The sequence below is a fragment of the Naumannella huperziae genome (assembly GCF_054073625.1).
On record NZ_JBSXPH010000001.1, the window covers coordinates 625476 to 680487 of the forward strand.

At 69.9% G+C, this 55012-nt stretch carries 53 protein-coding genes (2 of these 53 only partly in view); 31 read left to right on the forward strand and 22 right to left on the reverse strand.

Going from position 1 to position 55012, the window contains the following annotated elements:
* Window positions 1–604: the 3' portion of a cupin domain-containing protein gene (locus ACXDC7_RS02975; RefSeq protein ID WP_459221124.1), read on the forward strand. It extends 383 nt beyond the left edge of the window; the window shows 604 of its 987 coding nt (coding positions 384–987); its start codon lies beyond the left edge, outside the window; its stop codon occupies window positions 602–604.
* Window positions 605–722: 118 nt separating this feature from the next.
* Here the strand turns inward: ACXDC7_RS02975 and ACXDC7_RS02980 are convergent, their stop codons facing one another.
* Complete coding sequence (locus ACXDC7_RS02980) at window positions 723–2252, reverse strand: MFS transporter (protein ID WP_459221125.1); 1530 nt, start codon at window positions 2250–2252, stop codon at window positions 723–725.
* 47 nt (window positions 2253–2299) lie between these two features.
* On the opposite strand from ACXDC7_RS02980, the gene ACXDC7_RS02985 reads away from it, so the two are divergent.
* Window positions 2300–2914 (forward strand): TetR/AcrR family transcriptional regulator, encoded by a 615-nt coding sequence (locus ACXDC7_RS02985; RefSeq protein WP_459221126.1) that lies wholly within the window; start codon window positions 2300–2302, stop codon window positions 2912–2914.
* A gap of 24 nt (window positions 2915–2938) precedes the next feature.
* Here the strand turns inward: ACXDC7_RS02985 and ACXDC7_RS02990 are convergent, their stop codons facing one another.
* Window positions 2939–4180, reverse strand: a complete 1242-nt coding sequence (locus tag ACXDC7_RS02990; RefSeq protein ID WP_459221127.1) for an NADH:flavin oxidoreductase/NADH oxidase family protein — start codon at window positions 4178–4180, stop codon at window positions 2939–2941.
* A gap of 65 nt (window positions 4181–4245) precedes the next feature.
* Here ACXDC7_RS02990 and ACXDC7_RS02995 point away from each other — a divergent pair, with 65 nt between their 5' ends.
* A complete protein-coding gene (locus ACXDC7_RS02995) occupies window positions 4246–4830 on the forward strand; it encodes a TetR/AcrR family transcriptional regulator (RefSeq protein ID WP_459221128.1) in 585 nt (194 codons plus the stop codon).
* A gap of 99 nt (window positions 4831–4929) precedes the next feature.
* Entirely contained in the window at window positions 4930–5892 is a 963-nt protein-coding gene (locus ACXDC7_RS03000; protein ID WP_459221129.1) for an alpha/beta hydrolase, read from the forward strand.
* A gap of 141 nt (window positions 5893–6033) precedes the next feature.
* Here the strand turns inward: ACXDC7_RS03000 and ACXDC7_RS03005 are convergent, their stop codons facing one another.
* Entirely contained in the window at window positions 6034–6648 is a 615-nt protein-coding gene (locus ACXDC7_RS03005) for a TetR/AcrR family transcriptional regulator (protein ID WP_459221130.1), read from the reverse strand.
* An 81-nt stretch (window positions 6649–6729) separates the two neighbouring features.
* Between ACXDC7_RS03005 and ACXDC7_RS03010 the strand changes: the two genes are divergently transcribed.
* On the forward strand, window positions 6730–7500 hold the full coding sequence (locus ACXDC7_RS03010; protein ID WP_459221131.1) for an alpha/beta fold hydrolase: 771 nt from the start codon (window positions 6730–6732) through the stop codon (window positions 7498–7500).
* Here the strand turns inward: ACXDC7_RS03010 and arr are convergent.
* From arr to ACXDC7_RS03025, 3 genes are read right to left on the reverse strand one after another with little or no spacing between them, the layout of a single operon-like run.
* Window positions 7491–7919, reverse strand: coding sequence for an NAD(+)--rifampin ADP-ribosyltransferase (gene arr / locus ACXDC7_RS03015; protein WP_459221132.1), 429 nt, complete (start codon window positions 7917–7919; stop codon window positions 7491–7493). The genes ACXDC7_RS03010 and arr overlap by 10 nt on opposite strands.
* Before the next feature lie 15 nt (window positions 7920–7934).
* Window positions 7935–8240 carry a GNAT family N-acetyltransferase gene (locus ACXDC7_RS03020; protein WP_459221133.1) on the reverse strand — a complete coding sequence of 102 codons (306 nt, stop codon included), beginning with the start codon at window positions 8238–8240 and terminating at the stop codon, window positions 7935–7937.
* The gene (locus ACXDC7_RS03025; protein ID WP_459221134.1) at window positions 8233–9258 is read right to left on the reverse strand and encodes a pirin family protein; all 1026 of its coding nucleotides are present in this window, start codon (window positions 9256–9258) and stop codon (window positions 8233–8235) included. Before ACXDC7_RS03025 ends, ACXDC7_RS03020 begins: the two co-directional genes overlap by 8 nt.
* Window positions 9259–9359: 101 nt before the next feature.
* Between ACXDC7_RS03025 and ACXDC7_RS03030 the strand changes: the two genes are divergently transcribed.
* Both ACXDC7_RS03030 and ACXDC7_RS03035 read left to right on the forward strand, forming a co-directional pair.
* Window positions 9360–10016 (forward strand): TetR/AcrR family transcriptional regulator, encoded by a 657-nt coding sequence (locus ACXDC7_RS03030; RefSeq protein WP_459221135.1) that lies wholly within the window; start codon window positions 9360–9362, stop codon window positions 10014–10016.
* A complete protein-coding gene (locus tag ACXDC7_RS03035) occupies window positions 10013–11248 on the forward strand; it encodes a Cmx/CmrA family chloramphenicol efflux MFS transporter (protein WP_459221136.1) in 1236 nt (411 codons plus the stop codon). The genes ACXDC7_RS03030 and ACXDC7_RS03035 overlap by 4 nt, the downstream gene beginning before the upstream one ends.
* On the opposite strand, the gene ACXDC7_RS03040 is transcribed toward ACXDC7_RS03035, so the two are convergent.
* From ACXDC7_RS03040 to ACXDC7_RS03055, 4 genes are read right to left on the reverse strand one after another with little or no spacing between them, the layout of a single operon-like run.
* The gene (locus ACXDC7_RS03040) at window positions 11208–12086 is read right to left on the reverse strand and encodes a polysaccharide deacetylase family protein (protein WP_179444881.1); all 879 of its coding nucleotides are present in this window, start codon (window positions 12084–12086) and stop codon (window positions 11208–11210) included. The genes ACXDC7_RS03035 and ACXDC7_RS03040 overlap by 41 nt on opposite strands.
* Window positions 12083–13471: an MFS transporter gene (locus ACXDC7_RS03045; protein ID WP_218843771.1), complete on the reverse strand. Its 1389-nt coding sequence runs from the start codon at window positions 13469–13471 to the stop codon at window positions 12083–12085. The genes ACXDC7_RS03040 and ACXDC7_RS03045 overlap by 4 nt, the downstream gene beginning before the upstream one ends.
* Window positions 13468–14772 (reverse strand): amidase family protein, encoded by a 1305-nt coding sequence (locus ACXDC7_RS03050; RefSeq protein ID WP_459221137.1) that lies wholly within the window; start codon window positions 14770–14772, stop codon window positions 13468–13470. The genes ACXDC7_RS03045 and ACXDC7_RS03050 overlap by 4 nt, the downstream gene beginning before the upstream one ends.
* 37 nt (window positions 14773–14809) lie before the next feature.
* Window positions 14810–15418 (reverse strand): DUF1989 domain-containing protein, encoded by a 609-nt coding sequence (locus ACXDC7_RS03055; RefSeq protein WP_179444879.1) that lies wholly within the window; start codon window positions 15416–15418, stop codon window positions 14810–14812.
* 104 nt (window positions 15419–15522) lie between these two features.
* On the opposite strand from ACXDC7_RS03055, the gene ACXDC7_RS03060 reads away from it, so the two are divergent.
* Together ACXDC7_RS03060 and ACXDC7_RS03065 are read left to right on the forward strand one after the other, a co-directional pair.
* On the forward strand, window positions 15523–16554 hold the full coding sequence (locus tag ACXDC7_RS03060) for a substrate-binding domain-containing protein (RefSeq protein WP_179444878.1): 1032 nt from the start codon (window positions 15523–15525) through the stop codon (window positions 16552–16554).
* 54 nt (window positions 16555–16608) lie between these two features.
* Entirely contained in the window at window positions 16609–17622 is a 1014-nt protein-coding gene (locus ACXDC7_RS03065) for an aldo/keto reductase family protein (RefSeq protein WP_179444877.1), read from the forward strand.
* On the opposite strand, the gene ACXDC7_RS03070 is transcribed toward ACXDC7_RS03065, so the two are convergent.
* Window positions 17619–18377: a helix-turn-helix domain-containing protein gene (locus ACXDC7_RS03070; RefSeq protein WP_459221138.1), complete on the reverse strand. Its 759-nt coding sequence runs from the start codon at window positions 18375–18377 to the stop codon at window positions 17619–17621. The two genes, ACXDC7_RS03065 and ACXDC7_RS03070, sit on opposite strands and share 4 nt — an antisense overlap.
* 114 nt (window positions 18378–18491) lie before the next feature.
* Here ACXDC7_RS03070 and ACXDC7_RS03075 point away from each other — a divergent pair, with 114 nt between their 5' ends.
* The 4 genes from ACXDC7_RS03075 (at window position 18492) to ACXDC7_RS03090 (ending at window position 24990) form a co-directional block, all read left to right on the forward strand.
* Window positions 18492–19505 (forward strand): ABC transporter substrate-binding protein, encoded by a 1014-nt coding sequence (locus ACXDC7_RS03075; protein ID WP_459221139.1) that lies wholly within the window; start codon window positions 18492–18494, stop codon window positions 19503–19505.
* A 79-nt stretch (window positions 19506–19584) separates the two neighbouring features.
* Complete coding sequence (locus tag ACXDC7_RS03080) at window positions 19585–20004, forward strand: DUF5318 family protein (RefSeq protein WP_459221140.1); 420 nt, start codon at window positions 19585–19587, stop codon at window positions 20002–20004.
* The gene (locus ACXDC7_RS03085) at window positions 19997–22444 is read left to right on the forward strand and encodes a transglycosylase domain-containing protein (protein ID WP_459221141.1); all 2448 of its coding nucleotides are present in this window, start codon (window positions 19997–19999) and stop codon (window positions 22442–22444) included. Before ACXDC7_RS03080 ends, ACXDC7_RS03085 begins: the two co-directional genes overlap by 8 nt.
* A complete protein-coding gene (locus ACXDC7_RS03090) occupies window positions 22441–24990 on the forward strand; it encodes a glycosyltransferase 87 family protein (protein WP_459221142.1) in 2550 nt (849 codons plus the stop codon). The genes ACXDC7_RS03085 and ACXDC7_RS03090 overlap by 4 nt, the downstream gene beginning before the upstream one ends.
* Before the next feature lie 111 nt (window positions 24991–25101).
* On the opposite strand, the gene ACXDC7_RS03095 is transcribed toward ACXDC7_RS03090, so the two are convergent.
* On the reverse strand, window positions 25102–26346 hold the full coding sequence (locus tag ACXDC7_RS03095; protein WP_459221143.1) for an alpha-hydroxy acid oxidase: 1245 nt from the start codon (window positions 26344–26346) through the stop codon (window positions 25102–25104).
* 58 nt (window positions 26347–26404) lie between these two features.
* Window positions 26405–27031 carry a TetR/AcrR family transcriptional regulator gene (locus tag ACXDC7_RS03100; protein ID WP_179444872.1) on the reverse strand — a complete coding sequence of 209 codons (627 nt, stop codon included), beginning with the start codon at window positions 27029–27031 and terminating at the stop codon, window positions 26405–26407.
* 124 nt (window positions 27032–27155) lie between these two features.
* On the opposite strand from ACXDC7_RS03100, the gene ACXDC7_RS03105 reads away from it, so the two are divergent.
* The 6 genes from ACXDC7_RS03105 (at window position 27156) to ACXDC7_RS03130 (ending at window position 36687) form a co-directional block, all read left to right on the forward strand.
* Complete coding sequence (locus ACXDC7_RS03105; RefSeq protein WP_459221144.1) at window positions 27156–29972, forward strand: MMPL family transporter; 2817 nt, start codon at window positions 27156–27158, stop codon at window positions 29970–29972.
* The gene (locus ACXDC7_RS03110) at window positions 29969–33037 is read left to right on the forward strand and encodes a YhgE/Pip family protein (protein ID WP_459221145.1); all 3069 of its coding nucleotides are present in this window, start codon (window positions 29969–29971) and stop codon (window positions 33035–33037) included. The genes ACXDC7_RS03105 and ACXDC7_RS03110 overlap by 4 nt, the downstream gene beginning before the upstream one ends.
* A gap of 76 nt (window positions 33038–33113) precedes the next feature.
* Complete coding sequence (locus ACXDC7_RS03115) at window positions 33114–33590, forward strand: anthrone oxygenase family protein (RefSeq protein WP_459221146.1); 477 nt, start codon at window positions 33114–33116, stop codon at window positions 33588–33590.
* 10 nt (window positions 33591–33600) lie between these two features.
* A complete protein-coding gene (locus ACXDC7_RS03120; RefSeq protein WP_459221147.1) occupies window positions 33601–34413 on the forward strand; it encodes a tyrosine-protein phosphatase in 813 nt (270 codons plus the stop codon).
* 82 nt (window positions 34414–34495) lie between these two features.
* On the forward strand, window positions 34496–34978 hold the full coding sequence (locus ACXDC7_RS03125; RefSeq protein ID WP_179444867.1) for a MarR family winged helix-turn-helix transcriptional regulator: 483 nt from the start codon (window positions 34496–34498) through the stop codon (window positions 34976–34978).
* Complete coding sequence (locus ACXDC7_RS03130) at window positions 34975–36687, forward strand: MDR family MFS transporter (protein ID WP_459221148.1); 1713 nt, start codon at window positions 34975–34977, stop codon at window positions 36685–36687. The genes ACXDC7_RS03125 and ACXDC7_RS03130 overlap by 4 nt, the downstream gene beginning before the upstream one ends.
* Here the strand turns inward: ACXDC7_RS03130 and ACXDC7_RS03135 are convergent.
* Both ACXDC7_RS03135 and ACXDC7_RS03140 read right to left on the reverse strand, forming a co-directional pair.
* Complete coding sequence (locus ACXDC7_RS03135; protein WP_459221149.1) at window positions 36569–37288, reverse strand: AAA family ATPase; 720 nt, start codon at window positions 37286–37288, stop codon at window positions 36569–36571. The two genes, ACXDC7_RS03130 and ACXDC7_RS03135, sit on opposite strands and share 119 nt — an antisense overlap.
* Window positions 37289–37292: 4 nt before the next feature.
* Window positions 37293–38303, reverse strand: coding sequence for an alanine racemase (locus ACXDC7_RS03140; RefSeq protein WP_459221150.1), 1011 nt, complete (start codon window positions 38301–38303; stop codon window positions 37293–37295).
* Between the two features lie 193 nt (window positions 38304–38496).
* Here ACXDC7_RS03140 and ACXDC7_RS03145 point away from each other — a divergent pair, with 193 nt between their 5' ends.
* Entirely contained in the window at window positions 38497–39735 is a 1239-nt protein-coding gene (locus ACXDC7_RS03145; RefSeq protein WP_179444864.1) for an MFS transporter, read from the forward strand.
* An 81-nt stretch (window positions 39736–39816) separates the two neighbouring features.
* A complete protein-coding gene (locus ACXDC7_RS03150; protein ID WP_179444863.1) occupies window positions 39817–40410 on the forward strand; it encodes a TetR/AcrR family transcriptional regulator in 594 nt (197 codons plus the stop codon).
* Window positions 40411–40429: 19 nt separating this feature from the next.
* On the opposite strand, the gene ACXDC7_RS03155 is transcribed toward ACXDC7_RS03150, so the two are convergent.
* Both ACXDC7_RS03155 and ACXDC7_RS03160 read right to left on the reverse strand, forming a co-directional pair.
* Entirely contained in the window at window positions 40430–40984 is a 555-nt protein-coding gene (locus ACXDC7_RS03155) for a pyridoxamine 5'-phosphate oxidase family protein (RefSeq protein WP_459221151.1), read from the reverse strand.
* Window positions 40981–42165: an MFS transporter gene (locus tag ACXDC7_RS03160; RefSeq protein WP_459221152.1), complete on the reverse strand. Its 1185-nt coding sequence runs from the start codon at window positions 42163–42165 to the stop codon at window positions 40981–40983. The genes ACXDC7_RS03155 and ACXDC7_RS03160 overlap by 4 nt, the downstream gene beginning before the upstream one ends.
* 80 nt (window positions 42166–42245) lie before the next feature.
* Between ACXDC7_RS03160 and ACXDC7_RS03165 the strand changes: the two genes are divergently transcribed.
* Entirely contained in the window at window positions 42246–42815 is a 570-nt protein-coding gene (locus tag ACXDC7_RS03165; RefSeq protein ID WP_179444860.1) for a TetR/AcrR family transcriptional regulator, read from the forward strand.
* Window positions 42816–42854: 39 nt separating this feature from the next.
* On the opposite strand, the gene ACXDC7_RS03170 is transcribed toward ACXDC7_RS03165, so the two are convergent.
* Genes ACXDC7_RS03170 through ACXDC7_RS03185 form a run of 4 tightly spaced genes read right to left on the reverse strand, consistent with a single transcriptional unit; the run spans window position 42855 to window position 44410 of the window.
* Window positions 42855–43007 (reverse strand): hypothetical protein, encoded by a 153-nt coding sequence (locus ACXDC7_RS03170; protein ID WP_459221153.1) that lies wholly within the window; start codon window positions 43005–43007, stop codon window positions 42855–42857.
* On the reverse strand, window positions 42971–43144 hold the full coding sequence (locus ACXDC7_RS03175) for a peptidoglycan bridge formation glycyltransferase FemA/FemB family protein (protein WP_459222796.1): 174 nt from the start codon (window positions 43142–43144) through the stop codon (window positions 42971–42973). Before ACXDC7_RS03175 ends, ACXDC7_RS03170 begins: the two co-directional genes overlap by 37 nt.
* Before the next feature lie 56 nt (window positions 43145–43200).
* A complete protein-coding gene (locus ACXDC7_RS03180) occupies window positions 43201–43617 on the reverse strand; it encodes an alanine racemase (RefSeq protein WP_459221154.1) in 417 nt (138 codons plus the stop codon).
* A 37-nt stretch (window positions 43618–43654) separates the two neighbouring features.
* Window positions 43655–44410 (reverse strand): GntR family transcriptional regulator, encoded by a 756-nt coding sequence (locus tag ACXDC7_RS03185; protein WP_179444859.1) that lies wholly within the window; start codon window positions 44408–44410, stop codon window positions 43655–43657.
* A gap of 168 nt (window positions 44411–44578) precedes the next feature.
* Here ACXDC7_RS03185 and ACXDC7_RS03190 point away from each other — a divergent pair, with 168 nt between their 5' ends.
* From ACXDC7_RS03190 to ACXDC7_RS03225, 8 genes are read left to right on the forward strand one after another with little or no spacing between them, the layout of a single operon-like run.
* On the forward strand, window positions 44579–45367 hold the full coding sequence (locus ACXDC7_RS03190) for an inositol monophosphatase family protein (protein WP_459221155.1): 789 nt from the start codon (window positions 44579–44581) through the stop codon (window positions 45365–45367).
* Window positions 45368–45377: 10 nt separating this feature from the next.
* Window positions 45378–45647, forward strand: a complete 270-nt coding sequence (locus ACXDC7_RS03195) for a hypothetical protein (protein ID WP_179444857.1) — start codon at window positions 45378–45380, stop codon at window positions 45645–45647.
* On the forward strand, window positions 45644–47188 hold the full coding sequence (locus ACXDC7_RS03200; protein ID WP_459221156.1) for a sodium:solute symporter family protein: 1545 nt from the start codon (window positions 45644–45646) through the stop codon (window positions 47186–47188). The genes ACXDC7_RS03195 and ACXDC7_RS03200 overlap by 4 nt, the downstream gene beginning before the upstream one ends.
* Window positions 47185–48435, forward strand: coding sequence for a hydantoinase/carbamoylase family amidase (locus ACXDC7_RS03205; protein ID WP_459221157.1), 1251 nt, complete (start codon window positions 47185–47187; stop codon window positions 48433–48435). The genes ACXDC7_RS03200 and ACXDC7_RS03205 overlap by 4 nt, the downstream gene beginning before the upstream one ends.
* The gene (locus ACXDC7_RS03210; RefSeq protein ID WP_459221158.1) at window positions 48432–49820 is read left to right on the forward strand and encodes an amidase; all 1389 of its coding nucleotides are present in this window, start codon (window positions 48432–48434) and stop codon (window positions 49818–49820) included. The genes ACXDC7_RS03205 and ACXDC7_RS03210 overlap by 4 nt, the downstream gene beginning before the upstream one ends.
* Window positions 49821–49822: 2 nt before the next feature.
* Window positions 49823–50776 carry a phosphotransferase family protein gene (locus tag ACXDC7_RS03215; protein ID WP_459221159.1) on the forward strand — a complete coding sequence of 318 codons (954 nt, stop codon included), beginning with the start codon at window positions 49823–49825 and terminating at the stop codon, window positions 50774–50776.
* 17 nt (window positions 50777–50793) lie between these two features.
* The gene (locus ACXDC7_RS03220) at window positions 50794–51732 is read left to right on the forward strand and encodes a choline/ethanolamine kinase family protein (protein ID WP_218843759.1); all 939 of its coding nucleotides are present in this window, start codon (window positions 50794–50796) and stop codon (window positions 51730–51732) included.
* Window positions 51714–53039: an aspartate aminotransferase family protein gene (locus tag ACXDC7_RS03225; protein ID WP_459221160.1), complete on the forward strand. Its 1326-nt coding sequence runs from the start codon at window positions 51714–51716 to the stop codon at window positions 53037–53039. The genes ACXDC7_RS03220 and ACXDC7_RS03225 overlap by 19 nt, the downstream gene beginning before the upstream one ends.
* Before the next feature lie 12 nt (window positions 53040–53051).
* Here ACXDC7_RS03225 and ACXDC7_RS03230 read toward each other — a convergent pair whose 3' ends face one another.
* A complete protein-coding gene (locus tag ACXDC7_RS03230; protein WP_459221161.1) occupies window positions 53052–54200 on the reverse strand; it encodes a lipid II:glycine glycyltransferase FemX in 1149 nt (382 codons plus the stop codon).
* A 55-nt stretch (window positions 54201–54255) separates the two neighbouring features.
* Here ACXDC7_RS03230 and ACXDC7_RS03235 point away from each other — a divergent pair, with 55 nt between their 5' ends.
* Window positions 54256–55012: the 5' portion of a glycosyltransferase gene (locus ACXDC7_RS03235; protein ID WP_179444850.1), read on the forward strand. It continues 467 nt past the right edge of the window; 757 of the gene's 1224 nt are visible here — the first part of the coding sequence; it begins with the start codon at window positions 54256–54258; its stop codon lies off the right edge, out of view.

Consider the following 55012-nt stretch of genomic DNA (forward strand, 5'->3'; position numbering starts at 1 on the left):
CGGCGCACGCCTGGATGGCGAACACGCGATGCTGGCCGCGACCTACCGCACCACCGGAGCAGCCGCCGAACGGGTTCTGTCCGCGTTGCCGCGTCTTGTCCTGGTTCCGCAAAGTGGCCGATCCACGCCGCTGAGGCTGATCGAAGATGAGATCGCCCGAGACCAGCCAGGACAACAAGCAGTTCTCGACCGCCTCCTTGACCTGCTCCTCGTCGCGACCCTGCGTGATTGGTTCGCGCTCCCCGAAACCGACACCCCCGCTTGGTATCGAGCGATGAGCGATCCAGTCGTCGGCCCAACTCTGCGCGCCATTCACGACCGTCCGTCCGCGCCGTGGACGGTCGAAACCCTCGCCCGAGAAGCCAACGTCTCTCGGGCGGCATACGCGCGCCGATTCGCCGGCCTGCTCAATGAAGCGCCCATCGCGTACCTCACCGGATGGCGTCTCTGCCTCGCAGCCGATCTACTCCGCGATACCGACGACACCGTCGAGAGTGTCGCTCGCCAGGTGGGCTACGCCAGCGCCTTCGCTCTCAGCGCCGCTTTCGCACGCCAGTTCGGTCACCGGCCAACTGAACACAGACGCCTCGCCAACGGGGCTTGACGCGCGCCCGGGGTCGCAGCATCGAAGGACCGGTTGTTCTCGACGTGGAGTTCGTCGTCTTCGTCGATGTCGACCTTGCCGAAGAAGGCCTGGTTGCACAGGCGCTGGTTGCCGCGCGTCAGGCCGGTGCCTTCTCACGGTGGGGTGGGATCAAGGTGAGCGTGGCGAGGAGGGCAAGTGCGGCGATCGCGCTGCTGGTCCAGAATGCGGCGCTCATACCCGAGGCGATCAGTTCGGCGCTGGCCGGTTCACCGGTTCCCACGGTGCCTGCGTAGACGGCGGTCAGGATGGCGACGCCGAGGGAGGCGCCGATCATCATGGTGGCTTGCAGGAGGCCGGAGGCGGCTCCGGAGATGTCCGGGTCGACGGTGGACATGATGGTGACGTTGAAGGGTACGACGACCAGGCCGAGGCCGGCACCGGCCAGCAGCAGCGGGCCGAAGACTCCTGCCCAGAAGGTGGTCGTCGCCGAAAGCTGGGTCAGCCACAAGGTGCTGGCCAGGAGCAAGGCGATCCCGATCGCCGCGGTGGTTCGCGGCCCGAATCTCCGGAGTGGCCTGGCCGCGTTCTGCGCGGTGATCAGCATGCCCGCAGCCATCGGCAGGAACGCCAGTCCGGCGAACAGCGGGTTGAATCCGATGACCTCCTGGAGGAACTGCACGACCAGGAACTGCATGCTCAGCGTCACCATCGGCACCAACAGGATGCCGAGGTAGCCTCCGGCTCGGGAGCGGTCGGCGAACAGTGTCAGCGGCATGATCGGGTGGGCCGCGTGGCGTTCGACCAGGACGAAGGCGATCACCGCCGCGACGCCGGCGGCCAGCGAAACGAGGGTGAACGGGTCGGTCCAACCGTGCTCGGCGGCGCGGGCGAGCCCGAACACGATGCCGGTGGCAGCCAGGGCTGACGTGAGCGCGCCCATCAGGTCGAACTTGCCGGGGTGGCGGGGCGATTCCACGACGTGTCGGGGTGCGAGCAGGACCACGAGCACGCCGATCGGCACGTTGATCAGGAGCGTCCATCGCCAGGACAGCGTCGTGGTGATGAGCCCGCCGAGCAGCAGGCCGAGCGTCATCGCCGCCGCGGTCACCGAGGAGTAGATCGCCAATGCCCGGGTCTGCGCGGCTCCCTGGAACCTGGTGATGATCAGGGCGAGCGTGCTCGGGCCGGCGAGCGCGGCCCCCAAGCCCTGCGCAACACGCGCGATGATCAGCCATTCCTGGCTCTGCGCCAGGCCACCCAACAAGGACGCGGCCGTGAACACGACCGTTCCCACCACGAACACGCGGCGTCGACCGAGGATGTCGCCGGCACGCCCGCCGAGCAGGAGCAGCCCGCCGAACGCGAGCAGGAAAGCGTTGGGAACCCAGGACAGGCCCGCGGGAGAGAAGCCCAAGCCCTCCCGAATGGCGGGCAGGGCGATGTTCAGCACGGTGCCGTCGAGCATCAGCATCAGCTCGCAGCCGACCAGTACCGCCAGGGTCACCGCCCCCGCCCACCCCAGTCGCGTGCCGTGTGCCTCGGACTCCGTGTCGCTGGGGGCTGGCGTGTTCGACATGGTTCCTCCTGCAGGGCTACCGTCAAATGCGATCGTTCCCAGATAAGGAACGATACCGTTCACTATAATGAGCGGGCCAGCGGTGTGCAACCAAGAACCTGCCCGGCGGCAGGCGTGTGAAGGACGGAGGAGCCACGATGTCCGCACCGGTTCAGAGCCGCCGTCGCGGAGAGCACCTACGTCGCGCGATCTTCGAGGCTGTCTTCGACCAGCTCGGCAAGGTCGGGTACGCGCGGCTGAGCATGGAGGGTGTCGCTGCCGCCGCCGAGACCGGCAAGGCGGCGCTCTATCGGCGCTGGGACAGCAAGGATGAACTGGTACGCGACGCGCTGCAAGAACTGTTGCCGGAGCCCCCGCAGATCGCCGAGAGCACCGGGCTCCGTGCCGGCCTGATCGAGCTGCTGTCCTATTTCAACTCGACGCTGTTCGACTCCAAAGGCACGGCGTTCCAGGCGGTCGCGGCCGAGAGTGGCACGGACGTGGCGATCCTCCGCGAGGTCTTCCGCTCCCGGGTCACGCTGCCCTGTCAGGAGCGCATCACCGAACTCCTGCACCGCCACCTCGCGGCATCCGGCAGCACCATGAGCCCCCAGTTCGACGCAGAGACGTTCGCCGCCGTCGGCCCAGCCATGCTGACCTACCACTGCATCAACGGCCACGACAAGAGCACCCTCAGCGAGATCGAATCCATCATCGACACGGCGCTCCTGCCACTCATTCGTGACGGCGCTCCGGGCGGGTTCGCGTGGTAGTCGAGAACGTGTTGGAGAGCGGAGTCACCCGGTACGCGCGCGCAGCCACCTCGCGTACCGCCGGCCGGCCCGCGCTTGGCGGACCAGCTCGATCCCGAGAGCGCGCCGGGGGCAGACGCCCGGCCGGGTGCCGCGTCCGGCGCCGACTCGGCGCAACTGATAGCGGATCCGGGCCATCCCGGCCGCGGATGCGAGCGGCTTGTCCTTGATCCTCACTGGCGCCAGCTCCACCGCGGCCTGTCGCTCGGCGCGCGCCCACCTGCGGGGCAGGTCGGGGTCCACCGCGAGCGCGGACCCGATCCCGACGACGGCGATCCCGTCCGCAAGCACCCGCTCGGCGACCGGCAGCCGGACGATCCCGCCGGTCAGCATCAGCGGCAGCGGGGAGGTCGCGGCGAGGCGGGCCGCGAGTTCGAGGAAGTACGCCTCGCGCGCGGTCGTGCGCTGATCGGCGGAGTTGCCCGTCATCGCCGGGCTCTCGTAACTGCCGCCGGAAAGCTCGACCAGGTCCACGCCCAACGGCGCGAGCAGATCGATCACGGCGCGGGCATCGTCGGCATCGAAGCCACCGCGCTGGAAGTCGGCGGAGTTGAGCTTGACCGCGACGGCGAAGTCCGGGCGTACCGCGGCGCGGATCTTGCGCGCGATGTCGGTGAGCAGCCGGGCCCGGTTGATCAAGGTCCCGCCCCACTCGTCGGTACGCCGGTTCGTCAACGGGGACAGGAATTGCGACAGCAGGTAGCCATGCGCGGCATGGATCTCCACGCCGTCGAAGCCGGCCTCCTGCGCGCGTACCGCCGAGATCACGAATCGCTCGACGGTCTCCGCGATCTGGGCCGCCGTCATCGCGACCGGTTCGGCGAACAGCCGGCTGTTGCGCCCCACGTCGACGCGCACGGCCGAGGGCGCCCAGGCGACGCCGGGCAGGTTCGCGCGCACCTGGCGCCCGGGATGGTTGAGCTGCATCCAGACGCGCGAGCCGCCGCTCTTCGCTGCCTGCGCCCACTGCGCGAAGGGCTCCAGCGGCGAGCGCGCGTCGAGCACGACACCGGCCGGGCCGGTCATCGCGGCGTCGTGCACCATCACGTTCCCGGTGATCAACAGCCCGGCGCCGCCGGCGCTCCACCGGCGATAGAGCTCGACCAGCTCGCGCCCCGGGAGCTGCCCGGGCGCGGCCATGTTCTCCTCCATCGCCGCCTTCGCGATGCGATTCGGCAGCGTGGCGCCGCCGGCCAGATCGAGCGGCGAGAACAGCGGGGATGTCATGGCGTACCTCCGTGAACTGCGGTATGTTTACGTTGCTCACATCAGCATAGGAGGCGAAGTTAGCAGTGTCAACATCGGCGCGTGGCGCCTACCACCACGGCGATCTCCGCGCCGCGCTCGTCCAGGCCGCACGCGAGCTCCTGGAGGCCGGCGAACCCTTCTCGCTGCGCGCCGTGGCTCGCCGGGCCGGGGTCTCGCCGACCGCGCCGTACCGGCACTTCGCCGATCGCGACGCGCTCGAATCGGCGGTGGCCGGGGAGGGTTTCACCGATCTCTACGGCGAGCTCGCGGGGCTGTCGACCGGCGCGGGGGCCGACGATGTCGCACGCTTCGCGGTGGCGTATGTGAACTTTGCCCTGGCCCGGCCGGCAGTGTTCCGGTTGATGTTCGGTAACGAGTGCGACGACGAGAACGACGAGCGGGTGCGCGCGTCCGGCGCGCTGAACGAGCTCCTCATCGAGGGGGTACGCCAACGCTTCCCGAAGGCCGATGCGCCCGCGCTCGCCACGGCGCTCTGGTCGCTCGCCCATGGGCTGGCCTTCCTGCACCTGGACGGCAAGTTCGCTCCGAGGCCGGCGTCGGCCGTGGAGGAACGGGTACGCGCGGCGGTTGCCGCGGTGCTCTCCCCGGCAGCCTCGGGCAGCGGTTGACACTGTTCACATCGCTTCCTACGCTGATGTGAGCAGCGCAAACATCGCCGGCACCGAGAGGCCCGCCCGGCCGGAATCGTCACCAGGAAAGGAAGAATCATGACCGCCAATCCGCATGACATCGCCCTGCAGCCGGAGGCCCAGGCCTTCGTCGAGGCCACCTCGGAGCCCCCGTTCCTCTATCAGCTCCCGCCGGAGGAGGGCCGCAAGGCCGTCGACGAGGTGCAGGACGAGGAGATCTTCAAGCCCGAGGTCGACGAGGAGTGGATCGATGTCGAGGGCGGCCCGACCGGCAAGGTGCCGACGCGGATCCTCCGGCCGAAGGGCGCGACGGGCAAGCTTCCCGTGATCCTTTACACCCACGGCGCCGGCTGGGTCTTCGGCGACGCGCACACCCACGACCGGCTGGTTCGTGATCTTGCCGTCGGCACCGGCGCGGCCGTGGTGTTTCCCGAGTACGTCCGCGCACCCGACGCCAAGTATCCGTCCCAGAACGAGCAGTCCTACGCGGTCGCCCAGTGGATCGTCGCCAACGGGGCGGATCATGATCTTGATCCCGAGCGCGTGGCGATCTCCGGGGATTCCGTCGGCGGGAACATGGCCATCGCGCTGAACCTGATGGCCAACGAGCGCGGCGACGTCTCCTTCCGCGGCGCGGCGTTGTTCTACCCGGTGACGAATGCCGCCTTCGACACCGAGTCCTACGAGAAGTTCGCCGAGGGCTACTTCCTCGCCCGCGACGGGATGAAGTGGTTCTGGGACCAGTACACGACCGATGAGGACCAGCGCGCGGAGATCACCGCATCCCCGCTGCGTGCCACGGAGGAGCAGCTCGCGTTCTTCCCGCCCACCTTGATCATCACCGCCGAGGCCGACGTGCTTCGCGACGAGGGCGAGGCCTTCGCCGCGAAGCTTCGCCGGGCCGGGGTTGAGGTCACCCAGGTTCGCTACGGCGGGATCATCCACGATTTCGTGATGGTGAACTCGATGCACGACACCCCGCAGTCCAAGGCCGCCGTCGCCCAGGCCGTCGCGCACCTGAAGGCGGTTCTGGCGGACTGATCCCGCCGGTCGGGCCGAGCGCGCTGCGCGGTGAGCCTGTTCACGGCCCGATCGGTCGCACTTTCCTGACTCTCGGCGGGACGGCCGGCGCCGCCGACCCCGCCGTTGCGCGCTGCGCACCCGGCCCGGACGTCGCGGGAGTCAGGAAAGTGCGGAACTGCCGCCCTGATCCGGCCAGGCCCGCATGGCCAGGTCGATGATCTTGTGCAGCTCCGCGCGCGGCGTACCGGCATTGGACTGATTCGACAGGCCCTCCCAGACGGTACGCACCCACTCGGCGAGCAGCGCCGCATCGACACCGGGATCGAGCCGACCGGCCGCCTGGTCCTGGGCGATCCGCTCGGTGAGGATGCCGGCCAGTGCGCGCTGGTGATCATCGAGCGTCTTACGGACGTCGATGGTGTCGGTGCCGCCGTGGATCGCGGCACTGACCACCAGACAGGTCATCGGCCGGTCCGGGTCGGTGAACTCGTCGGCCGAATCACGCAGGATCCGCTCGGCGGCCTCGCGGGCCGTTTCGCTCCTGACGGCCTCGATGTAGATCGCGGTGTAGCGCTGCATGTACGCCTGCACGGCCTCGGCGAACAGCGACAACTTGTCGCCGAAGGCCGCATAGAGGCTGGACATCGAGATCCCCATCGCCGCCGTGAGATCGGCGAGCGATGTCCCGTCGTAGCCGCGCGCCCAGAACAGCCGCGTCGCGGCCAGCAGTGCGGCCTCTCGGTCGAAGCCGCGCGGCCGTCCTCGCGTACCCATGCCCGGATTCTAGTTGCCTTGCTCCAGAATTCGCTCTAGCCTCGATATCAGGAGCAGGCGCTCCAGAAAGGTCGAGCAGCGATGGATTCACGGCAGATCGAGCGAGACGGCGTGCGGCTGCACGGACTGTGGCGGCCGGGCGAGGGCGTACCGATCGTCATCGTGCCCGGCGTGATGGCCGACGCGCGGGCCTTCGTCCCGGTCGCCGACGCGATGGGCCGGACCGCGCCCGTGCTGATCCTCGACCGGCGCGGGCGTGCCCCGAGCGGCCCGTTGGGGGAGGGGTACGCCGTGAGCACCGAGGTGGCCGACCTCCGGGCATGGCTGGACGAACTCGGCACGCCGGCCGACCTGGTCGGCTGGAGCTACGGCGCGACGATCGCCATCGAAGTCGCCGCGCTCGATGATCGCGTCCGTCGGGTGATCGGCTACGAGCCGGTGCTCGGCCCGTTCGGGGCGGACGCGCTACCGGCCCTGCGCGCCGCGGACCCCGACGCCCGGGTGGAGATCATCAATCGCGACGTGTCGGGCTTCTCCGCCGAGCATGTCGCCGCGCTGCGCGCCGGGCCGGCCTGGGCGCAGCTGCGACGGCTGGCCGAGCCGCTGGCCGCCGAACTCGTTGCGCTGAACGCCTTCGAGCCCGATCCGGCGTGGCAGCGGGTGCCCGCCGCACTGATCCTCGGGGAGCAGAACCGAGGCCATCAGCCGTACGGCCCGGCCTTCGATCGCGTCGCCGCCCGCCTGTCGCGCTCGACCAGCACGCTGCTCCCGGACCAGGGCCACCTCGCCCATGTCGACGACCCGGTCGCACTCGGCACCATGATCGGGACGCTGCTCGATGATCAGTCGTAGATCACGTCCTCGCCGCGTTTCCGCAGCTCGGCCAGCCCGTCGCGCATGGCCTGCACCTGCTCGGGGGAGTGCCCGACCCAGTCGGTGAGCTCGCCGACGACGCGCACCGGCTCGCGCGTGCGGTAGGACCGCGTCGGGTTGCCCGGGAACTTCTTGTCGGTGACATTCGGATCGTCCTCCAGGTCGCCGTCCGCCTCGACCAGGTAGATCCGACCGCGACCCGCGCCGCGCGCCAGCTCCGCGCCCCAGGTCGCCGCATCCAGGGTCGCGGTGACATAGACATGGTTCATCACCCGGCCGCTCTCGAAATTGGACTCGCGCCCGGGCACCAGCGCGTCACCGACTGCCAGATTGGCCTTCGTGCCGTGCAGGAGCACGCCCTCGCGATAGACCTCGAACGGTCGCGGCGCCTCAGCCATGATCAGCAGCCCCGCTCACGGCCAGTCGACCAGGTCGGCCCAGTCGTCGTGCTTGCGGACATAGCTCGCCACATAGGGGCAGTGCGGGATGATCCGCTTGCCCTGCGCGCGCACGTCGTCGAGGGCCTCCCGGACCAGCCGCGCGGCGAGACCCTGGCCGGCGTACCTGTCGCCGACCTCGGTGTGGATGAAGTCCACATGATCATCATCCGGCAGCGTGTAGCGGGTGAAGCCGGCCAGGTCGTCGCCCACCCAGACCTCGTAGCGGTGCTTGCGCTCGGCGTGCTCGATCCGGACATTGTCGGCCTGTTGATCACTCATCGGCGCTCTCCTTTCGATCATCAACGGTCGGCGGCGCGGGATTGCGCCGCGGCTTGATCGGTGCGTTCGGCAGCTCCGGCGCCGGCAGCGGTACGCCCGGATCGCCGGCGGGCAGCCCGTAGCTCGCCCCCGGCGCGTCCACCGCGGGCCCGGCGCCGATCTCGGCCTGCCATGCCGCGCGGTACGCCACGATCTCGTCGTGGCTGCGCCCGACGAAGTTCCACCACATCACCACGTCCTCGCCGAACGGCTCGCCGCCGAGCAGCAGCAGCCGCGCGCGCTCGGGGCCGTTGGCGATCCGCAGCCTGGCCTCGCCGGGCGGCAGGTACGCCAGTGCTCCCGTCGGCACCGCGAGGTCGCCGACGCGAACCTCACCCGCGTCGACCAGCACGCCGTGCTCGAACCCGCTCCGGACCACGAACTCGACCTCGATGCCGGGCTCCATGATCAACTCGGCGCCGACCAGCGGCGTGTGCGTGGCGACGGGCGAGGCATGCCCGGCCAGCTCGCCCAGGAACACCCGCGCCTGCCACCCGGGGCCGGTGATCGCCGGCGGGGCGTAGTGCTCGAACGCCGGCTCGACCGAACGGGCCGCCTCCGGCAGCGCGAGCCACAACTGCGCCCCGTGCAAGGTGTCGGTCTGCTCGGTGGAACGCTCCGAGTGGCTGATCCCGCGGCCCGCGGTCATCAGATTGAGCTCGCCGGGCCGGACGAGCGCGTCGTTGCCCAGGCTGTCGCGGTGCCGGATCTCGCCGGTGAACAGCCAGCTCACGGTCGCCAGGCCGGTGTGCGGGTGCGGCGGCACCTGCATGCCGCCGGTCGCCGCCACCTCGTCCGGCCCGTAATGATCAAGGAAGCACCACGCGCCGATCAGGGATCGCTCGCGCTGCGGCAGCGTGCGGCGTACCGTCATGGCCCGCGGGCCGCCGAGCGGGACCTCGCGCGGCTCCAGCAGCGCCGGGCCGCATGCCTCGTCGCTGAGCCTGACCTCGTCCGGCGCTCGCTCCGGGTTCGTCATTGCCCCAGCCTAATCCGCACCCCCATCCGGTGCCGCGCCCGCGCCCGTCTCGGCCCGCGAGACTTCTGGACATCGATGTCCAAAACTGTTTGCATGGGTCCATGGGACGACCACCTCGACACAGCCGCGACGAGCTCGTCGGCGCGGCGATCGGCGCGTTCACCGATCACGGGTACGCCGGACTCGACGTCGTCGCCCTGTGCGACGCCCTCGGCATCGGCCGATCGAGCTTCTACCACGGCTTCGGCGACAAGGACGCGCTGTTCGACGAGGCCCTGCGGGCCTACACGGCCGCCGGCGCCGCCGCGCGCGAGCGCTACCGCGACAGCGCCGCGCCCGCGCCCCGCCTGCTGCATCACCGCCTGACCTCCCAGCTCCTCGCGCAGTACGCCGACGAGAACCGCCGCGGCTGCCTGGTCGTCAACACCGCCCTGGAGCTCGGTCGCAGCATCGAGCGCTATGCCACGATCATCGACGCCGACCGGGAGGGCTGGGTCGAGCTGTACGCCGAGCTGATCGCGCGCGGCCAGCGCCAGCGCCACCTGCGGGCCGAGCTCGATCCGCGGGTGAGCGCCGGCCTGCTGCACACCGCGATGGCCGGCCTGCGGGTGACCGCGCGGATCGCCCCGGAGGCCCAGATCGTCGAGCAGATCGATGCCTTGATCACCGGCTGGTGCACGCCGTCCGGAAGCACAACACTGACCGTGGACAATGACGGCCACCTCCTTCCCGAAGACCCCGAGAGGACCGTCCGATGAGCCCGTCCACACCCGCCGCCCGCGTACCGGGCGTCGTCTTCCTGCTCGCCGCCGTGATCTTCTGCCTCGGCACCAGCGAGTTCATGATCGCCGGCATCCTGGAGCTGATCGCGGCCGACCTCGGCGTCTCCATCCCCGAGGCCGGCCTGTTGATCACCGCGTTCGCCGTCGGGATGATCGTCGGCGCGCCGGGGATGGCGCTGCTCACCCTCGGCCTCCCACGCAAACCGACCTTGATCATCACCGCGGTGATCTTCGCCGCGGCGCACGTGCTGGGCGCGCTCGCCCAGGGGTACGCGCTGCTGGCGCTCTCGCGGGTCGTCGCGGCGGTCGCCTGCGGCGGGTTCTGGGCGGTGGCCGCGGTGGTCGCCGTCCGGGTCACCCCGCCGCAGGCAACCGGGCGGGCGCTGGCCGCGCTGGTTGGCGGGCTGACCGTGGCCAATCTGATCGGCGTACCGCTCGGCGCCTGGGTGGGTACGCAGTACGGCTGGCGGGCGACGTTCTGGGGGGTAGCGGCGGTCACCGCGCTCGCCGCCGTGCTGATCGCGCTCACCGTGCCGGCCGAGCCGCGCCCGGCCGACGCCCCGCGGGTCGGGCAGGTGCTCGCCGCGGAGACGCAGGCCTTCAGACACGGCCGGATCTGGGTCGCCCTGGCGACCACGGCGCTGTTCCAGGCCGCGGTGTTCGCGTCCTTCTCCTACTTCGCGCCCCTGCTGATCCGGGTGTCCGGGCTGGCGCCGGACCGCGTACCCCTCGTCCTCGTCGGATTCGGCGTCGGCGCCCTGATCGGCGTGACCGTCGGCGGCCGACTCGCCGACCGCAACCTGTTCGGCAACCTGATCGGCAGCCTGGTGTCACTGGCCGCAGCCCTCGCGCTGCTCTGGCTGGTCGCGCCCGTCTGGCCCGCCGCGGTCGCCGCGGTGGCGCTGGTCGGAGCCACCGGATTCTCGATCGCCGGCGCGCTGAACGCCCGCGTCTTCCAGATCGCGACCTCGGCGCCCACCCTGGCGGCCAGCATGAACACCGCCGCGTTCAACGTCGGCAACGCGCTCGGTCCGGCGCTCGGTGGCGCCGTGATCGCGCTCGGCCTCGGCTTCCGCGCGCCGCTGCTCGTCGGCATCGCGCTGGCGCTCGGCGCGCTTGCCCTGGTCCGGTACGCGATGGCGCGCGACGGCGTGTCCTTGCGCCGAGCTACCGCCCGGGCGTCTGGGGGTAATCCCCGGTCCCGGTGATGAGGTGTCGCTGATGAACCTCTCGGACCTGGGAGTCCGCGAGCACGTCGGCGGCGACATCTCGACAGGTGGCGAAACGCATGCCTTGCTCGAGGCCGTACTCGATCAGGCTGCGGAGCGCCACGGCGCGGCTCGGTCGGCCGCTGAGAAACGGGTGGCAGGTGAGATTGAACAGCGAACCGAACTCGAGCATGGCGTCGATCTCGAGTTTCCACATCTCGAGCACCTTTGCGGGCGACTCGATCACATTGCCCACCGCGGGTGAGGGAAGGAAAGCGTACTGCTCCCAGTCATCGAGCGACCAGTGCACGGGCAGTTCGGCGAGAGGGCGTACGCCGTCGGCCGAGATCCGATACGGCTTGTCATCGCCCATCAGTGAGGAGTCGTAGGACAGCCCGAACTCGCGCACCAGGTCGAGGGTCGACGACGTCGCCTCCCACATCGCTGCCCGATGACCGAAGATTTCGACTCCCTGCGATGCGAACACCTCGCAGGCTCGCTCGAAGTCTGCATGCTGGGCGGCGTCGGTGAGATCGGTCGGGGATTGGTGGCTGTACGAATGATGGGCGACCTCATGGCCGCGATCGACGATTGTCGACGCAAGACGCGGGCGTACCTTCGCCACCCAGCCCGGCATGAAGAAGGTCGCCTGGATCCCGACCTGATCCAAGACGTCAAGCAGCCGCGGTACGCCAACATCTGGCCCGTATGCCTGGTGCGACATGATCATGGCGTGGTCGGCGTACTTCAAGTCGTGGGCGAGGATCGCACTCTCCGCATCGACGTCGAACGTGATCGTCCCCGTGGCGGCGCAATCGCCGAGCCAGCGCGCGGTCATGAGATCGTTCCGCGGTGGACCGAGCCCGGCGCGTCCACGGCTTCCCGCCAGTCGTCGCCACTCGGCCGGACGGGTCGTGCGCCGAGGATGAACAGTCCGGACAGCGCCAGCCCGAGTGCGCCGACCAACGCGGCGGCGATCGAGAACGGCAGCATGGACGCGGTCAGCGCGGCGAGCAGCAGGCCGCCGATGACTGCGCCAGGTTGGCTCATCGCATACGCGAATGCGCTTCCGGTTCCTCGACACGCGGCATCGAAACACTCTGTCTGGAAGAACATCAGTGCCGAGTACGGGCCAAGCATCAAGAACAAGCCCGCCATATAGGTGGCGAGAACGAACACCGGGTCGCTCGGGCCGAGCAACAGTGCGGCGAACACGGCCCCGGACGCGATCCAGCCGGTTGAGATGACGCGGCGCCGGCCCCAGCGGTCGCCCGCCCAGCCGAAGAACACATAACCCATGGCGCCGACCACGTTCGACGCAACGACGAGCGCCAAGGTTGTGCCGGCGCTCAGCCCCTTACCGGTCTCGAGGACGGTTGTACCGAGAACGGAGAAGACCTGCAGGCCGAAGTAGTTGAAGATCCACGCCAGTGACAAGAACACCGTGTTTCGCAGGAGCGGCCCACGAAAGATCTCAACCAGCGGCGTCCGGGTCGTGGGCGCCAGCCCGGCCGATGTCAGCAGATCTCGTGACCGCGTGGTCTCACCCGCCGCACGCAACCGGCGCGCCGTGGACATGACCTGGTATTGCGGGCTTTCGCGTAACCTCCGGCACAAGATGGCTGTCAGCACGGCCGGTATCGTCGCGAGCAGGAACGCAGTGCGCCAGCTCCCCGGGCCCCAGATCGCTGTCACGCCAGCGACGAACGCCGCGGCAACCAGCGCCCCCACCGGCCATCCAGCCTGTACGAAGGAGTACACGAACCCCTTGTTCCGGCGCACCTTCTCGTCCTCGGACTGTGAGTACAACTCGTTCAGATAGGTGGCGTTGATCGAGGACTCGGCCAGACCGACTCCACTGATCGACCGGACCGCGACCAGCGAGCCGACGCCCTGAACGGCGGCCGTGGCCGCTGACGACATCGCAGTTCCGGCGATCGAGACGATCATGCCCCTGCGACGCCCGAAACGGTCGATCAACGGCCCGACGACAAGGACCATCAGACCCGTTCCGAGGCTCACCAGAGTCGAGACGAGCAGAGCGAAGCTTGTGTCCCACCCGAACGACTCCTGGATCCGCGGCAGAAGTGTGCCGAACAGGATGAAGTCGTAAACGGCGATCGTCCAGGCGACGAACGCGATGGTGGTTGCACCCCGAACCTCGCGCCCCGATACCTTGCGCAGGTTCGGGTTGAGGGGTGGGGCCATTCGTGACGCGGTCATCTCGATTCTCCTTTGAACGATGGTGACGGGTGACTGGGGACTGCGGATTGGAGGTGCAAAGCGGCGTGGAGCACGCGCCGGTCATGTCCGGATGCTCCCGTCACCTGGAGGCACCGGGGGGATCCTGGACCCTGCTGGCCGACGGGGAGGACGAGGCTCGGAGCGTCCAGATAGCTGAAGATCATCGGCAGTCGTAGCGCGCGATGGTTGAGGGTGGTCTGCGCCTCGATGGTCTGCGCCTCCGCGAGCTGCGGTGGGTCAATCTCCACGGGAGGGATGAGCAGGAGGCAGCGCCCGAGCTCACGCCGGAACTGGGCACGTAGCGACGGCATGGCGGCAACAAGGGGCCGAGCCGAGCGATGGTGGGAGTTGCGCCGGGCCGACTCGAGTCGGCTCCGCACCGCCGGGCCGAGCCGGTCGGGGTGCAGGGCCAGATACGTCCCGAACGCTCTCAGCGCCTCGGCCTCGACTATCGGCAGATGTCGCTGGTGCATCGATCGGACGGCGGCAAGGGATGCGAGCGGCCGCTGGTGGATCCGCAGACCGAGCTGCCGCAGGTGCTCGATCGTCTCGAGGAATCTCCCGGTCACCCGAGGGTCGCACGACAACAACTGGTCGTGGGCCGGAACGACAAACGGAGGCGGCGATCGGGGCGGGTCGAGTGCGGTGTGATCATCAGCGAGAACCTCGTCGGCAGTGTTGATCAGGGCGAGGCTGGCAGCGACGACGCCCACGGCGTCCAGAGATCGTGCGAGAGCCATCATCCCAAGGCGGGGATATCGATCGAGGGTCGGTCGGAATCCGAACACGCCGGTCCATGCTGCGGGGATCCGGGTGGATCCCGACGTGTCGCTGGCCAACGCGAGGGAAACGATCCCCGCGCGTACCGCGGCGGCCGAGCCGGAGGAAGATCCTCCGACGAGGTGATCCTTTCCGGCGATCCGCATCGTCGGCGTGCCGAATCGCTCGTTGACCCCCAGGCCGGAGTACGCCAACTCACTCAGCGTCGTCTTGCCGACCAACACCCCGCCGGCTGCCGAAAGGCGAGCGACCGCCGCGGCGTCTGCCATCGCCGGCGGGCGATGGTCGAAGAGCTGCGAGCCCCCCGATGTGCGAGTACCGCGAACATCGAAGACGTCCTTCACCGCGAACGCAACCCCCGCCAGCTTGCCGGCAGACTGCAGCGAGTGGGCAGCCTCGGACTCGGCGCGAGAAGCGGTGATCTGTAGAAAGACATCGCGCGCGGAACCGGCGGCCTGCAGGACGTCCTGGAGGCGTGTGTGGCACCTGCCCGCACTCATGTGATCATCCTGGGGGCGTCGTCGGTGTCGATGATGATCATGGACGTGACTCGGTGTCGACGACCGCAACGTCCACGCCGGTCGGGGCTCGCCCGATGCCGTTGGTCGGGGCCAGATCCTGAGGGCAGGCGGAGAGAACAACGACCACATCGTCCAGCGCGCGTAGCCGCACGCGGTCGCCGGGCGCGGCCCGCGGTGGGTGAATCGACAGCGATCCGTCGCGGCCGATCGGGACCCTCATGAACAGATTGATCGGTTGGGGCAGGAATGGGAGGGCATCGATGGCGGCCGCGGCGAGGGCTTCGAAGTAGTTGTCGCGGCAATTGTCGTGGTAGCCCTCAACGCCCAGTTGCCGATACCGGGCCAGATCGCAACTCGGGATCAGCAGATCGTGATCGCCAGGGCTGGTGTCCTCGACCAGGCGCAACATCGGGCGCCGCGTGTTGTCGAGCAGGTCGTCGCCGAGCCGGAGCCCCAGGCGACCCGTCGACATCCAGGTGTGTGGCGCCGACGTGAACCGCCGGGAATCGCTGGCGGCGAGCGCCCAGGCGTCGACAACCTGCTCACCACTGGTGTTCGTGATCACCAACTCCTGGCCGGCCGCGAGTGGAATTGCCGTCCCCGAGCGGGCCGCAAGTCGAGTCATGATGCTCGCCTCCCCAATCGTTTGGGTAAGAACGTACCCAAACGGTTGGGTAGAGTCAATGGCATGCGATCATTCGGCTCGGACGTCATTGTGGGCGGAGCTCCGTGACGAAGCAGAAGGCTCCGACGCTGCAGACGGTCGCGGCGGCCGTCGGGGTCGATGTGTCCACGGTTTCGCGAGTGCTGAACAGCGCTCCTGAGCATCGGGAGAGGTGGGCGAGTCCGGCGACGGTCAAGCGAATCCTGGACCGTGCCGCTGCCCTGGGCTATCGACGCAATCCTCACGCAGCGAGCCTGCGTACTTCGCGGTCTCAGCACGTCGGTGTCCTCGTTCCACGGCTACAGGACTTCGTGCTGGCAACGATCTTCGAAGGGATCGACGCGGCCGCGTTCGAACACGGCTATGCCGCGTTCGTGACGAACTCCCTCGACGACCCCGGTCAGCGAGAGTCAAGGGTGCGAAAGTTCCTGGACCGACGGGTGGACGGAATCATCTTCGCCGACGCTCGCGCCGACGACCCATTGCTGGAGAAGCTGGCGGCAGAGGGTGTCTCGTTCGTGCTCACGTCGCGCACGTCGGGGAACTTTGTCGGAGCGTTCGCAGACGACCGGCACGGGGGTCGACTGGTGGCGCGCCACCTGGCCGAGTCCGGATTCCGCGACATCGCTGTGATCGCGGGCCCCGACTACGCCTCGACGGCCAACCTGAGGATTGCGGGACTGCGTGGCGGGCTCGAGGAGGCCGGGTTGGACCTGGATCCGAGTCGAGTTGTCCGCACCGGATTCGACGCCGCGGCCGGACGGCAAGGCGTCGAGCAACTGCTCGACACTGGCTCGACACCGGACGCCATATTCGCGACCAACGACTTCGCGGCGATAGGAGCGATCGGCGGATTGCGAGAGCGCGGTCTCCGCGTACCCGATGATGTCGCCGTCGTCGGCTACAACGACACGCCACTGGCCGCGAGTCTGTCGGTGCCCCTGACGACTATCCGCTCGCCGATGGTCGAGATCGGCAAGTCGGCATTCGCGCTTCTGGAGGACGTGCTCGGCGGTGCGAAGCCGGAATCGGTGGCGCTGGAGCCGAGTCTCATCGTGCGGCAGTCGACCTCGACTGCCCGCACAAGGCGTCAGTGACAGATCTGCTCGCCCCCTAATTGGGGCATCTCGCCGCGGAGTAACGTCGCGGGCATGGACTTCCGCTACCTCGGCAACAGTGGCCTGAAGATCAGCGAGATCACGTTCGGCAACTGGCTCACCCACGGCTCCCAGGTGGAGAAGGACGCGGCGATCGCCTCCGTGCGCGCGGCGCTCGACGCCGGGATCACCAGCTTCGACACCGCCGACACCTACGCCAACACCGCGGCCGAGGCGGTCCTCGGCGACGCGCTGAAGGACGAGCGGCGCGAGTCGCTGGAGATCTTCACCAAGGTGTACTTCCCGACCGGCCCGATGGGTCCCAACGACACCGGCCTGTCCCGCAAGCACATCATGGAGTCCCTGCACGCATCGCTGAAGCGGCTGCAGACCGACTACGTCGACCTCTACCAGGCACACCGGTTCGATCATGAGACGCCGCTGGAGGAGACGATGGTCGCCTTCGCCGACCTCGTGCACTCGGGCAAGGTGCTCTACATCGGCGTCTCCGAGTGGACCGCCGACCAGCTCCGCCGCGGGCACGCGCTCGCCAAGGAGCTGAAGATCCAGTTGATCTCCAACCAGCCGCAGTACTCCGCGCTGTGGCGGGTGATCGAGGACGAGGTGGTGCCGACCAGCGAGGAGCTCGGCATCTCCCAGATCGTCTGGTCGCCGGTCGCCCAGGGCGTACTCACCGGCAAGTACGCGCCGGGCGAGCAGCCGCCCGAGGGCTCCCGCGCGACCGACACCAAGGGCGGCGCGGACATGATCAAGTCCTGGTTGTCCAAGGACGAGGTGCTGCGGCGGGTCCAGGACCTGCGCCCGATCGCCGACGAACTCGGCCTCACCATGGCCCAGCTCGCCATCGCCTGGGTACTGCAGAACAAGAACGTGGCCGCCGCCATCGTCGGCGCGTCGCGGCCCGAGCAGGTCACCGACAATGTCAAGGCCGCCGGCGTCGAGATCCCTGCGGAGCTGATGGGCCGGATCGACGACGCCCTGGGCGATGTCGTGGAGCGCGACCCCGCGAACACCGCCAAGTCCTCCTCGAAGACTCGGCTGACCTAGCACCCCACGGCCGGCTCACCCGAGGTCCCCAACGGGTCGCGGGCGATGTCTGCGTACGGCCGGCCGGTTTCGCGCGCGAGCGCCCGGAGCAGCCCGTCCCGGGTCGCATAGCCGGCCGCCCGTGCGGCGCGGGCCGGGGGCGCGCCGCCGGCGAGCTCGGCCAGGGCGAGATTCAACCGGGCGCGGGTACGCCAGCGCGCGAACGCCTGCCCGGTCTCGTCCCCGAACCATCGCTGGATCTGCCGCACGCTGCTCAGATGCCGCTCGGCGAGCTCCGGAAGAGTCGCGCCCAGCGTCCAGCGATCGCCGGCCAGCAGCCGGTCCGCGATCTCCCGGGCGACCGGGTGGCTCGGTCGCTCGAGTGAGAACCGGGGCCGGTCGATCCCGGCCAGGAGCCTGTCGATGGCCTCGCGGAAGGGAACGATCTCCGTGGCCCGCGGGCTTGCCGCCACCGCCGTCAGCATCAGTTCCGCGAGCTCGGGCCGGTGCCCCAGCGCGCGGACCCGCCGGGGCGGCTCGCGGGTGATCATCGGCCCGAAGACGATCGCTCCCGGCGTCGTCTGCACGGAGTGCGGTACGCCGGTCGCCAGCCACAGCGTCTCCCCGGCCGCCAGCGCGTGGCGCTGCCCGTCGGCGACCACCTCCGCGGCGCCACGGACCAGGTGCACCAGATGGGGACTGTCGTGGTGGTGCGTGGCATGCCCGAGAAAACGAACGGCCGTGCGCGGCACCGCGGCCGCGAGCGGCGTGGTCATCTGCTCCCCTTTCACCGGTGATGGCAGCTCCGTCGCCGGAGACGGCAGCTTCGGCGGCGTACCGGTCACGAAACGAGGTTAGGTTAACCTAACCGTCCGATCGAAGAGGTGTCGATGTCCAGCATGACCAGCGCCGCCCGGCGCTCCTTCTCCGCCCGCGGTGCGGCGACCGCATTCGCTGCCGCCCTGCTGGCCCTGGCGACCGCCTGTGGCGTCGCGCCGGCCGCGCCGCTCGCGCCCGGGACGGACGCGACCCGCACCGTCGCGACGATCAAGGGCGAGGTGCAGGTTCCGGTGCGGCCGCAGCGCATCGTCGTGCTGAACCATGCGCTGGCCGGCTACCTGTTCCAGCTCGATCAGCCGGTCGCCGCGGTCGTCCCCGAGTTCACCGACACCGAGGGCGTCGCGGCGCCGGCCTGGGCCGACCAAGCCGCGGCCGCCGGAACGGTCTTCCTGCCCTGGCCGGCCGATGGCTTCAACCTGGAGGCGATCGCCGCCCAACGGCCCGACCTGATCATCGCCGGCGGCCTCGGCTTCCCGTTCGCGCAGGCCGAGCAGGTCTATGACCAACTCTCCGCGATCGCGCCCACCGTCCTGGTACCGAAGACTCTGCAGACCTGGCAGGAGCAGCTGAGCTTCCTGGCCGGCGACGTCTTCGCTGCCCCGCAGCGCTACGACGAACTGCGGGCCGCCTATGACGCGCGCGTCGCCGAGGTCGCCGCCGCGATCACGCCGCCGTCGAAACCGTCGACCGTGATCAGCCGCGCCAGCAGCGGCAAGGTCTATGTGCTGATGGACGATGCCGGCCTGATCACCCTGCTGACCGAGCTCGGGTTCGAGCCGGCCCCGCTGGCGCAGCGCAACGGCGCCGTGCCGTACACGCCCGGTGGAGACATGTTCGAGGTCTCGCCGGAGAATGCCGGCGTCGTGCTCGACCCGGCCACGATCTTCGTGGTCCCCTTCGACGACCCGAACCAGACCGTCGCGGCCCTCGCCAAGGATCCGGTGCTCGGCCGGCTGCCCGCGTTCCGCAACGGCTCCGCCTTCGACCTGCCGCAGAGCGCGCTGCGCGCCGACTACGACGACACGATGGAGTTGATCGACACCATCGAACAGCGGTTCGGCTGACCCGGTCCGGCCGACCCGGCGGGCCGAAACCCGCCCACGGGCGCTGCACAGCGCTTGATCGGCTCGTAGTCTGGCTGGCATGTGGTCGCAGCGCGAGGTGTTAGACTTCTCGCTGCAGCGCCGCCGGATTCTGGCCGCGCTGCGGCAGTCCCGGGGTACGCACAGCCGGGCGGAGGCCTGCGATGCCGACCCCATGCTGATCCGGGCTGCGCTGCACCACGGCGAGTCGGCCGGGCAGGCCTGCCCCGTGTGCGCGGCTGGCACCATGGCGGTGCTGCACTACGTGTTCGGGTCGCAGCTCGGGCAGTACTCCGGCCGCATCAAGGCACGCGCCGAGCTGGAGCCGATGGCTCACGAGTTCGGCGAGTTCAAGGTGTGCGCGGTGGAGGTCTGCACGGACTGCGGGTGGAACTTCATGACGAGTTCGTGGCTGATGGGCGACGGCGTGAAACGCCGCCCGCCACGACGACAACCGACAGTTGAGGACATCTATGGCTGAGTCCGGCAAGCGCGCCAATCCCGCGCCCCGTGCGAACGGCTCGCGGACCCCGGCGAAGTCTCCGAAGGGTACGCCGAGCCGCGGCCGACGGCTGCGCCGGGTGCTGGCGGGCGTGACGATCGGCGGGCTGGCGCTGGTGCTGCTCGGCATGGGCGGCATCGCGGCGGCGTACCTGAATACCGAGATCCCCGACCCGAATGCCGACTTCCAGACCAACAACTCCAATGTCTACTTCGCCGACGGCAAGAGCGAGCTCGGCTACTTCCAGGTCCAGAACCGGCAGTCGATCCCGTTCGAGGAGATCCCGCAGTCGATGAAGGACGCCGCGGTCGCGGCGGAGAACTCGACGTTCTGGACCGACCCGGGGATCTCGATCACCGGCATGATCCGCTCGGCCTTCGTGATCGCCACCGGCGGCGACATCCAGGGCGGCTCGACGATCACCCAGCAGTACATCAAGATCCTCTACCTCTCCCCGGAGCGGACCCTGGAACGCAAGTTCACCGAGCTGTTGCTGGCCGCCAAGATCGGCCGCGAGGTGCCCAAGGAGGTCATCCTCGGCAGCTACCTGAACACCATCTACTTCGGCCGGGGCGCCTACGGCGTCCAGGCAGCCGCGAAGGCGTACTTCGATGTCGACGCGAAGGATCTCAGCGTCGAGCAGTCCGCCGTGCTGGCGGCGGTGCTGAACAGCCCCGGTCGCTTCGATCCGGCCGAGGGCGAGAACAACGAGGCGCGGCTGCTGGAGCGGTATCGGTATGTCCTGGGCCAGATGGCCGACAACGGCATGATCACGCCGCAGGACGCCCAGGCGATGGGGCAGCAGCTCCCCGAGTTCCCGAAGATCAAGCAGAGCTCCCGGCTGGCCGGTCCGAACGGGTTCCTGCTCAAGATGGTCGAGGACGAGCTGGCGGCCAAGGGCTTCGACGAGTCGCAGATCCAGGGCGGCGGCCTGCAGATCACCACCACCATCGACAAGGACAGCCAGGCCGCGATGGTCCGGGCCGCGACCGACATCCGGCGCAAGGCGGCCGCGAACAACCCCAAGGATTCCAAGGGCAAGAACCTGCACCCGGCCATGGCGTCGGTGGACACCCGGACCGGCGGTCTGCGGGCCGTCTACGGCGGGCCGGACTATGTCGAGAGTCAGCGCAACTGGGCGACCACCCGCCGCCCGACCGGGTCGACCTTCAAGGCCTTCGCCGTCGCGGCGGCGCTGAAGGACGGTCTGCGGTTGCGCGACTTCTTCGAGGGCAACGCCTACACCCCCGAGGGTGCCGAGAAGCCGGTACGCAACGAGAACGGCTACACCTACGGCTCGGTCAGCATGCTGGAGGCGACGGCGAAGTCGATCAACACCGCCTTCGTCGACATGACCATGCAGATGAACCCGAATGGCCCGCAGAAGGTGATCGATGCCGCCGAGGCGGCCGGCGTACCCAAGGGCGACGGGCCGGACTGGGCGCCGGTGCCGGTGATCTCCCTGGGCATCGCCGAGGTCAGCCCGGTCAACATGGCAGGTGCGTATGCGACCTTCGCCAACGACGGGGTACGCAATGCCCCGCACATCGTGGCCAAGGTGACCGACGCCGACGGCAAGGTGCTGTACGAGAACGCCGACGAGGGCAAGCGGGCTTTCGACGCCGACCTGAACTCCGACGTGACCTACGCGCTGTCCCGCGTCGTCGACGACGGCACCGGCAGCGCCGTGTCCACGATCGACCGACCGGTCGCCGGAAAGACCGGCACCAACGGCGTGCGACGGATGGTCGATGGCCGCGAGAGCAATGATGTGACATCGTCGTGGTTCGTGGGCTACACCAAGCAGATCTCGACCGCGGTGATGTTCGTCGCGGGCGACGACGGCAATGGTGACCTCGACCCGTACGCCAAGCCCGGCAACTCGACCTTCTTCGGTGGCAGCTATCCCGCCGAGGCATGGGGTGACTACATGGCGGTGGCCAGCGAGGGGATGCCCGTCGAGGACTTCCCGGAGCCGGCCTTCGTCGACAAGGAGAAGACCGACGGTACGCCGCCACCGCAGCGGCGTACCCGCGACGACAACGACAACAGCGACCAGCGGTCCCGGCCGCGCGACGACAACTCGGGCGGGGAGTCCTCGACCCCGCAGCCCCGAGACGACGAGTCCGTCCGGCCGCGCGAGGAGCAGACCCCCGACCAGGGCGATGACGGTGGCTCCGATCGCCCGAGCACCCGCCCGACGTCGCGACCGACCGGCGACAGCGGCGGATCGGGCAACGGTGGTGGGTCCGGCAGCGGATCGGGCAGCGGCAGCGGGTCCGGCAACGGCAACGGCGGTGGGTCCGGCAGCGGCAGCGGGTCGGGCAACGGCTCCGACTCCGGTGACGACGACTCGGGCTCCGGCTCGTCGGGCCAGCGCGAACGCAGCGGCCCCAGACCCACGGGGGAGCCTGGGTGAGCCTGCTGCCCCGCCTGCAGGAGCGCGCGACACGACCCGCCGGATTCGTCCGGCGGGTCGTCCGCGGCACGGGCGGGGACACGGGGCGGCACGCCGTCGGCGAGCGGTCCTGGCTGGACCTGCCGGTACTGGCGCTGTTGCTGGCGACCCTGACCTGGCTGGTCACGGTGATCCGGCAGGGCGCGTGCCTGCCCGGCAGCGCCGAGGTGTTCGCGAATCTCTGCTACACCGACATCACCAATACCTACGCCACCAGCGGTCTCGCCGAGGGGCAGGTGCCCTATCTCGGCGCGACCCTCGACCAGCCGGTGCTGACCGGCGCGCTGATCGAGTTCGTGCGCGAGTTGGCGGTGCTGTTGGGGGCGCCCGTCGGTGCCGCCGAGCCCGAGCTCAGCCAGGGCAGCGCGATCTTCTTCGGGGTGAGCGCCGTAGTGCTGTTCCTGTGCTTCCTGCTGGTCGTGTTCGCGACCCTGCGGGCGCAGCGCCGCGGCTGGGATGCGGTGATGGTCGCGGTCTCGCCCGTTGTGGTGATGACCGGCTTGATCAACTGGGACCTCTTCGCCGTCGCCCTGGCCGTCGCCGGGCTCTGGGCGTGGGCGGCCAAGCGCCCGATCGCCGCCGGTGTCTTGCTGGGCCTGGCCACCGGTGCGCGGATCTATCCCGGCTTCTTGTTGATCGCCTTGCTGATCGTCTGCATCCGCGGCCGTCGGGTCTCGGAGTGGCTGAACGCCGCCGGCGGCTTCCTGCTCGCCTGGGCCGCGGTCAATCTGCCGCTGATCATCGCCGCACCGGATGCGTGGCTGGCGTCATGGACCCAGAACACCACGCTCGGTTCGGTGTGGGCCGCGCTGGAACAGTCGGGCCGGACGCTGCCCGAGGTGGACGTCTTGTCGACGGTCCTGTTCGCCGGCGCCGTCGTGCTGATCGCCCTGATCGCATGGACGACGTGGCGGCGCCCGCGGGTGGCGCAGGTGGCGTACCTGATCATGTGGGCGCTGTTCGTCACCAATCAGGACTACCGGCCGCAGTACGGCCTGATCCTTGCCGTGCTGATGGTCTGGGCCCGCCCGAACTGGCGCGACTGGGCGATCTTCGGCGTCGGGCAGGTCTACTACGTGATCGCGGTGTGGATCTACCTCGACGGGTCGCTGTACGCCGCGGACGGGCAGTCCTCACCGGCGTACCAGTTGGCGATCTTGTTCCGGATCACCACGGAGGTCTGGGTCGCGGCGATGATCATCCGCGACATGTACCGGCCGGGCCACGACCCGGTGCGGGTCGGCGGCGTCGACGATCCCGGCGCCGGGGTGCTGGCGGGGACGCGCGATGCCGCCTGGGTGCAACGGTTGCGCGCCCGGACGGTCCCGCTGCCGGTGTTGTGGGGGCGCCTGTGGGACGGCGATGCGAAGCCGGGTACGCCGCCCCTGGCCCCGCTGGGCGTGCCCGGCCGCGGCGTACACGCGATGCGAGTCGTGCTCCCGGCGTGGCTGCTCGGCCGCGGCTCGTTGATCATCGCGCTCGTGGTGACGATGGCGATCACCGGGCAGAGCCTGTGGACCAGCGTCTGGCACTGGGACACCGAGCGGTTCTTCACGATCGCGCAGTACGGCTACGAGCCGCTGGACATGACCTATCGCGCGTTCTATCCGGGGTGGCCGATCGTGCTGGCGATCGGCAACGCCGTGGGCATTCCGCTCGACATCTGGGGCGTGCTGATCGCCACCTTGTGCTCGCTGATCGCGGCGCTCGCGCTGACCCGGATGGGCGGGCGCTGGGCGGCGGTCGGCTGGATCTTCGCGCCGACCGCGGTGTTCACGATGATGCCGTACTCGGAATCGCTGTTCTGCGCGTTCGCGTTCTGGGCCTGGCAGCGCGCCCGGGCCGACAAGTGGTGGCAGGCGGCGGTGCTGGCCGGGCTCGCCTGCACGGTGCGGGTCAGTGGCCTGTTCTTGCTGTTCGGTCTGGTGATCATGGTGCTCACCTGGTCCGGCATCGACTGGCGCGGCCGGTTGCGGCGCGGCCTGTGGCTGGGCGTGACGGCGATCATGCTCGGGGCGTACACGGTCTATCTGTATCTGCTGACCGGGAGCTGGTCCGCCTGGTCGGAGGCCCAGCAGAAGGGCTGGCCGCGCGAGTTCACCATGCCCTGGACATCGATCCTGAACACCTTGCGGGTGGTCGATCCCGGCGGTTCCTATGTCGATCAGCCGTATCTGATGGTGGTCTTCGCCTTCGAGTTCTTGTCCTTCGTCGCCGGCGTCGTGGTGGTCGGCTGGTGCCTGCGGCGCCGGCTGTGGGCCGAGGCGGGCTATATGGCGATCCAGTTGGTCGCATTCTCCACCTCGTACTGGCTGCAGTCGGTGAACCGGGCCATTCTGGTCTGGTTCCCGTTGTGGATCATGCTCGCCCACCTGGCGCTGGACCGGCCGGCCACCGCGCGCGGGGTGGTGCTGCAGCGGGTGTTCCGGATCGGCTGGGCCGTCGTCTCCCCGGCCCTGATGATCTTGTGGGCCTGGATGTACTACTCCGGCCAGTGGGCAAGCTGACGGCCATCGTGTCGTCAGTTATCGCCGCCTGGGGCGGACCTCAGGGGGCGATAGCTCACGAAGGGATTGGGTACGCCTGCCCGATCGGCGCGTGTCGATCGGCGCGGGGGCTCAGCGGGCGCGGGGCGCCATCCGGACGAGCTGGGTGACATGCCCCGGCTCCAGTTCCTCCAGCGACGCGACCCCGAGCAACTGCATGGTCCGCTTCACCTGGGAGGACAAGATCTCGATCATCCGGTCGACGCCCTCGCGACCGCCGGCCATCAGGCCATAGAGGTACGCCCGCCCGACCAGCGTGAACCGCGCGCCGTGCGCGATCGCCGCGACGATGTCGGCGCCGTCGGTGATGCCGGTGTCGATGTGGACCTCGGCGTCCGAGCCGACCTCGCGCACCACATCCGGCAACAGGTGGAACGGCACCGGCGCCCGGTCCAACTGCCGACCGCCGTGATTGGACAACAGCACGGCGTCGGCGCCCATCCCGACCGCATCCCGCGCGTCCTCCACGGACTGGATGCCCTTGATCACGAGCTTGCCCGGCCACAGCGCGCGTACCTCGCGCACCACCTCCGGTGAGATCGTCGGATCGAACATGGTGTTGATCTGCTTGATCACGCCCTCCGGGCCGCCGCTGATCGAGGCGAAGCTCAACGGCTCGGTGGTCAGGAAGTTGATCCACCACTCCGGCCGCCACGCCGCGTCCAGCACGGTCGCCGGCGTCAGGCTCGGCGGCACCGTGAACCCGTTGCGGACATCGCGCATCCGGTTCCCGGCGACCGGCGTGTCCACCGTCACCAGCAAGGTGTCATAGCCCGACGACCAGGCCCGCCGCACCAGCTCCAGCGATGCCTCGCGGTCGTTCCACAGATAGAGCTGGAACCAGCGCCGCGCGCCCGGGGCCGCCTGCGCCACATCCTCGATCGATGTCGTGCCCATCGTCGACAGCGCGAACGGGATGCCCGCCGCCTCGGCCGCGGTCGCGCCCGCGCGTTCTCCCTCGGACTGCATCATCCGGGTGAATCCGGTCGGTGCGATGCCGAACGGCTGGGCGACCCGGGCGCCGAGGACGTCCCAGCCGGTGTCGACCCGGGACACATCGCGCAGCACCCGAGGATGGAACTCCACATCCTTGAACGCCTGCCGCGCGCGCCGCAGCGACAACTCGCCCTCGGCCGCGCCGTCGGTGTAGTCGAACGCCCCGCGCGGGGTGCGTCGCTTCGCGATCCGCCGCAGGTCCGCGATGGTCAGCGCCTTCGCCAGCCGGCGCCGGCGCGGGTTCAACTCCGGGGCGCGGAAGCCCATCAGCGGCCGCAGGTCGGCCAGGCTGGGCAGCCGGCGCTGCATCCGAATCGGCATGAGCGGTCCTCCATTGGTCCGATGTCCTGGCCAGAGTCTAGGCCCGAAGCAGCCCCCGTCAGCGACTGACCAGCAGCGCCCGCAGCAGCGGGCGGAGCAACCGCTCCAGCGCCTGCTTGTCGAACTCGCCGGTCAACAGCCACGTGTCCACGAACTGGTGGTGCACCGTGCCCAGCAGCTCGGCAGCCTCCGCCTCCGGAACCGCCCAGGCCAGCCCCACCCGGTCGACCGCGGCGCGCATCACATCGGCGAAGGCGCCCTTGAGCTCGCGCTCGTGTTCGCGGTAGCGCTGGGTGAACTCGGGGGTACGCGCGGCGTACAGCTCGATCTCGGCCAGGAACAGCGCGCGCGTCCGATCCTGTGGTTGGAGCAGCGCGAACACGTCGGCGGCCTGCTCGGCGACACTGTCCAGGCTGACCGCGGACGCGCCGATCCGGGCGATGGCATCCAGGCTCGTGCCGACCTGGGTCTGCACCAGCCCCCGGAGCAGTTCCAGGCACAGGTCGTCCTTGGAGCCGTAGTTGGAGTAGAACGCCCCGCGCGTGAAGCCCGCTCGCTCCGAGATCTCCTCGACGCTGCCGGCGAGGATGCCGCGCTCGGCGAAGACCTCCAGCGCAGCCTCGCGCAGCCGCTCGCGGGTCTGCTCGCGGCGCACGCTGATCTGCGACTCGCCGGCCTGCGGCATGGAACTCCTCCGGGCTGTGGGGCAGGGGTTGGGTCGGGCAGACTCGTCCGATACAGTTCCGTATCGGATACAGCCTCGTATCCGGAACTCTATCCCGACTTCCTACCCACCGCCAAGGATTGCGATGTCGAGCTATCTGTACGCCCTCGGGCGTTTCTGCTTCCACCGCCGCGGTCGCGTGCTGCTCGGCTGGCTGCTCGCCCTGGTCGTCCTCGGCGGTGTCGGCGCGGCCGTGATGCGGCCGTTCGACAACGAGTTCCGGATCCCCGGCGCCGAGTCGATGGCGGCCCTCGATCAGCTCAAGATGACCTTTCCCGAGGTCTCCGGCACCTCGGCCACCTTGGTCGTGGTCGCCGCGCCCGGCGCCGACATCCGCGACCGGGTCTACCGCGACGCGATCGGCGACTACCGCGAGTCGGTCGAGGACCTCGACTTCGTCGACAGCGTCACCGACCCCTATGACGACGACATCGAGGGTCTGATCAGCTCCGACGGCCGGGCCGCGATCGTTCGCGCGCAGATGCCGATCGAGGCCGAGGAGTTCACCGACGAGCAGGACACCGCGCTGCAGCGCGCGCTGGGCACGGTCCGCGCCGACCTGCCCGACGGTGCCCGGGCCGAGCTCGGCGGCGAGGTCTATTCGACCGAGCTGCCCCGCCTCAGCGTGGTCGAGCTGATCGGCCTCGCTGTGGCACTCGTCGTCCTCGCGCTCACCCTGGGCTCGCTGATCGCGGCCGGCGTACCCCTGATCACCGCGGTGCTCGGCGTGGCGATCTCGATGACGCTGTTGCTGGTGCTGACCGCGTTGACCCAGGTCAATTCCTCCACCCCGATGCTCGCGGTGATGCTCGGGCTCGCCGTCGGCATCGACTATGCGCTGTTCATCCTGTCCCGGCACCGTGATCAACTTGCCCGCGGGATGGACCTGGAGGAATCGGTCTCCCGCGCCGTCGCGACCGCCGGCTCGGCGGTGGTCTTCGCCGGGCTGACCGTCGTCATCGCGCTCTGCGGGCTGGCCGTGGCCAACCTGCCCTTCCTCACCGTGATGGGTGGCTTCGCCGCCGCCGCGGTGGTCGTCGCCGTGCTGATCGCGCTCACCCTGCTGCCCGCCCTGATGGGCTTCCTCGGCGAGCGGATGCGGCCGCGCTCCGGGCGCAGCCGGCGGGCCGCAGGCGAGCCCGCGACCAACGGCGCACCCGCCACCAACGGCGCGCCCGCGACCACGGACGCGGCCGCCGACCATGGCGACGAGGCGCCGCGCGGATTCTTCCGCGGCTGGGTACGCCTGGTCACGAAGGTCCCCGTGCTGACCATCGCGCTGGTGGTGCTCGTTCTCGGCGCGTTGTCCCTGCCGGCCGGGAACCTGCAGCTCGCCCTGCCCGACTCCGGGCAGAAGAACTCCGACGCGCCCGACAAGATCACCTATGACCTGATCACCGAACACTTCGGCGTCGGCTACAACGGCCCGCTGATCGTCACCGCGGAGATCATCGGCAGCAATGACCCGGTCGCGCTGATGGACGACCTGAAGGCCGACATCGAGAAGGTGCCCGGGGTCGCCAGCGTGCCGCTGTCCACGCCGAACCGCAATGCCGACACCGGCTTCATCCAGATCATCCCGACGACCGCGCCGTCCGATCCGGCGACCGCGGACCTGGTCCAGCGGCTGCGTGGCCAGGAGGGACGCTGGCTCGCCGAGTACGACGTGCAGACCGCCGTCACCGGCACCACCGCCGCCCAGATCGACGTCACCGAGCGCCTCGGCGCCGCCATGGTGCCGTTCGGGATCTTCGTCGTCGGGCTCTCGCTGATCTTGCTGACCATGGTCTTCCGGTCGATCGTGGTGCCGATCAAGGCAGCCGCCGGATTCCTGCTCAGCGTCGGCGCGGCGCTGGGCGCGACCACCCTGGTCTTCAACGAGGGTCACCTGCGTCAGCTCGCCAATCTCGAACAACCCGGCCCGGTGATCTCGTTCTTCCCGATCATGTTGATGGGCATCCTGTTCGGCCTGGCGATGGACTATGAGGTCTTCCTGGTCTCGCGGATGCGGGAGGAGTACGCCCACGGCCGCAGTGCTCGCGGAGCGATCGAACGCGGCTTCGTCGGCTCCGCCCGGGTGGTGGTCGCCGCGGCGTTGATCATGTTCTTCGTCTTCGCCTTCTTCGTCCCCGAGGGCGACGGGGCGATCAAGGCGATCGCCTTCGGCCTGGCGGTCGGCATCTTCGCCGATGCCTTCCTGGTCCGGATGGTGCTGGTTCCCGCGGTGATGGCGCTGCTCGGCGACCGCGCCTGGTGGCTGCCCCGCTGGTTGGACAAGCTGCTGCCCTCCCTCGACGTCGAGGGCGAACGGGTCGGCGAGGTGCTGCGGCATGCGGACTGGCCGGCCAACCCGAATCCGTGGGCCGCCTACGCCGAGAACTTCACCGTCGGAGCGCGCGGCGAGTTGCTGGCGCCGCCCGTCGATCTGCGGATCCGGCCCGGCGAGGTGCTCGTGGTGGAGGGCGAACCGTCCGCGCGTACCCCGCTGTTGCTTGCGCTGTCCGGGCGGATGGAGCCGGTGGACGGCCGCGCCCGGGTGGCCGGCGGTCTGCTGCCCGGCGAGGCGGGGAAGGTGCGCCGGCGTACCGAACTGATCGACGCCGTGCACGACGACTCGGTGGCGCGCGCCCTGGACCGGGCGGCGCGCGGCGACGCCGGCGTGATCATCGTCGACGGTGCCGATGCGTTGCACAGCCACGACGAGCGGACTCGGCTCGCCGGGCTGGTACGCCGGATGGGCGCGGGGCCGGAACCGGCCGGCGCGCTGATCCTCGGCGCGGCGGACGCGGCGCTGCTCGACGACCTGCTGCCCGGCGGCTACCACCTGCTGACACTCGGCCCGGCCCGGCCGGACCGACTCGACCGCGAACCGGTGTTGGCCGGGGAAGGAGCACTGCGATGAGCCTCGACCTGGAGCGTCCCCGCACCCGGCCGGCCGGCTGGTTCACCCTGCTCGGGGTGCTGCTGATCCCGGTGATCGTCGCGGGCGGCTTCCTCGCCGCGACCTGGCAGGCGACCGATCGCCTGAGCCGGGTCCAGGCCGCGGTGGTCAACCTCGACGACGGCACCCGGATCAACGGCCAGTTCGTCCCGCTCGGGCGCCAGCTCGCGGCCGGGCTGGTCACCGAACAGGACGAGAACTTCACCTGGGTGCTCGCCGATCAGGAGAATGCCGACGCGGGCCTCGCCACCGGCCGCTTCGTCGCGGTGGTCACCATCCCGAAGAACTTCTCCGAGAACGCGACGAGCTTCTCCGACGCCGACAAGGCGCGCAAGGCCGTGATCGACGTGCAGACCTCCCGGACCACCGGGGTCGCGGATTCGGCCATCGGTCAACAGATCGCCGACGTCGCCGCCAACCGGGCCGGCCGCGAGCTGACCGAGAACTACCTTGATCAGATCTATCTGGGGTTCAACGAGTCGGGCAAGCAGTTCCGCCGGGTGGCCGACGGGGCGAGCGACCTGTCCGACGGTGCGGGCGAGCTGAACACCGGCGTGGGCCGGGCCCGCGACGGTATCGACGAGCTCGCCGACGGCATGGGTCAACTGTCGACCGGCGGTGATCAACTGGTCGCCGGCAGTGATCAACTCGCGGCGGGTACGCGGCAGCTCGCCGGCGGCCTCGACCGGGCCGCTGACGGGACCGCCGAGCTGCCCGGCCAGACCGGCCAGCTCGCCGACGGCGCCGGTCAGCTCGCCGGCGGCCTGCGCCAGGTCGCCCCCGGCGCCCGGCAGCTCGCCGATGGCAGCAGCCAGCTCGCCGACGGGCTCGGCCGGCTGGCTCCCGGGGCCCGACAGGTGGCCGACGGTGCCGCCCCGGTGGCCGACGGCCTCGAATCCTCCGCCGCCGGTGCTCGCCGGCTGGCCGAGGGGACCGGACCGCTGGCCGACGGGCTGACCCGGTCCGCCGACGGGTCCCGGCAGTTGGCGAACGGCACCACCGAGCTCGCCGGCGGCCTGGATCGGCTCACCGCCGCGACCGCCGAGCTGCCGGCCGGGGCCGACCGGCTGGTCGCCGGCGCCGGCGAGTTGAGCGAATCGGCGCCACGGCTGCGCGAGGGCGCCGACGCGCTCGCCCCGGGCGCCCGGCGCGTCGCCGACGGGGTTGCGGAGTACACGTCCGGGGCCGACCGGCTGAACCGCGAAGGGATCGCGCCGCTGACCGAGGCGATCGGTGGCATCGAGGCCCCCGATGCGGATCGGATCGCCGCGCTGCGCGACGGGTCCGGCCAGGTCGCCGAGGGCGCGGCGGGCCTGGACGCGGGGCTCACGGCGTACCGGCAGTACCTGTCGCGGCTGGCCCAGGACCCGCCCGGGTCCTGCCCGTACGCCGACGAGGAGGGCGGCGACCGGCTCTGCGAGGCGTGGGCGGCCGGCGCCGCCAGCACGGCCGAGGCCGCCGAACAGCGGCTGACCAGCGGAGCGCAGGGGCGACCCGCGCTGACCGCCGCGGCGGGCGAGCTGGCCGAGGGCGCGTCGCGCCTGGACACCGGGGTCGGCGCGACCGCGGACCAGCTCGACGACTTCGCCGGCCGGCTGCCCGAGCTGCGCTCGGCGGCCGCGCGGGTGGGTGAGAGCGCCGACGCGCTGACTGCCGGCTCGGCCGACCTGCGCTCCGGCGCCTCGCAACTCGCCGACGGCGCCGAGCGGCTCGGCCCGGGCGTGCAGGCCTTCGCCGACGGGGCGGTCGGCTTCGCCGATGGTGCGCGGGCGACGGCGGACGGACTGCGCCAGCTCAACCCGGCGCTCGCCGAGGCGGCGTCTGGGGCCCGCGAGCTCGGCACCCGCGGCGGCCAGCTCGCCGATGGGCTGGGCGCGCTGGCGTCCGGCGGACGGCAACTGGACACCGGCGCCGGGCAACTCGCCGACGGCCTGGGCCGGCTCGCGCCCGGCGCCCGGCAGCTCGCCGGTGGGGCCGATCAGGTGGCCGGCGGCGTGGAGCAGTCGGCCGCCGGCGCCGCGCAGCTCGCCCCCGGTGCGCGCCAGCTCGCGGACGGGATGGGCCCGCTGACGCAGGGCGCCGACCAGATCGCCGCCGGCACCAGGCAGCTCGCGGACGGCCTGGCCGCGCTGCCGCCCCAGTTGCGCCAGGCCGCCGACGGGGCGGACCAGCTCGCCGACGGCGCCGAGCAGGCAGCGGCAGGCACGCGTACCTATGTCGACGGGGTACGCCGGGCCGCCGACGGGTCGCGGCAGGCCGCCGACGGCATGGCGCGGTTGCAGGACGGATCGGGCCAGCTCGCGGGCGGAGCGAAGGAGTTGTCCGACGGCCTGGCCGACGGCGTCGACGAGCTGCCCAACTACAGCTCGCAGGACCGGATCGCGCTGAAGACCGCTGCGGCGCAGCCGGTGATCGTTGACGGCACCGATGCGAACCTGCTGCCCGAGTCGACCGCGACCAGCCTGCTGATGGTGCTGGCGCTGTGGCTCGGCGGCCTCGCGACGTTCCTCGCGCTCGCCGCGGTGCCGGCCCGGGCGCTCACCTCGCGCGCGTCGTCGGCCCGGCTCGCGGTCCGGATGCTCGCGCCCGGGGCGGCCGTCATCGCCCTCCAGGCGCTCGCGCTGACCATCGTCGGCCAGGTCGTGCTGAACCTGGCGCTGCCCACCCTGCTCGGGGTGTTCGGCTTCCTCCTGCTCGCCGGGGCATCCTTCCTCGCGGTGAACCAGGCGCTGGTCGCCTGGTTCGGCGGTGCCGGTCGGGTGATCTCGGTGATCATGGTGGTGCTGACGGCTGCCGGCGGCATCCTCTCGGCGGTGCCGGGCTGGTTCGCCGCGCTGCTGCCGCTGTCGCCACTGACCCCCGCGTTGAACGGGGTGCGCGCGGTGATCACCGGTGGGCCCGGGGTCAGCGACGGGGTCATCGGTTGCCTGCTCTGGCTGGTGCTGGCGCTCGCGGCCGGGGTGCTGGCGATCGCCCGTCGCCGGATGGCCGATCCCCGGGCGTACCTGCGTCCGCGGACCGCCTGACGGGTCAGACGATCAGACATGGAATCGAGCGGATCGATGCTGGAGAGTTCTGCCGGCGCTGCGCTGTACTCGTGCCATGACCGTGCGGATCGCGATTCTCACCATCGGCCTCACGTTGACCGGCCTGTTCGCGGGCGGGATGGCCGTGTTCTCCTATGGGGTGATGCCGGCGCTCGCGCGAACCGATGACGAGACCCTTGTCACCACCATGCGACGGGTCAACGAGGCGATCCTGAATCCGCTGTTCCTGGTGATCTTCCTCGGCGGCCTGATCCTCACCGCGATCGCCGCATGGCAGTACCGGGGCAGCGGCGCGGCGGGCTGGCTGATCACCGCGTCGGCGGCGCTCAGCCTGATCGGCATCGCGATCACCGTGGCCGGGCATGTGCCCCTGAACAGCGCGCTCGCCAACACCGAGCAGACGTTCGCCGCCGCGCGGCAGGCGTTCGAATCGCGCTGGCTGGCCCTGAACGCGATCCGCTCGATCGCGCTGACCGCCTCGCTCGCCACCGGCGTGCTCGGTGCGGCGCTGGCCGCAGGCGGTGCCCGCTAGGCTCCAGAACATGCCTTGGCTGCGCTTCGACTCCCTCGTCAATGCCCGTGATCTTGGTGGTACGCCGACCGCCGACGGCGGCCGGATCCGGGACGGCGTACTGCTCCGCTCGGACAACCTGCAGGAGCTGACCGAGGCCGATCTCGCCCAGTTGCGCGAGCTGGGCCTGACCGATGTGCTCGACCTGCGCAGCAACTACGAGGTGGCCCAGGAGGGGCCCGGGCCGATCACCCGCGAGCCGGACGTGACGGTACGCCGGTTCACCTACCTGCCCGAGTCCGACACCACGCCGCTGCCGGACGACGACCCGGCCGACGTCTCCGGCGCGTCCGCCGGGTCGGGGGTCGCCGAGCAGGCGCTGCCGTGGGTCGGACTGACCCCGAGCGTGGGGCACGACAATGTCTTCGCCTCCCACTACCTGTCCTACCTGGCCGACCGGCCCGACCAGGTGATCGGCGCGCTGCGCGCGATCGCCGAGGCCGAGGGCACCGTGCTCGTGCACTGCGCCGCGGGCAAGGACCGGACCGGCACCACCGTGGCCCTGGCGCTGATGCTGGTCGGCGCGGACGAGGATGCGGTGGTCGCCGACTATGCGGCCTCCAGCGAGCGGATGCAGCAGATCGTCGACCGGCTGGCCAGCTCGGAGACCTATCGGGCGAATCTCGAGGGGCGGCCGCTGTCCAGCCACCTGACCAATCCCGAGTCGATGCGCGCCTTCCTTGATCACCTGATCGGCGAGTACGGCAGCATCGAGGCCGCCCTGGGCCGGCTCGGCTGGACGGCGGCGGACACCGAACGGCTGCGCGCCAAGCTGCTGGACTGATCGGCGACGGATTTGGCCGGCCCCCGGAGACAGATCTATAGTTGACGAAAGCAACTAATAATCGTTCCCGTGGAGTGCGCCCATGCCCCTCACCGATGCCCGTGCCCGAGAGCTGCTCGGCGTACTGTCCGGGTTCAGCCGCAGCCTGCAGGCGCTGGCTCGCAATCGCGAGCACACGGTGTCCAACACCCGGATCGGCATCCTGAAGGCGGTCCGCGACGCCGGGCCGCTGCGGCTCGGCGACCTGGCCGCGCGGATCGGCATCGCGGCGTCGGTCGCCACCCGAACGGTCCAGGCACTGGAGGCCGAGGGCCTGGTCGAGCGAGCTGCCGATCCCGATGACGCGCGGGCGTACCGGATCGCGCTGAACGACGCCGGCCGGGATGCGCTGCGGGCGCGGGAGGAGTGGACGGCCGCCCTCCTGCGCGAACACCTCGACGACTGGGACGACGCGGACGCGGCGACGGCGGTCGAGATCCTCGGGCGGTTGGAGCACGCGGTACGCGAGTTCGGCCGCACCGGCCAGGCCGGACCCATCGCGACCGCACAGGTGGCGGCCCGATGACCGCGGCCGACAGCCGGACCGACCCGGCGCCGGCGCCCGGCCGCCTGAGCCACCGCGAGGTGCTCGAGGTGATGGCCGGCCTGTTGTCGGTGCTCGGCACCGCCCTGGTCTCCACGACCATCGTCTCGACCGCGCTGCCCACGATCATGGCGGACCTGGACGGTACGCAGCGGCAATACACCTGGGTGATCACCGCCTCGCTGCTCGCGATGACCATCTCCACGCCGATCTGGGGCAAGCTCTCCGATCTGTTCGACAAGAAGCTGTTGGTTCAGCTCGCGATCATCATGTTCGTGGTCGGCTCGATCGGCGCCGGGCTGTCGGTCGCCGTCGCGCCGATGATGGCGTTCCGGGCCGTGCAGGGGTTGGCGATGGGCGGTTTGACCGCGCTCACCCAGTCGATCATGGCGACGATCATCTCGCCGCGCGAGCGTGGCCGGTACAGCGGCTACATGGGCGCGGTGATGGCCGTCAGCACGGTCTCCGGGCCGGTGCTCGGCGGAATCATCACCGACCATCTCGGCTGGCGCTGGTGCTTCTTCGTGGTGATCCCGCTGGCGTTGGTCTCCTCGGTCGTGCTGCAGCGCACGCTGCGGCTGCCGCACGTCCGCCGGCCGGTGCGCTTCGACTATGTCGGCGCCGTGCTGTTCGCCGTCGCCGCGGCGTTGCCGATGCTGTGGGTCACCTTCGCCGGGCAGGACTATGCCTGGCTCTCCTGGCAGACGGCGGCCTTCCTCGGCGGCACCGTGGCGGCCGCCGCGCTCGCCGTGTTCGTCGAGCTCCGGGTGCCCGATCCGATGGTCCCCCTGCGCGTGCTGGGCAACCGGACGACCGCGCTGATGATCATCACCGCGATCGGCGCCGGGGTGGCGATGTTCACCGGTGGCACGTTCATGACCCAGTACTTCCAACTCGCCGGCGGCTTCGCACCGACCACCGCCGGACTGATGACCATTCCGTTGATCATCGCGCAGATGCTGTCCACGACGATCAGCGGGCAGCTCGTCAGCCGAACCGGTCGCTGGAAGCCGATCATGGTGATCAGTGCGGTGATGCTGGTGATCGGCCTGTTCGCGCTCAGCACCATCGATCATGCGACTGCGTACCCGCTGGTTGCGGTGTACATGTTCGTGATGGGCATCGGGGTCGGCGGCCTGCTGCAGAACACGGTGCTGGCGGTGCAGAACACGGTCGCCCTGAAGGACATGGGTGCGGCCTCGGCGACGGTCGCGTTCTTCCGTTCGCTCGGCGGCGCCGTGGGGGTCTCGATGCTCGGGGCGCTGCTGGCCAATCACGTGCAGCAACGCGTGGTCGACGGCCTGCGGTCGATGGGCATCGATCCTTCGCTGGCGGGGGGCGGTGGCGGGAGCCTTGACCTGTCCGCGCTGCCGCCGGCCGTGCGGCAGGTGATCCACTTCGCCTACGGCGATTCGTTCGGCCAGTTGTTCCTGGTCGCCGGGATCGTCGCGGCCGCCTCGCTGGTGGCGGTGATCATCGTCGTGGAGCAGCCGCTGCGCGACACGATCGACCTGAAGCCAGCGCCCGACCGATCGGTGCCGGACCCGAACAGGACCCCGGCGACCGCGGGCGTCAGTCCAGCAGGTGGCGCAGATAGCGGCCGGGCGCATCGAGATAGCGACGCCAGTGCTGGACCAGTTCAAGATCATCCCAGCTCGTCTGGGCGTACCCCCGCTCGTCGAGCTCGATGATCGTCGCGCCGGGTAGCGAGGCCAGGATCGGCGAGTGGGTCGCGCAGAGCACCTGGATCCCGATCCTGGTCGCCTGATCGAGCGCTCCGATCAGGCGCAGGGTGGAGGAGAAGGACAAGGCGGCCTCGGGCTCGTCGAGCACCAGCAGACCGGGGAAGCGCGGGTTGATCGCCCAGTCGATCACCGCGCTGAAGGATTCGCCGTGGCTCATCGCGTGATAGTCGGGATGGTGGCCGTACTGCTCGATGAAGCTGAACCAGCCGTGCATGGTCTCCGCGCGCAGGAAGAAGCCGTTGCGCGGGCCGAGCCCGCGGTGCAGTTGCAGCGCGCCGGACAGCGGCGACTCCGTCGGCCGCGTCGAGTGCAGGCCGTGGGCGGTGCCGCCCTCGGGGGACAGGCCGTACGCGGTCGCGATCGCCTCGATCAGCGTGGACTTGCCGGAGCCGTTCTCCCCGACCAGGAAGGTCGCGGTGGGGGACAGGTCGAGACCCTCGGCGAGCAGTTGGGCCACGGCGGGGATCCTCGCGGGATGGCTCGACGGGTCGAGGTCGTGATCGGCGCGGCCGCTCACGCGTACCAGCGCGTGCTGCTCGAACGCCATCGGCTCAGGCCGCGGTCGCGTCCGGCAGGTAGGTCGTCATCCGCACGGTGACGGGCACCTCGTCGCCGATCGCCGGGGGAGCGGAGCCCGCCGGCAGGAAGATCAGCGAGGACTGCATGTGCGGCGGCTCCAGGAACCAGCGCTTGCGGCCGTCGAGCTCGAACGGCGACAGCGCGCGGCCGGTCGCCGCCAGGCCGCCCCCGGCCACCGCGGTGAGACGCTGCCGGAGCGTGGTCGCGGCGGTCGGGGCCTCCAGACCGATGCCGTTCGCCGTGCCGCCCGAGACCACGACGACCCAGCCGTCGCCCGGCACCTTGCGCTGCCGATAGCCCGCGCGCTCGCCCCGGCGTACCCGATGGACATCGAGCACGGTCGAGGTGGCGCGGTAGGCGGACGGGTCCGCCAGCCACAATCCGGTGCCCAGCCGCAGGCGGGTCTCGACCCCGAGCTCGGCGCCGATCCGGGCAACCCGGTCGGCACCGACATGGGAGAACCAGAGCGGCGCCGGGCGGGCCGCGGTGGCGGTGCGCGCAAGCTCGACGGCCTCGGCGGCGGTATCGCCGATCGGCAGGTGGATCGTCCAGCCGGCGAAGTCGAGGCGGTCGATCAGTGGGGCGGCGTCGGCGAGTTCGGCCGGCGCGAGGCCGTGCCGCCGCATCGAGGTCGCGACCTCGACCAGGGCGCGGGGCCGGTTGTCGGAGGCGGCGAGGCGGCGCAACTCGTCGAGGCGGCTGATCGTCGGCACGATCCGCGGGTCGTCGGCCGGCGCACCGGGCCAGGGAGTGAGCACGACGATCGTGCCGGGGAACCGATCGGCGACCGCGTCGACCTCGCCCGGCGTACCCACCGCGATGGTGTCGGCGCCGAGCCGGGTCGCCTCCGCGGCCAGCCGCGGAAGCCCGAAGCCGTAGCCGTTGCCCTTCGCCACCGGCACCAGGCCGGGCGTTGCGTCGCGGACCCGATCCAGGGAGGTACGCCAGGCCGCCTCGTCGATGCGCAGTGTCGTTCCCGTCACGCGGCCCCACGCTACCGAAGCCGCCCGGCGACGAGGTGAGGCGCGGAAGAGATCGACCGAGTACTCGACGGGGGCCGACCCAGTGCGGCTCGAATCGGTGATCTAGATGATAACGAGCGTTACTGTGCGTAATAGGGATCGCGCAGGTGTGCTTGCGGCGCGCGGATCAGCAACCAGCGACGGGGACCTCGAAATGTCCGATGAACCGAAGACCCATCTCAGCCAGGACTGGAGGCCGCGAACGGCGATCTTGGCTCTGGGTGCGTTCGCGGTCGGCACCGACGGCTACGTCATCGTCGGACTGCTGCCGGAAATCGGCTCGACCTTGCATGTCAGCAGCGCCGCGACGGGCCAGTTGGTCAGCGTGTTCGCGCTGGTTTACGCGTTGCTGTCCCCGGTACTCGCCACCGTCACGGGCAGATGGTCGAGACGGCGGACGTTGGTCACCGGCCTGGTCCTGCTCGGCGTGGGCAATGCCGTGACCGCGCTGGCTGGGAGCTACGCACTCGTTCTCGCATCGCGCGTACTTGCCGGCGCGGGCGCGGCCCTGTTCGCCGCGAATGCGGTCGCCACCGCCTCCCTTCTTGCCGGCGAGGAGCGTCGGGGCAGTGCGATCTCCATGGTGACAGCCGGATCGACCCTCTCGCTCGTGCTCGGTGCACCACTGGGGACGTTGATCGGGAAGCAGTGGGGGTGGCAAGCCGCGATCTGGTTCATCACGGTGATTGCCGCGGTCATCGCTGTCGCCATCGCCGCGTTGCTGCCGCCGATCAAGGTCGACCAGACAGCCAGCCTCCGCGAGCGCATGGCTCCCCTCGGCGACCCTCGGGTGCTGAAGGTCCTTGCTGTCACGCTCCTTGCCTTCGTCGGCGTCTTCTTGCCGTTCACCTATATGAGCAAGGTCTTCGAACTTGCCACCGGAGGTGATCAGAGCAAGTTGGCAGCACTTCTGATGATCTTCGGAATCTTCGCCACCGCAGGCAATCTCATATCCGGTCGGCTCGCCGACCGCTTCGGTCCGCGGGTCGTGGTCATCGCGGCGACGTCGGGGATTGCCATCGTGTTTCTTGTGATGCTCACTGCCCGTGCCGACTTCGCCTTGGCCGCAGTGCTGCATGCGCTGAGCGGTTTCGTGTGCTTCTCCGTGATCGGCCCCCAGCAGCACCGCATCACCGCCTACGCACCTGCCGGTGGTGCTCCTTTGGTGTCGGCGCTCAACCTCTCCACGGCCTACCTGGGGAACTTCTCATCGAGCGTCATCGGCGCGATCATCCTGTCCACCACGACATCTCCCGCTTACATCCTTCCGGTCGCCGCCGGCTTCGCGATCGCAGCAAGTCTGGTGGCATGGGGTTCAGGACGATCGGAGCGCTCGCCCGCAGATGACCACAGCGCCCGCGCCGCCGAAACTTCGACAGCGCCAGACGCCTAGCACACCGCGCCGGGCTAGGCTTGGGTGGGACCTACCCGGGTGATTGAGAGTGGTCTCGATCGAACTGAGGCGAGGTATGTAATGCCGGTGCAGGCAGGGGCGACGATCGACCCCCGCGCGACGCGTGCGCGGGTGCTTGATGCCGCCGCGCGGTTGTTCTACGACCGCAGCCTGGCCGCGGTAGGAATGCGGGAGATCGCAACGGCGTCGAACGCATCGCAGCTGACGATCTACCGGTACTTCGAGTCCAAGGAGGGCCTCGCTGCGGCTGTTGCCCGCGAGCGCAGCGACCGGATCCATGCCTGGTTGCTGCAGTCGCTTGCGCCCCTTGATCCAGGGCCGACGCGCGTACTGGCACTTTTCGATCTTCTCACCCGCTGGTTCGCCGAACAGGGTTTCCGCGGGTGCGCGGTGATCAATTATGCCGCTGACAGCCGTGGCGGCCTGTCAGCGCACGAGGTCACTCGGGGACACCTTGCGCGGTATCGAGATTTGCTCGAGCGCCTGTTGATCGAGGCGGGAGTACCCGAACCGGTACCACTGGCCCGCCAGCTTCTGCTGCTGATTGAAGGCGCCACGGTCGTCACCCAGATCGATGGCGACGGCGCAGCAGGCGCTGACGCCCGTCGTGCCGCCGAGACCCTCCTTGCCTCATCGTTGGCCAAGGGGCAGTAGAAGCCGCGCCAGGCCGGTATCAGCGCCCGGGTGCTGCGGGGGCTCGGACGCCGAGCTCGACAAGCTCATCCACGGAGAACCTCGGGATGATCGACTTCGGGCAGTTCCAGGTCGACGCTTCGACGCGGATCCTGATCACCGTCGAGATCCGGCCGTTCGCCCCTGCAGGGTGCTGCTCGAGCGAGCCCAGGCCGAAGATCTTGAGCCTCATTCGCCGAACGTAGTCGATGAAGAACAGGGAGAGCTTGGGATTGTCCTCGAGGTTGCCGAACGACACGTACTGTCGGTTACCCGCCACCTCGACGTAGCGGAGCGTGTCCACGGCGCCGCTGGGGCCGGCGGAGCATTCGACGAACCCTTTTGGCCCGGACTTGTATTGGATGTACGGCCAGCCGTCGGCGTTGATCGTGCCGAGGTAGAACTCGTCGCGAGCGCCGATGAAAGCCTGCTCCTGAGCGGTCAGCCCGGCGAAGACGTCGTCGGTCTCCGTTCTGGCGATCGCGTTCCGGCTGCCGTGGTCGTGCTGCTGCTGCCTGACCGAGGAGGTGTAGGCGATCTTCGAGAATCCCGTCATTGTCGACCCCCCGATTCGTGAGTAGCCGGCTGGTGCACTTCGTGTTTGGCTGTGCTCCTGACAGCGGCGGCGGCCAGCAGTGCGGCGATCGACACTGCCGCAGCGAGAGCGAAGGCCGATGGATAGTCGAAGCGGCTCGCGACCGCGCCGCTGAGCGGGCCCGCCACCATCAGACCGAGATCCCAGAAGGACGCCATGACCGCCACCGAGGTGCCCGGCGCCTTGGGGCCGGCTCGGTCGAGCGTCACGGCGACGGTCGCCGGGAACATCAGTGACACTCCGACTGCGGCCAACGCCGTCCCCGCCACGATCCCGACGACTCCGGCTGAGGGAATCGCGATGATCGCCAACCCGACGGTCTCTACCGCGAGCATCGCGCCCCACACTCGCTTCCCGCCCCACCGGGTCACCAGGGGGCTTCCGAAAAAGCGCGTGATCAGGAAGGCAGCGGCGAAGACACCCAGGACGTAGTGTGAGGCGCCGGAGCGCAGGTTCGCGAGGTAGAGCACGATTATCGCGTTGATCGCGCCGTAACCGTAGGCGGACAGACCGAACACGGCCCCTGGGGCGCTCGCGCCCCGTGGCAACAGCCCGCGCAGTGTGAACGAAGGACGCGCAGGAGACGGTGTCTGGTCAGCCCGCACGCTCACGGCGAAGATCAGAGAAACAATCCCGAGCGCGGTGACCGTCCACCAGACCGATCTCGCCGATCCGGTCGCATCGCTGATTGCGCTGCCGACCACGGGACCCACAGCGAGGCCGCCCCACATCGACAGGCCGAACCAGCCCGCCATCGCTCCTTTCCTGTCCGCCGGGATGGAGGACAGGACCCACGGCAGTGCAGCGGAGAACAGGGCTGCCTCGCCGGCGCCCATCACCACGCGCGCGAGCAGGATCTCGGGGATCGTCGTCGCAAGAAGATGCCCAGCACCGCCAAGGGCGGTCAGGACGCCGCCCGTCGCAACGACCGGGCGTGAGTGGGCGCCGTCGGCGAGCCAGCCTGCCACCGGTCTCGTCAGCGCTGTCGCTGCGAAGGCGATTCCCACCGCGAGCCCTGCAGCCGTCAGCGTTCCGCCGAGCGCGCCGGTGACGTAGCCGGGGAGTACTTGAATGGTGGCACCGAGCGCGACGTAGCCGCAGAAGACGGCGACCCAGAGTGCGGCTACCGATGTCCTTCCCATACACAAACAGTACGATGGAGTATCGTTTGGCACAACCGGCAGCGCAGGTTCCACACTGGACGAAACCTAGGGAGGCCCGGATGACTGAATCGAGGTTCCGCAACCCACGACCGCGGATCATGCAGGCGGCGACCCGGCTGTTCGCGTCGAACGTCATCCCGTCGATCGGAATGACCGAGATCGCATCGGCTGCACGCGTGTCGAAGACGAGCATGTACCGCGAGTTCCCCACCAAGTCAGACCTCATCGAAGCGGTCGCGACCCACCGCAGCGACGCCGTCCACGACGAAGTGATCCGCAGCGCCGGCAACAGGCCGCCCGGTATCGATCGCATCAGAGGGCTGTGCAGCGACCTCGAGGACTGGTACCGCTCCCCCGACTTCCACGGCTGCCTGGTGATGCGGTCGGCGTCGCACGCCGGCGAAGGCCGTGTCAACGCGGTGGCCCACGCACACGTGCTGCGGTACGAGCAGTTCATCAACGACGCGCTCGTGGACGCGGGCTACCCCGACGCGTCCGCCGTTGCGGGCGAGATCGTCGCACTCATCGAGGGAGTAACCCTCCTGCACACCATTGGTTCTCGATCGGTCGCGCTCACCGACGCGGTGGACAGGGTGCTCTCCACGCTGGACTCACCGCCGTCTCGATGACTCGACCTCGTCGTGAATCGGTCGCGTCAGTACCGCGGCCTACTTCCCGCGGTTCATGTACCAGTCGAAGGCCTTGTGCAGGATCGGGTTGATCGGAAAGTCCCACTCGCCCGGGTACTCCACGGCCTCGCCGCCGGTGCCGACCTTGAACTGGATCAGGCCGAGATGGGGGTCGTCTCCGGCGACGGACACATGTTCTGGAAATAGCTCAACGCCCGCGGGGTGAACCCGTCGCGCTCGGCGGTCTCGACATAGATCCGGTGGAACTCGCCCAGATCGTCCGGGCCGCCCTCGCTGACCTCGACACCGAGTTTCGCGGCCTTCTTGATGTTGCGCCGTCAGAGCTGGTTCATGCCCTTCAGCACGTCGTCGGCGCTGCGACCCTTCAGCGGCAGCCAGAAGTTGAACTTCGGCTGGCCCGCCGCGAAACCCGCGGCATCCCCTTCGGCGGCTTCCAGCCGAGGTGGCGCAGCGTGTGGTGCAGCCGCGCGGCGGCCGGGTCGTGCTCGTCGGGCGGCACGGCCGTCAGGGACCGTACGCCGTCGTCGGCCGGCGCACCGGGCCAGGGAGTGAGCACGACGATCGTGCCGGGGAACCGATCGGCGACCGCGTCGAGCTCGCCCGGCGTACCCACCGCGATGGTGTCGGCGCCGAGCCGGGTCGCCTCCGCGGCCAGCCGCGGGAGCCCGAAGCCGTAGCCGTTGCCCTTCGCCACCGGCACCAGGCCGGGCGTTGCGTCGCGTACCCGATCCAGGGAGGTACGCCAGGCCGCCTCGTCGATGCGCAGTGTCGTTCCCGTCACGCGGCCCCACGCTCCCGAAGCCGCCCCAGGGCCGAGGTCAGGCGCCGGCGTGGACCCGCAGCTCCGTCCGGTCCGCGCGGAAGAGATCGACCGAGTACTCGACGGGGCGTCGGGCCTGGTCGTAGGCGACCCGTTCCAGCCGAAGGGCCGTCGAGCCGGGGGTGCGCTGGAGCAACGAGCCGGCGCTGGCATTGATCACCGCGAGCGTGATGGTCTCACGGGCGGCGGTGATCACCAGACCGAAGTCGGTGCGCAGTCCGGCGTAGAGGGAATCCAGGCGGGTGGACAGGTAACGCTCGCAGTGCGGTCCCCCGAGGTAGAGCTGTTCGAGCGACAGCGGTTCGCCGTCGGCATAGCGCACCCGGCGCAGTGACGTGACCGACGACCCCGGCGGCAGACCCAGGGCCCGGGCCGCGGATCGCGGCGCGGGTTCGATCCGTGCGGACAAGACGGTGGTCGAATCGGCATAGCCTTGTTCGTTGAGCATCTCCGGTACGCCCTTGACCGTGTTCAGGTCGCGGCAGACCGTGTGCTGCCCACATGCGGATCCGACGATCGCGTCCTCGGGGCGGTCGATCACCCCAGTGACGAACATGCCCTCCTTGCGTCCGGCTCCGCGTCGCAGGTCACCCTCGCGCACGAGTCGGTCCAGGGCCGAACGCAGGGTCGTTCGCGACACCCCGAGGCCGGCGGCGAGCTCTCGTTCGGTCGGCAACCGGGATGCGCCGCGCTCACGATGCTCGGCCGTCAGTCGACGCAGCACCGCGGCGGTTCGGTCAGCAAGCGTGGACATGGTCGGTCTCCTCTGCCCCATCTTTCGAGGAGTATCGCCCGAAGGACCGAGGTCCAGCGGACACCCGAGGATCCGTAACCTTCTCGTTACATCGCGCGTCTGGGTACCAATATTGGTCTCTGCCATCCTGCTGCAAATCCGAGCGATCCCAGCGGTAGGAGGGGCTCGATGACTGACCGCGGCGCCACGCTGACCGGCCCGGACTCGTTGAGCGGCCCGGCACAGCACGCCCTGGCGCTGCTGGCACAGGCCGGCGAGCTGACCCGGGATTGGTTCGCCCGGCGCGGTCGCGTCCGGGTCGAGGACAAGGCGGACGGTACGCCGGTGACGCAGGCGGATCGGGAGATCGAACTGCTGCTGCGCGAAGGCCTGGCCGAGGTCTTTCCCGACGACGGCATCTACGGCGAGGAGTTCGGCGAGACGCACGGTGGTAGTGGCTGCCGGTGGATCATCGATCCCATCGACGGCACCAAGTCGTTCGTCCACGGCGTACCCCTGTTCGCGAATCTGATCGCGCGCGAATGCGACGGTGAGATCACGTTCGGTGCGATCGGGCTGCCGGCGCTGGGCTGCACGGTGTACGCCGAGCGCGGTGCGGGCTGCTGGCGGGACCGGGAACGGCTGCACGTGTCGGCGCACCACGAGCTTGCCGATGCCTATCTGATGGCGACCTGGCTCGAGGACTGGCCGGGCGCGGTGCTCGACGAGGCACGCCGTCGGCGGGTGGTGGTCCGCACCTGGGGCGACGCGTTCGGCTACGCGATGGTCGCCGCTGGCGAGGCCGACGCCATCGTCGATCATCGCGCAGAGATCTACGATCTCGCGCCGATGCCGGTGATCATCGCGGAGGCCGGTGGTCGGTTCACCTGCAAGGCGGGCAGCGACAGCCACGCCCGGGGAAGCGGTGTCGCCTCCAATGGGCTCATTCACGATGCCGTGATGGCATTGATCAACTAGGAGGACCGTCATGCGGAAGTTCATCCGGGGCCTGCCTCGCCGCACGATCAATCTGTTCTTCGGTGCCGTCGTGTGCGTGACACTGCTGATGGCGCTGTTTCCACCGTTCTACTTCTCGGTGAGCGGCTCGACCGTGCTGGTGGCCGGCATCCCGATAGCGATCTGGTACTGGATTGTCGATGCGGCGCTGTTGGGTCTGGCCCTGTGGGGCCTCTATCACGTGGAGAACATCCGCGGCGAGCTCGATGAGGCGCTGCCGGAAGAGGGAGCGCAGACATGATCATCATGATGTCGATGCTGGTGGTCTTCTATGCGATCGTGATCTTCATCCTCTACCGGACGAAGCAGACCGACAACCCGACCTTCAGCGAGTACTCGGTCGGCGGGCGCCGCTACGGCCCGTGGTTCGTCGCGATGTGCTACGTCAACTCCTGGTGGCCGGGGGCGACCTACATCGCCTTCTTCGGGCTCGCCGCCGGAGCCGGAGTCTTCGGCTTCTATGGGCTGGCGTACTCCACGCTCGGGGTCGCGATGATGTACTTCCTGGCCACCCGGGCCTGGCGCTGGGGCGCCCACTACAACCTGCGGTCCCAGCCGGAACTGATGGGGCTGCGCTACAACTCCTCCGCCGTCCGGATCGTCGCAAGCCTGATCGGGGTGATCTCGGTGTTCCCGTGGGTGGTGCTCGGCATGCAGGCGCTGGGCGAGGTCTTCGTCTGGGCCAGCGCCGGAACGATTCCGCTGACGGCATGCCTGATCATCGGCCTCGTCGCGATCCTGATCCGTCAGTACTGGACGGTGCGGATGGGCATGCGCGGCCTGATCATGACCGACGCCTTCCAGGGGTGCGTCGCCTATGTCGGCGCGGCCGTGGTCTGCCTGGTCCTGCTGAGCGGCCTGGCCGGGCCACCCGTCGGATTCGCCGAGCTGGGGCGCCTGCCGGTCGAGTTCCTGCGGGTCCCGGGCGACGGCGACGGCTACGGGCCGCTGTACCTGGCCAGCCTGATCTTCACCGGTGTCGTCGGCAGCCTGTGCTGGCCGATGAGTTTCCAACGGATCTACACCGCCTCCGGTGTCAGGTCGGTCAAGGCCGGCACGATCCGCACGGTGCTGATCTCCGCGACTTTCTACACCTTGTTGATGGTGTTCGGCATCGCGGTCTCACAGATGCCCGTGGTTGCGGAGAATCCGCAGGCCGGATGGTTCACGGCGCTGCAGAGCTACGGCGGGACCTGGTTGCTCGGCTTGGGCGTGACGATCGTGTTCGCGGCGTCCATGGGCCACATCGACGGCAGCGTGCAGGTCTGCGGACTGCAGATCGCCAACGATCTGGTCAACTCCGAGCGCCGGCAACTGACCGATGTCCAGCTCACCCGGGTCGCCAAGATCAGCATGGTGATCTTCATGCTGTTGGCGGGCGTCCTGGCGTACCTGACGTTCAACTTCTCCCGACTACAACTGCTGGCACAGATCTCCTACCAGGGGATCATCCAGCTCGCGGTGCCGTTGTTCATCGGCGTGTTCTGGCAGCGTGGCAGCAAACAGGGGGCCATCGCGGGAATGGTCACGGGGTTCTCGGTCGCCGCGGTGCTGACTGCCATCTATCCCGACGACATGCCTGCCCTGGCCAGCATCACCGGAGGTATCGTCGGTCTCGGCGTCAACCTGTTGGTGTTCGCGGTGGTTTCCGCGCTCACACCGCCGTCGGCCGCCGAACGGCAGCGGGTGGCCGAGATGTTCGACGTCGCTCGCAACCCGGTGCGGGTCGCGCCCGTGCCGATGGAGGTCTCGGAGCTGACCGAACCGGAGGGCAGTCGATGACGCCGGACGCGTTTCTGGCCGATCTTGATCAACTGAGCGAGTTCGGGGCCACCGCGCCCGCGGGCGCCGCGGTGCGCGGAGTCGACCGGCAGGCCGCAACTCCCGAGCACGCTGCGGCCCGCCGGTGGGTTGCCAATGGGTTGGCGGGCAACGGTTTCGGCGTCGAGCCCGATCGGATCGGCAATCTCTTCGCCAGCATCGAATGGCTGCCCGGCGCGCCCGCGCTGGTGCTGGGGTCGCACCTGGACAGTCAACCGGCGGCCGGGCGGCTGGACGGCGCCTACGGTGTGCTGGCCGCTGCCCACGCCGCCACCCGGCTCGCCGCGGAGGTGGCGGCCGGTGAGCTGACCCCCGTCCGCAACCTCGCAGTCGTCGACTGGTTCAACGAGGAGGGTGCCCGGTTCACGCCGAGCCTGCTGGGCAGTTCCACCTACACTGGAGCCCTCGCGTTGACCGATGCGCTCGCCATCGAGGATCTGGCCGGGGTGAGCGTCGCCGACGCGCTGCGGGGCATCGGCTGTCTCGGCAGCGGCGGCGGCCCGGCCGCCGATCGTTACCTCGAACTGCATATCGAACAGGGCCGCGAACTGGAGAACGCCGGCGTGGAGATCGGCGTCGTCACCCGCAACTGGGCCGTGGCCAAGTTCACCGTCGTGGTGCACGGCGACCAGGCCCACACCGGCGCGACCGCGCTCGCCGACCGCCACGATGCGTTGGTCGGGGCGGCACGATTGGTGCTGACCCTGCGTGAGCTCGCCGCCGAGGCGCCGCCGGGTCAGTTGCTGGCGTCGGTCGGCCGGTTGCGGGTCTTTCCCAATTCTCCGGTGGTGGTGCCGGCGCGGGTCGAGTTCGAAGCCGATATCCGCGGCCCGGAGACCGAACAGGTGAGCCGGGCGCTGCGGGCGTTCGATACCGCCATGGCCGACCTGACCGAGGTCACTGCCGAACGGGCCAGAGTGAAGGTCCGGCCCCCGCGCGAGCTCTGGCCGGACGGGGTGGCGCTCGCCGAGAAGGCCGCGGCCGAGGTGGGCGCGCGTTCCCTGCGGCTGGCCACCCGTGCCGGGCACGACGCGATCGCCCTGAGCGCTCGGGTGCCGACCGTCCTGATCTTCGTGCCGAGTCGCGACGGGATCAGCCACAACGTCGCCGAGGACACCGATCCCGATCATCTCCTCGCCGGCGTGGAGGTGCTGACCGCGACCGCTCGTCGCCTGTTGCGCGGTGAGCCCGGAGGAGACGACGAATGAGCGAAGGGATGTCGATCGCGACCCTCGGTGAGTCCTGGAGCGCGGGGCGAGGCGCGCCGAGTGAGCGGCTGGATGCGGTGCTCGGACGCATCGAGCGGATCAACCCGACGATCAACGCGATGGCCGATCTCGATCTCGACGGGGCAACGATCGCCGCCCGCGAGGCCGACCGCCGCTGGGCGAGCGGCTCGCCGCTCGGCCCGCTGGACGGCGTGCCGGTCACCGTGAAGGACAGCATTCCCATGCGGGGACTGCCGTGGCGGCACGGTCTGCGGGCACACCGGGGCGCGGCGGGAGGACAGGCGGACGGCCCGATCGTGGCGCGCCTGCGGGCCGCGGGCGCCATCGTCGTCGGCAAGACGACGATGCCGGACCTCGGGATGTCGGCCTCCGGGGTCAGTTCGGCGTACGGAATCGTCCGGAATCCGTGGGACACCTCACTGAGCCCCGGGGGGTCGAGCGCCGGCGCGGGAGCGGCGCTCGCCGCCGGGCTCTGCGATGCCGCGGTGGGCACGGACATTGCGGGTTCGGTGCGATTGCCCGCCGCCCACTGCGGGGTGGTCGCCCTGAAGCCGACCCAGGGCAGGATCGCCCACCCGCCGGCCTCCACCATGCGCTCCGCGGGCCCGATGGGCCGCTGGGTCGCCGACGTGGCCGCCCTCTACTCGGTCCTCGCGGGGCCCGACCTCGCCGACCCGCTCAGTCTCCCGGCCGAAGCGCCCGGAGACGGCGACGCGTTCGACCCGCGCGGGATGCGGGTCGGCGTGCTCACCGACCTCGGCTACGGCTTCTCCGCCGATCCGGCCGTGCTGGCGGCGGTCCGTCGAGCTGCCGACGCGCTAGCGGCGGCGGGCGCCGTCGTGGAGACGATCACCCCGCCGTTCGCCGATGATCCCTTTCCCGCGCTCGACCGCATCTTCGGCACCCGCGCCCTCGCCGAGATCCACGGCTTGGGAGAGCGCGGCGCCGGCGGCGGTGTCGACCCACGGCTGGTCCGGTGGGCGCAGCGGGTGGCCGGGCAGAGCAATCTCGACCATTACGCCGACCTCGCGACCGTCGCCCACAGTGCCGCCCGGTTCAGCACAGCCCTCGCCGGCCACGATGTGGTGGTCTCGCCCGTGCTGCCGGTTACCGCGTTCCCCGCCGAGGAGCTCGGGCTCGACCCCGAGCACCCGCTCGCGCACTGCGGCTTCACGAGCTGGTTCAACCAGACCGGCCAGCCCGCGGTGAGCCTGCCGATGTGTTGGCCGGGCGGCTTGCCGGCGGCGGTCCAGGTGGCCGGACCGCGATTCGACGATCGCCGCGTGCTGGCCGCGGCGCAGTGGCTGGAGGCTCGCGCCGAGGAGCGTCCGGCCTGGCCGGACCCGACCGGGGAAGGGAGTTGATCATGGACACCGATGCACGGGGCGGCGATCAGCCCGATGACTGGCGGGTGCGGGCGCTGGCCGAGCTCGGGCTCGGCACGCCGGCCGCGGGGACGCTCGGCGCGGCGGAGCCGACGGTGGCGAGCCCGAGCTGGTGGGGCGCGGACTCGCGTCGATTCCGTGTCGTGGACGGCGATCGGCGGATCTATGTGAAGGTCTGGGAACCCCACGCCGCGCACTACACCGACACCGCCTCGTCGACGGCGGCCGCCCTGGCCGCCGGCAGGGCGGGCATTGGGCCGGAGGTGGTCGCCGCCGACCCGGGTGGTCCCTCCCTGGCGATGACCGATATCGGCGAGACGACCGCAACCCTGGATCGCTTCGGCGACACCGACAGCCGGCTCGAGCTGGCCCGGTTGCGTGCCGCCGTCGCAGACATCGGCACACTGCCCCGGCAACGGCAGCCCCTGGACGAGCCGTCCGAACTGGCGCGTCTCGCCTCCGACATCGGCGCCTGGCTGCCCGCCGATCTCTCATGGCTGCTGCGTCGGCTGGAGCCAGTCGCCGAACGCGTGCGGGCCGAGGGGTGGGACGAGGTCGCGGCACACGGTGACGGCAACCTCAGCAATGTGATGGTCACTGCCGACGGCACGCTGGCGCTGGTGGACTGGGACAGCGCGGCCATGATGGATCCGCTGGCCGATCTGGGCGTGCTGTTGATCGAGGTGTGCCCGGACCGGCGGTCGGCCGCAGAGCTCTTCGAGGCCGCGCGCGGCCGCTTCGACGTGGCCGAGTTCGACCGCGCGAATGCCTACGGCGCGGCCGACCTTCTGCGTTGGGCCCTGATCGGATCGATCGCCGATGCCGTGCAGCCGGGCACCCAGGAGTACTCCAAGTTTGCTGACTGGCAGTTCCTTCGGGCGCGATGGGCGCTCAGCGAGCCCGCCTTCGACGTGCAACTGGGAGGTCGTCGATGAGACCCGATGCCAAGCCGATGGGAACCGCACGCACCAGCGCGGAACGGGCCGCGGAGAAGGTGCTGGCCGGTGTCGAGCAGTGGCGTGGCCGAGAGCTCAGCTATGCGCCGGTGAGCGGCGGGCTGCAGAACAGCAACTGGCGCGTCGACATCGCGGGCGACGACCGCGCGTACTTCGTCAAGATCCCCGGGGCCGGCAGTGATGCCTTCATCGACCGCGGGGCGGCGAACGAGGCCTCGCGTCGGGCCGGCGAGATCGGCATCGGCCCGGAGCTGGTCCTGTTCGATGCGGAACAGGGCGTCGAGGTGATCGAGTTCCTGGAAGGCTACCGGGCGTGCACCAACGGCGATCTGAAGCGGCCCGAAATCTCGCACGAGATCGTCGCCCTCTACCGCCGGCTGAATGCGGCCGAGCCCCTGACGCTGACCAAGACCGTGCTCGACATGATCGACGAGCACCGTGATCAGGCCGCAGAGCTCGGTGTCACGCTGCCGCCGAGCTGGGCCGCCATCGCCCAGGGGTACACCGCTGCGCGGGCAGCCCTGACCGCCTCCGGGCTGGACCTGGTGCCGTGCCACAACGATCCGATGCCAGGCAATTTCCTGATCTCGCCGGGCGGCCCGATGCGGATGGTGGACTTCGAGTTCGCATCCAACAACGAGCGCGCGTACGAACTGGCCGTGATGACCACGGAGATGTTCTACGACGAGGACCTGGTCGCGGAGTTGGTCGAGGACTTCTACGGGGCAGCGAGCTATTCCCTGCTGTCACGTGTGCACGTGTGCGGTGCTCTTGCCGACGTCAAATGGGGACTGTGGGGGGTGGTGAACAGCAGGCTCAACGCGGGGGCCGGGGGCTGGAGCTTCGACTACCACAAGTACGGACTGTGGAAGCTCGCGCGGGCGCGGATGCGGATGGCCGACCCACGGTGGGGCCTGTGGCTGGCGCGGCTGTGACCGGCTATCGGTCTGCCGGCGCGGTTAACCCGGTCACGGTCAACTCGTTCGCGGGCGAGATTGGCGCGCTGCGCCCGGCGGTGCGCGACCTGGTCCGACGCCGGATGGACGTGCTGGCGCCCGCCTATCGCCTGATGTATGCCGAGCCGCTCGACGTGAGTCGCGCGGCCGGGGCGTACCTGTTCGACAGGGACGGCCGCCGCTACCTCGACCTCTACAACAATGTGCCGGGCATCGGGCACAGCCACCCGAAGGTCGCGGAGGCGGTGGCCACTGCGCTGACCGAGGCCAATCCCCACACCAGGTATCTCAGCGAGGCCGTGGTCGACTACGCAGAACGGTTGCTCGAGACCTTCGCCGTGGGGGCCCGGCCGCCGGACCGGGTGCAGTTCTGCTGCACCGGCACCGAGGCCAACGACCTGGCCGTACGGATTGCCCGGGCGGCGGCCGGCCGTGTCGGCGTGATCGTCACCCAGCACGCCTACCACGGCAGCGGCGGGCTGGCGGTTGAGGCCTCGCCTTCGGTGGCGCCGGGTGAGGATTGGGTGTTTGCCGTGCCGGCGCCGCTCGACGGTGACCCGGCGGCATTCGCCGCCTCGGTGTCCGCGGCGGCGGCCGAACTCGATGCCCGGGGCTTCGGATGTGCCGCGCTGTTGCTGGACAGCGCCTTCACCTCCGACGGGGTCGTGACCGACCCGATCGGCCTCCTCGGCCCCGCCTACGCGGCGGCGCGCGCGGCCGGAGGGTTGGTGATCGCCGACGAGGTCCAGCCGGGGTTCGGCCGGCTGGGTGACGGATGGTGGGGTCATGCCCGGCACGGCGTGGTCCCCGACCTGATCACCCTCGGCAAGCCGATGGGCAACGGGCTGCCGATCGCCGCCGTGGTCTCGCGGTCGGAGATCTTCGCGGCCTACGAACCCGCGTACTTCAACACGTTCGCGGGTACGCCGGTCACCGTGGCCGCCGCCCGCACGGTGCTGGACGTGATCATCGCCGATGGGCTGATCGAGCATGCCCGATCCGTCGGCGCTCGGTTGCTCGGCGGACTGCAGGGACTGTTCGGTCCGGCGGCCGTGCGCGGGGCCGGGTTGTACGCCGCCGTCGACATTCACGATCCGGCCGGGCGGCCGGATCCGGCGGCGACGGCCGGCCTGATCGCCGCGCTGCGACGACGACAGATACTCGTCTCGGCCACCGGTCCCGGAGGAAGCACCCTGAAGATCAGGCCGCCACTCGTGGTCACGGAGGCAGACATCGATCACTTCCTCGAGGTCCTGGACGACGAACTGCCCCGCCTCGTCGGCTAGCCGGACCGGGGCCTATTTCCCGCGGTTCATGTACCAGTCGAAGGCCTTGTGCAGGATCGGGTTGATCGGGAGGTCCCACTCGCCCGGGTACTCCACGGCTTCGCCGCCGGTGCCGACCTTGAACTGGATCAGGCCGAGGTGGGGGTCGTCGCCGGCGACGGAGTCGGTGATGCCGCGCAGATCGTAGATCTCACAACCCTCATCGATGGCGTCGGTGATCATCCGCCACTGGATCGCATTGGAGCCGCGTACCTCGCGCTTGTCCGACGTCGACGCGCCGTAGGAGTACCAGGCATGCCGGCCGACCCGCACCCACAGCGTCGCCGCGACCAGATTGCCCTCGTGCCGGGCGAGATAGAGCCGGACCCGGCCGGGATCCTCCTCCCGCATCGCGGCGAACATGTTCTGGAAGTAGCTCAACGCCCGCGGGGTGAACCCGTCACGCTCGGCGGTCTCGACATAGATCCGGTGGAACTCGCCCAGATCGTCCGGGCCGCCCTCGCTCACTTCGACACCGAGTTTCGCGGCCTTCTTGATGTTGCGCCGCCAGAGCTGGTTCATGCCCTTCAGCACGTCGTCGGCGCTGCGCCCCTTCAGCGGCAGCCAGAAGTTGAACTTCGGCTGACCCGCCGCGAAACCCGCGGCATCCTTCGGCGGCTTCCAGCCGAGATGGCGCAGCGTGTGGTGCAGCCGCGCGGCGGCCGGGTCGTGCTCGTCGGGCGGCACGGCCGTCAGGGACCGTACGCCGTCGTCGGCGATCGCCGCCTTGACCGTGTCGGTGCCCCAGCGCCGCGCCACCACCGTCGGGCCGATCCGGATCGCGAACGCGCCGCGCCGGCGCAGGAACTTCGTCAGCGCCTTCAGCGCGTCGGTCACATCATCGCCCGCCCAGTCCAGGACCGGGCCCTCCGGGAGGTACGCGAACCACCGCTTGAGCCGCGGCACCTTGCGCAACAGCACGAGCCCGACGCCGATCAGCTCGCCGTCGGGCGTACCCGAATCACCGGGTTCGCGGAAGAAGCCGATCGATTCGCTGCGCCAGTCCGACTTCACCCGGCCCCAGGCCGGCGTCTGCAGGAAGCTGGCGTCGGCCCGACCGCCGTCGGCGTCCAGGAACGCCAGATGGCGCGACGGATCGATGGGCCTCACGACGATGGTCACACCGCGAGGGTAGTTGGCTCGCTACGCTGGGGCGAGTACGGCAGGATGTGACGCGATGAGGATCGTTGTTCTGACCATCGGGACCGACGGGGACGTCGTTCCGTACGCCGGGCTGGGCGCTCGTCTCGCCCAGCACGGGCACCAGGTGGCGATCGCCACCCATGTGTCGTCCGAGCATGTGGTGCGCGACGCGGGGCTGGAGTTCCGGCGGCTCCCGATGGACATGCGCACCGAGCTGGCCCCCCGCAACGGCCGCTCGGGGATGAATGCATCCCGTTTGCTCTCGGTCTATCGCGAACACTGGGACGAACTGTGCGAGGCGTGCCTGGATGCCTGTGAGGATGCGGACCTGATCGCGGTCTCCGCGCTCGGCGTACCCGGCGTCCACATCGCCGAGGCCAAGAACATTCCCAGCGTCGGTCTCTACCTGCAGCCGCTGGATCCGACGGCGGAGTTCGCGCCGGCGATGGTGACCACGGCCTCGCTCGGCCGACACGGAAATCGGTACGCCGCCCGCGCATTCTCCAGCCTGGGCCAGGCGCCGGTCTACCGCAAGATCAACAAGCTGCGGACCCGGCTGGGGCTGCCGCGGACCAATCCGGACAGTTGGTTCCGCGGGCTGACCAAGCGGGAGTGGCCGATTCTCTATGGGTTCAGCCCGACGGTGGTGCCGAAGCCGGCGGACTGGCCGGAGTTCCGGCGGCCGGTGGGTTACTGGTGGGCGCCCCCGCGCGATCCGGGCTGGCAGCCGCCGGGCGAGGTGATCGAGTTCCTGCGGGCCGGGGAGCGACCCGTGTTCGTCGGGTTCGGGT

Excerpts from the sequence above, each read along its gene's own strand:
- ACXDC7_RS02985 (WP_459221126.1), top strand. The coding sequence starts at position 2,300 with ATGTCCGCACCGGTTCAGAGCCGCCGTCGCGGAGAGCACCTACGTCGC.
- ACXDC7_RS02990 (WP_459221127.1), bottom strand. The coding sequence starts at position 4,180 with ATGACATCCCCGCTGTTCTCGCCGCTCGATCTGGCCGGCGGCGCCACG.
- ACXDC7_RS03000 (WP_459221129.1), top strand. The coding sequence starts at position 4,930 with ATGACCGCCAATCCGCATGACATCGCCCTGCAGCCGGAGGCCCAGGCC.
- ACXDC7_RS03005 (WP_459221130.1), bottom strand. The coding sequence starts at position 6,648 with ATGGGTACGCGAGGACGGCCGCGCGGCTTCGACCGAGAGGCCGCACTG.
- ACXDC7_RS03010 (WP_459221131.1), top strand. The coding sequence starts at position 6,730 with ATGGATTCACGGCAGATCGAGCGAGACGGCGTGCGGCTGCACGGACTG.
- arr (WP_459221132.1), bottom strand. The coding sequence starts at position 7,919 with ATGGCTGAGGCGCCGCGACCGTTCGAGGTCTATCGCGAGGGCGTGCTC.
- ACXDC7_RS03020 (WP_459221133.1), bottom strand. The coding sequence starts at position 8,240 with ATGAGTGATCAACAGGCCGACAATGTCCGGATCGAGCACGCCGAGCGC.
- ACXDC7_RS03025 (WP_459221134.1), bottom strand. The coding sequence starts at position 9,258 with ATGACGAACCCGGAGCGAGCGCCGGACGAGGTCAGGCTCAGCGACGAG.
- ACXDC7_RS03030 (WP_459221135.1), top strand. The coding sequence starts at position 9,360 with ATGGGACGACCACCTCGACACAGCCGCGACGAGCTCGTCGGCGCGGCG.
- ACXDC7_RS03035 (WP_459221136.1), top strand. The coding sequence starts at position 10,013 with ATGAGCCCGTCCACACCCGCCGCCCGCGTACCGGGCGTCGTCTTCCTG.
- ACXDC7_RS03040 (WP_179444881.1), bottom strand. The coding sequence starts at position 12,086 with ATGACCGCGCGCTGGCTCGGCGATTGCGCCGCCACGGGGACGATCACG.
- ACXDC7_RS03045 (WP_218843771.1), bottom strand. The coding sequence starts at position 13,471 with ATGACCGCGTCACGAATGGCCCCACCCCTCAACCCGAACCTGCGCAAG.
- ACXDC7_RS03050 (WP_459221137.1), bottom strand. The coding sequence starts at position 14,772 with ATGAGTGCGGGCAGGTGCCACACACGCCTCCAGGACGTCCTGCAGGCC.
- ACXDC7_RS03055 (WP_179444879.1), bottom strand. The coding sequence starts at position 15,418 with ATGACTCGACTTGCGGCCCGCTCGGGGACGGCAATTCCACTCGCGGCC.
- ACXDC7_RS03065 (WP_179444877.1), top strand. The coding sequence starts at position 16,609 with ATGGACTTCCGCTACCTCGGCAACAGTGGCCTGAAGATCAGCGAGATC.
- ACXDC7_RS03070 (WP_459221138.1), bottom strand. The coding sequence starts at position 18,377 with ATGACCACGCCGCTCGCGGCCGCGGTGCCGCGCACGGCCGTTCGTTTT.
- ACXDC7_RS03075 (WP_459221139.1), top strand. The coding sequence starts at position 18,492 with ATGTCCAGCATGACCAGCGCCGCCCGGCGCTCCTTCTCCGCCCGCGGT.
- ACXDC7_RS03080 (WP_459221140.1), top strand. The coding sequence starts at position 19,585 with ATGTGGTCGCAGCGCGAGGTGTTAGACTTCTCGCTGCAGCGCCGCCGG.
- ACXDC7_RS03085 (WP_459221141.1), top strand. The coding sequence starts at position 19,997 with ATGGCTGAGTCCGGCAAGCGCGCCAATCCCGCGCCCCGTGCGAACGGC.
- ACXDC7_RS03095 (WP_459221143.1), bottom strand. The coding sequence starts at position 26,346 with ATGCCGATTCGGATGCAGCGCCGGCTGCCCAGCCTGGCCGACCTGCGG.
- ACXDC7_RS03100 (WP_179444872.1), bottom strand. The coding sequence starts at position 27,031 with ATGCCGCAGGCCGGCGAGTCGCAGATCAGCGTGCGCCGCGAGCAGACC.
- ACXDC7_RS03105 (WP_459221144.1), top strand. The coding sequence starts at position 27,156 with ATGTCGAGCTATCTGTACGCCCTCGGGCGTTTCTGCTTCCACCGCCGC.
- ACXDC7_RS03110 (WP_459221145.1), top strand. The coding sequence starts at position 29,969 with ATGAGCCTCGACCTGGAGCGTCCCCGCACCCGGCCGGCCGGCTGGTTC.
- ACXDC7_RS03115 (WP_459221146.1), top strand. The coding sequence starts at position 33,114 with ATGACCGTGCGGATCGCGATTCTCACCATCGGCCTCACGTTGACCGGC.
- ACXDC7_RS03120 (WP_459221147.1), top strand. The coding sequence starts at position 33,601 with ATGCCTTGGCTGCGCTTCGACTCCCTCGTCAATGCCCGTGATCTTGGT.
- ACXDC7_RS03125 (WP_179444867.1), top strand. The coding sequence starts at position 34,496 with ATGCCCCTCACCGATGCCCGTGCCCGAGAGCTGCTCGGCGTACTGTCC.
- ACXDC7_RS03130 (WP_459221148.1), top strand. The coding sequence starts at position 34,975 with ATGACCGCGGCCGACAGCCGGACCGACCCGGCGCCGGCGCCCGGCCGC.
- ACXDC7_RS03135 (WP_459221149.1), bottom strand. The coding sequence starts at position 37,288 with ATGGCGTTCGAGCAGCACGCGCTGGTACGCGTGAGCGGCCGCGCCGAT.
- ACXDC7_RS03145 (WP_179444864.1), top strand. The coding sequence starts at position 38,497 with ATGTCCGATGAACCGAAGACCCATCTCAGCCAGGACTGGAGGCCGCGA.
- ACXDC7_RS03150 (WP_179444863.1), top strand. The coding sequence starts at position 39,817 with ATGCCGGTGCAGGCAGGGGCGACGATCGACCCCCGCGCGACGCGTGCG.
- ACXDC7_RS03155 (WP_459221151.1), bottom strand. The coding sequence starts at position 40,984 with ATGACGGGATTCTCGAAGATCGCCTACACCTCCTCGGTCAGGCAGCAG.
- ACXDC7_RS03160 (WP_459221152.1), bottom strand. The coding sequence starts at position 42,165 with ATGGGAAGGACATCGGTAGCCGCACTCTGGGTCGCCGTCTTCTGCGGC.
- ACXDC7_RS03165 (WP_179444860.1), top strand. The coding sequence starts at position 42,246 with ATGACTGAATCGAGGTTCCGCAACCCACGACCGCGGATCATGCAGGCG.
- ACXDC7_RS03185 (WP_179444859.1), bottom strand. The coding sequence starts at position 44,410 with ATGTCCACGCTTGCTGACCGAACCGCCGCGGTGCTGCGTCGACTGACG.
- ACXDC7_RS03190 (WP_459221155.1), top strand. The coding sequence starts at position 44,579 with ATGACTGACCGCGGCGCCACGCTGACCGGCCCGGACTCGTTGAGCGGC.
- ACXDC7_RS03195 (WP_179444857.1), top strand. The coding sequence starts at position 45,378 with ATGCGGAAGTTCATCCGGGGCCTGCCTCGCCGCACGATCAATCTGTTC.
- ACXDC7_RS03200 (WP_459221156.1), top strand. The coding sequence starts at position 45,644 with ATGATCATCATGATGTCGATGCTGGTGGTCTTCTATGCGATCGTGATC.
- ACXDC7_RS03205 (WP_459221157.1), top strand. The coding sequence starts at position 47,185 with ATGACGCCGGACGCGTTTCTGGCCGATCTTGATCAACTGAGCGAGTTC.
- ACXDC7_RS03210 (WP_459221158.1), top strand. The coding sequence starts at position 48,432 with ATGAGCGAAGGGATGTCGATCGCGACCCTCGGTGAGTCCTGGAGCGCG.
- ACXDC7_RS03215 (WP_459221159.1), top strand. The coding sequence starts at position 49,823 with ATGGACACCGATGCACGGGGCGGCGATCAGCCCGATGACTGGCGGGTG.
- ACXDC7_RS03220 (WP_218843759.1), top strand. The coding sequence starts at position 50,794 with ATGGGAACCGCACGCACCAGCGCGGAACGGGCCGCGGAGAAGGTGCTG.